The organism is Nonomuraea sp. NPDC003754 (assembly GCF_053605785.1).
In genome coordinates, this window is the sequence record NZ_JBSGJX010000040.1 from 1 (window position 1) to 56616 (window position 56616).

The following is a 56616-nucleotide window of genomic DNA, read 5'->3' on the forward strand; positions in this document are numbered from 1 at the left end:
GGCCTCGGCCGACATCAACGCTTCGGCCATGGTCTTCACCATGGATCGCAACAAGTCTGGATCGCCGGTCTCGATCTGCTTGGCCAGCCACTGCTGGGGCGACACACTGTTGTCCGCGGCCATCGCGTGTTCTCCTTCGAATTTGATCTTCGCTAATCGAAGGATCACGCGATGGCCGTCGCCATTTCACGCCGCCACGCCTGTGACCAGGTCAAACTCGTACACCACTCCCATGGACGCAACCACCGAGGCCGGACGAGGAAGCATGCCTGACCGGTGACCAGAACGCGCCAGCCCCCGTCCGGGGTCTCTTCCAGGTCCCTGGCGTCGCTACGCCTTCATCTCGATCGCAATCCCACCGTCGACCGTTGCCGCCAGTGCCGCGGTTGGAGATGGTTGCTGGACGGGTGCGCTCGTGGACGGCGTGCCCTGTGCCGGGTATCCCTGTCCCGGCCTGTTGCCCTCGATGTGCCCTCTCTGCGAGCCGAAGCTGCCCTTCAGGCATGTCAGGCGCACCCGGAGGCGTTCGCCTGCGGACGTGCTCTGCGGATGTGTCCTCAGGAGGACGTGCCTTGCGGACGTGTCCTGCGGATGTGTCCTCAGGAGAGGGTGACGGGAAGGTCCTTGATGCCGTTGATGAAGTTGGAGCGCAGCCGCCGGGCCTCGCCGGTCTGTCGCATTCGGGGGAACCTCCTGGCCAGTTGCTCGAACAGCACCCGCAGTTCCAGCTTGGCCAGATGGTTGCCGAGGCAGAAGTGCGCTCCTCCGCCGCCGAAGCCGATGTGCGGGTTCGGGTTGCGGCCGACGTCGAACGTCTCGGGGTCGGTGAAGACGGCGGCGTCCCTGTTGGCCGAGGAGTAGAACACGACCACCTTGTCGTCGGCTTTGACGGGTTGCCCGCCGAGAGTGAGGTCGGCGGTGGCCGTCCTGCGGAAGAGGTTGACCGGCGAGACCCAGCGGACGATCTCGTCGGCCGCGGTCCTGGCGAGCGTGGGGTCGGCGGCGAGCCGTTCCCACTGGTCGGGGTGCTCGAAGAGGGCGAGCATCCCGCCGGACGCGGCGTTGCGCGTGGTCTCGTTGCCGGCCACGACGAGGAGCAGGACGAACAGCTCGAACTCGTTCTCGGTGAGGCGTTCGCCGTTCTCGTCGGGCTGGAGGAGCTTGGTGACGATGTCGTCGCGAGGGGCGACGCGGCGCTGGGCCGCGAGCGTGGAGGCGTAGGAGTAGACCTCCATGGCGGCGGCGCCGCCCTCATCGGGGGAGGCGGCGTAGTCGGGGTCCTGGGCGCCGATCATGCGGTTCGACCAGGTGAAGAGCTTGTCGCGGTCGGCGACGGGGGCGCCGAGGAGTTCGCAGATCACGTAGAGCGGCAGGGGAGCGGCGATCTCGGTGACGAAGTCGGTGTCTCCTGAGCACTTGTCGAGGAGGTCGTCGCAGATGTCGCGGATGTGCTGCTCGAGGGCGCTGATCGTGCGAGGGGTGAAGCCGCGGTTGACCAGGGCGCGCCGCCTGGTGTGCTCGGGCGGATCCTGGTTGAGCATCATCATCCGCTGCAGCGCGCGCTGCTCCTCGGGCATCTCGTTGAACAGGGCGAGCTTGCGCGCCGACGAGAACAGGTCCGAGTGGCGGGAGACGTGGGTGACGTCCTCGTGCCGGGTGACGGCCCAGAAGCCCGGCTCGCCGGGGTGCCAGTAGACGGGCGCGTGTTCCCGGAGCCAGCGCAGTTGCTCGTGCGGGGGGCCGGAGGTCGCGTACTGGTCCTGATCGACGAGATCGATGTGCACGAGCCGTCACCTCGACTTGATCAAGCGCTTGGTAGGACAATGTATTGAAACGTGTTCTATTACACGGCCGGACAACGGTCAAGGCGCCGATCGGTGCCTTCCGCATGCCGTCGCCGTCCCGGATGGGCGGCGCTTCCGCTGTGACACCTGCCCGCGTAGACGCCTGGAGACGCCTCCTCCTACGTGTGCGCGCCCCGCCGTGCGGGCTGGCTCCGTCGATGGAGGCTGGGGGCCGTCCTTCTGTAGGGGGTCGGCATCCGCCTGCCGGCAGGATCCGGCCGAGCCCTGGTGATACAGGTTCTCGACTCGGGATCAGAGGATGTCGGGGGTGCGACATGCCGAGGTCTCGGGGCTCCCACCTGTACGGCGGGTGCCGGACCGTGCGTCGTCGGGTCGCCTGTACGGCGGATGCCCCGGCTCCGCATGTCGCGGGTAAGGCGCGTGTACGGCGTGTGCCGGACCGTGGTCGTCGAAGGTTCGCTGGGTCGCTGTATGGCGTGCCGGACCGTGCGTGTCAAAGGTTTGTCGGCCCGATGTGCGGCGGGTGCCGGACCGTGCGTGTCGAGGGTTTGTCGGCCCGATGTGCGGCGGGTGCGGGACCGTGCGTGTCGAGGGTTCGTCGGCCCGCCTGTACGGCGGGTGCCGGGCCGCCATATGTCGTCGTCCTCACAGGTGCCGGGTGCCGAAATCCACGCGCATCTCCTTGATGCCGTTGATGAAGTTGGAGCGCAGCCGGCGGACTTCGCCCGCCAGGGCGATGTCGGGCAGGCGGCGGGCGATGGTCTCGAACAGCACGCGCAGCTCCATCCTGGCCAGGTGCGCGCCGAGGCAGAAGTGCGGCCCTCCGCCGCCGAAGCCGAGGTGTGGGTTCGGGTCCCTGCCGATGTCGAACACCTCGGGACGCGCGAACACCGACGGGTCCCGGTTGGCGGCGCTGTAGTAGACCACGATCTTGTCGCCGCGGCTGACCGGTTGGCCGCCGATGCTGGTGTCGGCCATCGCGGTCCGGCGGAACTGCATGACCGGCGTGGCCCACCGGACGATCTCCTCGACCGCGGTGGGAAGCAGTTCGGGATGCGCCAGCAGCCGCCGCCACTGCTCCGGGTGGTCGAAGAACGCCTTCATCCCGAGCGAGGCCGCGTTGCGTGTGGTCTCGTTGCCCGCCACGGCCAGCAGGATCGTGAACATCCCGACGTCGTCGGGTGACAGCACCGCCCCGTCGGCGTCCGGAGTGATCATCTTGGTGATCAGGTCGTCGCGGGGGTCGTGGGTGCGCTCGGCCGCCAGCGCGTTGCCGTACGCCATCAGCTCGCTCCCCGCGGCCTGCCCGTCCTCGTAGGTGGTCTGGAACTCGGGGTCGTCCCACCCGATCAGCCGGTTCGACAGGTCGAACAGCAGGTCCCTGTCCTCGACGGGCGCGCCGAGCAGTTCGCAGATCACCTGCAGTGGGAGCGGCGCGGCGACCTGGGTGACGAAGTCGCCCTCGCCCGAGCACCGGTCGAGGAGGTCGTCGCAGACCTCCCTGATGTGCTGTTCGAGCCTGCTGATCATGCGGGGGGTGAATCCCTTGTTGACCAGCGAACGCCGTTTGGAGTGCTCGGGCGGGTCCTGGTTGAGCATCAGCAGCCGTTGCAGTTCCTTGTCAGGCTCCGGGTACTCCCCGCTCATCGCCAGGCCCTCGTAGGAGGAGAACAGTTCGGGGTGCCTGGAGACGTGCACCACGTCGGCGTGCCTGGTGACCGCCCAGAATCCTGGGCTTTGCGGGTCGGGGTGCCAGTGCACGGGGGAGTGCTCCCGCAGCCATGCCAGATCCCGGTACGGCACGCCGCGCTCGTAGACGGCGGGGTCGTAGAGCTCGATCATGCGGCGGCTCCTCACTTGATCAAGCGCTTGGTCTCGTAAGTGTTGTATTACGGTCCTGTACGCCCGTCAAGGAGTACTGCTTTTCTAGCTAGGTTGCATTCCTAACTAGCTTGTTTTACGGTCTAAGTCGTTACGGAAACTTCCTCGATGGTCGGAGGTCACCCCCATGCCTGTCGTCCTGTTCGCGCTCCTGGTGATCCACCTGGCCGTCGTCAGCCCCCTGCTCGGCCGCCGCTCCTACGCCGCCCTGCGTGAGAACCGGAGCCGGTACACGCGGATGTCCCTCATCTGGATCGGCGAGCTGTGGGCGATCGCGCTCGTGGCGCTGGCGATCGTCGGGCTGTCCCCCGACCTGGACCTGGCGGGCATCGGCCTGCTCGCGACCGAGGACCTCTCGACGGTGCTCGGGATGATCGTCGGCCTGACGATCGTGACCCTCGCCGCCGGCCTGGTGATCCGGCTCAAGAAGATCACGATGCCGGGGCAGGCCGCGTTCGAGGCGCTCATCCCCAGGACGGCGGGCGAGCGCTGGCTCGCGCTCGGCCTGGCCATCAGCGCAGGCGTCTGCGAGGAGATCGTCTACCGGGGGTTGCTGATCTCGGGCTTCATGTCGATCCTCGACCTTCCCCGGCCGGTCGCGGCGGGCCTGGCGCTGGCGATCTTCGTCGTGGGGCACCTCTACCAGGGCTGGAGGGGCATGGTGATGGTGACGCTCGCCGGGTTCTCCCTCACGATGCTCTACTTCTCGACCGGGTCGCTGCTCCTGCCGATCGTGCTGCACATCCTGGTCGACGTCCGCTCCCTCCTCATCACGCCCCGGCTCGCCCCCACCGCCGAGGGCAGGGAGAACGGCACGGCGGGCGTCCCCACCGCCCACGCCTGACCGCTTCCCGCCGCCGGCGGGACAACCCGACCTCTCCTCACCCCGAGCCGCCGGTGCTGCTCGGGGTGAGGTGTTGGACGGCCCGCCGAGGCACACGCCGTGGCCGGGGAAGCGAAGGGCTTGCCGGATCAGGCAGGAAGATCAACGGGCGGCGAGGTGGGCCGTTCCAATGGCTGGAGATCGCTGGGCGGCGAGGTGGGGCCTGCGTGCGGCGAGGTGGGGTCGGCGTGCGGCGAAGTGGGGCTTGCGTGCGATGAGGCGGGGCCTGCGTGAAGCGAGTTGGGGCCTGCGTGCGGCAAGGTGGGCCGGCGGGCGGTGAGATGGCCGGCGGGCGGTGAGGCGGCGGCCGTTCGGGTGACTGGAGATCGGGGGCGGGCCGTCTCGAGGGGTGGGGATCGGTGGGGAGGGAAGGCGGGCTGCTGGACAGGCGGTGTAGGTGGTGGAGCGGGATAGGTAGCATCACTACCGTGGAAAGATGGGGCGCATGACCGCTGATCGCCGTGCGAGCTGGCTCAAGGGCGTGCTCGACCTTCTGGTCCTCGCCAGCCTCACCGAGGGCGAGAACTACGGCTACGAGATCGCCAAGAGCCTCGCCGAATCAGGCCTGGGCCAGATCAAGGGCGGCACCCTCTATCCCGTCCTCAACCGCCTGGAGGAGGCCGGCCTGGTCGCCGCCGAGTTCCGGGTGACCGAGCGGGGCCCCGGCCGTCGCTACTACCGGCTCACCGAGCAGGGCAGGCGGACGCTCACCGAGCAGGGCGGCCTGTGGCTCGCGTTCGACCGGTCCGTGCGGTCGGTGCTGGAGCAGGGAGGCGTCAATTGAGCCGCTACTTCGACGAGCTCGCCGTACGGCTGCGCGAACGCGGGATTCCGGAGGAGACCGTGCGGGCCACGGTCGCCGATCTGAGCGCTTACCTGGCCGAGACCGGCGCCGACCCGGAGGAGGAGTTCGGCACGGCGGAGGAGTTCGCCGAGCAGCTCAAGGTGACGCCGGAGACGGAGCCGGCCGTCCAGGCCGACACCTGGCGCTGGACCGCCGACATCTTCGTCGACGAGCGGCGGCTGAACGAGTTCGGTGACCAGGGCTGGGAGGTCGACAAGGTCGACGCGCTCGGCTGGTTCGTCAGCCATCGCGATCCGCGCGAGCCCCAGCGGTGGGAGTACCGCAGGGAGGTCGGCACCCGCAAGGGCAGGCAGGCGCTGGCCGAGCGGCTGGCCCCCGACGGCTGGGAGCCGTGCGGCACGTGGGTGTTCTACGAGTACTTCAAGCGTCCGAAGGCCGCCAGCCTAGGTCCTGACGCGGCGATCGACTCGCCGCCGAGCGCTCCGGCGAAGGGCGTCTTCTTCAGCAGGCGGTTCTACGCGCTGATCGTGGTCATGGTGGTGGCGCTGGCCGGGGCGCTGGCGTTGCTGCCGTCGGCGTCGGGCGCGGGGGAGGGGTTCCTGGTGGGCCTGCTTCTCGGCGCCGCGGGCGCTGGGCTGGCCGGTCTGGTCGCCCTCTGGGTGGCCGCCCGCCGCCATGACAGGTCCCGCCGCGAACCCTGACGTCGAAGGCCGACCGCCGGCGGGCCTCAGGGGAACACGCGGCCCCCCGAAGAGGGCCGCGTGCCGTTCCAGGTGTCAGAACGCGAGCCGCTGCCAGTCCGGCACCTCGCTCGCGCTCAACGTCCGCGCGAAGATCGCCATCCGGTCGACGGCCCCGCTGAGCCGCTGTCCGCCGCCCTGGTCGGCGGCGAAGCGCAGCGGCCGGGTGGCGCACCCGGTGATCCCGTCGGCGGGTACCTTGGCCCCGCCCGCACGGGCGCCGTCGACGTACACGGTGATCGTGCCGTCCCGGCCCATGGTGATGACCAGGTCGACGTAGGTGTTCGCGGGCACCGTCGCGTCGGTGGTCACGTTCAGGCCCGCTCCGATGAAGCGGACCTTGCCGGCGGGCGTCAGGTCCATCAGGACGCCGTCGGTGCCGGGGTCGCCGGAGGGCTGGAAGTCGAACAGCCGCCGGTATCCCGACCCGGCCGTCTTGACGCGGGCCGCGAACGACGCCTCGGGCAGGAAGCCGAGCGTCGTCGGCGCGGTCGTCAGGTAGGTGGATCCGTCGAGCACCAGCCCTCCGTCGCCGTCGTAGGCGGCGTTGCCGGTCACGGTGGCGTTCCTGCCGTTGCCCGAGGTGTCGGTGACGGTCGAGCCCGAGCTGGGGTCCCATGCCACGAGGGGCTTGTCGGGGGACGGCACCGCGCAGGGGGCGACGGCGAGCACGGCGCCGCCGGTGCCGGACCACGCGTCTCCTCGGGCGGTCGCGACGACGCGCGCCGTGCGCGAGCCGTCGGCGGGTCCCGAGGTGACGGTGAACGTCGCCGTCCTGCTGCCGCCGCCGGGCACGCCCGGCAGTTCGGCGGACGACGGGGTGGCGGTCCAGCCCTTCGGCAGTGCCAGCGTCACCGCGCTTCCCGGTACGGCACGCCCGCCGGTGGCCGACACGGTGACCTCGACCGGGAAGCTCGCCTGCGGTCCCGTCGCGGCGGGCGCCTTGACCGCGACCGCGACCTGTCCGGCGATCGTGTAGGTCTGCCCCGCCCTGGCGGTGAAGGTGATCGTGTCACCGTCGCGGGTGTGCGGGACCTTCTTCCCGCCGGCGTCGACGAGGCGGTACCGGCCGGCGATCACCTTGTTGCGCACCTTCAGCGGTCCTGCGGATCCGGCGCGCAGGGTGATCTCGGTGGCGGTGCCGCGGTCCCACGCGGCGTCGACGGTCACGTTGCCGCGGGCGCGCAGCCCCTTGACCGAGCCCGTGGCCCAGGCGGACGGCAGCGCGGGCAGCACGTGGACCACACCGGACTGCGACTGGAGCAGCATCTCGGCCATGCCCGAGGTGGCACCGAAGTTGCCGTCGATCTGGAACGGCGGGTGCGTGTCCCAGAGGTTGTCCAGGGTGCTGCCGCGCAGCTGCTCGCCGAGCATCTTGAACGCGTGGTCGCCGTCGAGCAGCCGCGCCCAGAAGTTGATCTTCCAGGCCTTCGACCAGCCGGTGCCGCCGTCGCCGCGCGCGGTCAGCGAGACCTTGGCCGCCTCGGCCATCGGGGTGCCCGCGGTGATCTGCCGTCCGGGGTGCAGGGCGAACAGGTGGGAGACGTGCCGGTGGGTGTTGCTGGGGTCGTCCCAGTCGGTCTTCCACTCCTGGAGCTGTCCCCAGCCGCCGACGCGCAGGCCGGGGTCGAGCTTGGCCAGCGCCTGCCGTACCTCCGGCTCGTCCTCGCCGAGGACGGCGGCGGCCTCCAGCACGTTGGTGAACAGGTCGTGGACGATCTGCTGGGACATCGACGCGCCGGCGGAGAAGTCGCCCTGCTCGGGGGAGTAGCTGGGGGAGACGACGAGCTTGCCGTCGCGCGGGTCGGTGTGGAGGTTGTCCACCCAGAACAGCGCGGCCTCGCGCATCGCCGGGTAGACCGAGCGCAGGTAGGCGGTGTCGCCGCCGAAGCGGTAGTGGTCGAACAGCTGCTGGGTGGTCCACGCGGCCGCCTCGGGGAACCAGAAGGCGGTCGCCCAGTCGTGGACCCCGGTGTAGCCGAACGGGTTGGTCTCGTTGTGGACGACCCAGCCCCGCGAGCCGAACATCTCACTGGCGGTGCGCCGGCCGGGGGCGACCATGGCCTTGACGAAGTCGTCGTAGGGCCTGGTGGTCTCGGCGAGGTTGGTCTGCTCGGCCAGCCAGTAGTTCATCTGCAGGTTGATGTTGACGTGGTAGTCGGCCGACCACGGCGGGCTGGTGGAGTTGTTCCACACGCCCTGCAGGTTCGCCGGCAGCGAGCCCTCCCTGGAGGAGGCGATGAGCAGGTAGCGGCCGTAGGCGAAGAACATCGCCTCCAGCGCCCTGTCGTCGGTGGATCCGCCGCCGGTGTAGGCCCTGAGCAGCTGGTCGGTCGGGATGCGCGGGGCCTGCTGCCCGAGGTCGAGCCGTACCCTGTCGAACAGGCCGCGGTGGTCGTCCAGGTGCGCGCTCCTGAGCGCGTCGTAGCCGCGGGCCGCCGCCTGGTCGACGGCGGCGGTGACCTTGGCGTGCGGGTCCTCGCCGCGGTAGGCGGGATACGTGCCGGCGTAGTCGGTGCCGGCCGACAGCACGAACATCGCGCTGTCGGCGCCGGTCACCGTGATCCGGTCGGCCCCGTCGGTACGGCTGCCGCCGCTGGTGACGACCTGGACCTGCGACTCGAACCGCATGCCGTTGTCGGCAAGGGCGCCGCGGACGGTGAGGCGGCCGTCCTTGACGCTCACGGTCTTGTCGTCGCGCGGTGACGAGGTGCGCAGCGTGAAGGAGACCTTGCCCGCCTCGGAGGCGCTCAGCCTGCCGACGATCACGTTGCCCGGGTGGCTGGCGAAGTACTCGCGGGTGTAGGTGACGCCGCCCGAGGTGTAGCCGACCTTCGCGACGGCTTCGCGCAGGCTCAGTTCCCTGCGGTAGCCGGTGGCGGCGGTGTGCCCGGTGTCCAGCCAGAGGTCGCCGAAGGTCTGGTAGGCGCCGAAGCCGCTCTTGGGCTGGCCGAGTTTCCTGGCCACGTCGTCAGGCGACATCTTGCCGTCGCGGTCGATCTGGGCCTGTACCTCGGCGATCGCGCCCGGTCGGGGGCTGGTCCAGTTGCCGTGGGTGTAGCCGCTCCTGGATCCGGGGCCGCCGGTCCACAGCGTCTTCTCGTTGAACTGCAGTTGCTCGGTCGCCACCCCGCCGAACACGGTCGCGCCGAGCGCGCCGTTGCCGATCGGCAGGGACTGCGTCTCCCAGCTGGTGGCGGGCTTGTCGTACCAGAGCGTGAGGTCGTCGGGCGGGTCGAGGGCGGTGGCCGCGCTCGCCGGAGAGGTCACGGGCGACACTCCGATCATGAGGGCGGACAGCATGACTAACGCAAGCCGAGGGGCCACGGATTCCTCCGGTGACTGGTGGATGTGCGCCACGTTGTTAACACTTGAAAGGTGGGGGTAACAAGAGCTTCGATCCGATGTTTAGTTGGATTTTTCGTTCACATACAGGGACAGATCTCCATAGATCCAGGTCACGGATCGGATGTATCTGCGATGGAGGGCTTGACAGTCATGCGGCCACCCTCGAGCATCTGAGGGCGAGACATCCGATGTATAGCTGAAGGATGCGGTGTGAAGCTGCTGCGAGTTGGACCGGTCGGCCAGGAGCGGCCCGCGGTGATGGACGCGGGTGGAAGCCTGTACGACATCGGAGAGCCCGAAATCGACGGGGCTTTCCTCGCCTCAGGGGGAGTGGCGCGCGTCCGGGCCGCGCTGGAGCGCGGCGACCTGCCGGTGATCGACGCCGAGGGCCTGCGGGTCGGCCCCCCGATCGCCAGGCCGGGCAAGATCGTGTGCATCGGCCTCAACTACAGCGACCACGCGGCCGAGACCGGGGCCACCCCGCCTGCCGAGCCCGTGGTGTTCATGAAGGCGCCCAACACCGTGGTCGGCCCCGACGACGGGATCCTGGTGCCCCGCGGCAGCGTGAAGACCGACTGGGAGGTCGAGCTCGCCGTCGTCATCGGGCGGACCTGCCGCTACCTGGAGTCGCGTGAGGACGCGCTGGCCGCGATCGCCGGTTACGCGATCTCCAACGACGTCTCCGAGCGCGAGTTCCAGCTGGAGCGCGGCGGCCAGTGGGACAAGGGCAAGTCGTGCGAGACCTTCAACCCGCTCGGCCCCTGGCTGGTCACCGCCGACGAGGTGGGCGACCCGCAGGACCTCGGCATGCGGCTGTGGGTGAACGGCGAGCTGCGCCAGAACGGCAACAGCAAGAACATGATCTTCGACGTGGCCGAGATCGTCCGCTACCTGAGCGCGTTCATGGTGCTGGAGCCCGGTGACGTCATCAACACCGGCACGCCCGCCGGGGTCGCGCTCGGCCTGCCCGGCCAGCCGTACCTCAGGGCGGGCGACGTCGTCGAGCTGGAGATCGACGGGCTCGGACGGCAGCGCCAGACGGTGGGCCAGGCATGAGTGACTACCGGATCGTGGGCATGGAGACCCACGACATCCGCTTCCCGACCTCGCGGGAGCTCGACGGCTCCGACGCGATGAACCCCGATCCCGACTACTCGGCCGCCTACGTGGTGCTGAAGACCGACGACGGCTTCGAGGGGCACGGCTTCGCGTTCACCATCGGCCGCGGCAACGACGTGCAGACCGCGGCCATCAGGGCGCTGGAGCCGTACGTGATCGGCAGGGACGCCGAGGACCTCGGCGGCCTGTACAAGACGATGGTCTGGGACTCCCAGCTGCGCTGGCTCGGCCCGGAGAAGGGCGTCATGCACATGGCGGTCTCCGCCGTGGTCAACGCCCTGTGGGACCTCAAGGCCAAACGCGAGGGCAAGCCGCTGTGGCTGCTGCTCGGCGAGATGACCCCTGAGCAGATCGTCGACCTGGTCGACTTCCGCTACCTGAGCGACGCGCTGACCCGCGACGAGGCGCTGGCGATCCTGCGCAGGGGCGCCGCCGGCAAGGCCGAGCGGATCGCCTACCTCCAGGAGCACGGCTACCCCGCCTACACGACCTCCCCCGGCTGGCTCGGCTACGACGACGACAAGCTGCGCCGCCTGTGCAAGGAGGCCCTGGACGACGGCTTCGGGCAGATCAAGCTGAAGGTGGGCGCCGACCTCGACGACGACATCCGCCGCCTCAAGGTCGCCCGCGAGGTCTGCGGCCCCGACTTCCCCATCGCGATCGACGCCAACCAGCGGTGGGACGTGGGCGCGGCCATCCGCTGGGTCAACGCGCTGGCCGAGTTCGCCCCCCACTGGGTGGAGGAGCCCACCAGCCCCGACGACGTGCTCGGCCACGCCACCATCGCCAGGGCCGTCGCCCCGATCAGGGTGGCCACCGGCGAGCACGTCCAGAACCGCATGATCTTCAAGCAGATGCTGCAGGCGGGCTCGATGTCCTACCTCCAGCTCGACTCCGCCAGGGTCGGCGGCGTCAACGAGAACATCGCGATCCTGCTGCTGGCCGCCAGGTTCGGCGTGCCCGTCTGCCCGCACGCGGGCGGCGTCGGGCTGTGCGAGCTGGTCCAGCACCTGTCCATGTTCGACTACGTGGCGGTCACCGGGACGATGGAGGGACGGGTCATCGAGTACGTCGACCACCTGCACGAGCACTTCGAGGACCCGGTCGTGATCGAGCACGGCCGTTACGCCGCGCCGCGCCGCCCCGGCTTCAGCTCCGAGATGCGCCGCGCGTCCATCGCCGCCCACTCCTTTCCCGACGGTGAGGTCTGGAGGAACCAGTGACAGACATCCGAGCTCTCGTGACGGGCGGCGGATCCGGCATCGGGCTCGCCACCGCCGAGGCGTTCGCCGCCCGCGGCTGGCAGGTGGCCTGCCTGGACCTCAACCCGCCGGGTGATCCGTTCATCGCCGTCAAGGCCGACATCACCGACGACGACCAGGTCCGTACGGCTGTCGCGGAGGCCGCCGAGCGGATGGGCGGGCTCGACGTCCTGGTGAACAACGCGGGCATCGGCGCGCAGGGCACGATCGAGGACAACCCGGACGCCGAGTGGCAGCGGGTGTTCGACGTCAACGTGCTCGGCATCGTGCGGGTGTCGCGGGCGGCGCTGCCGTACCTGAGGCGGTCGGGCCACGCCTCGATCGTGAACACCTGCTCCATCGCGGCCACCGCGGGGCTGCCCAACCGGGCGCTCTACAGCGCGACCAAGGGCGCCGTGCTGTCGCTGACGCTGGCGATGGCCGCCGACCACGTGCGGGAGGGCATTCGGGTCAACTGCGTCAACCCCGGCACCGCCGACACCCCGTGGGTCGGCAGGCTGCTGGACGCCGCCGTCGACCCGGAGGCCGAGCGGGCCGCGCTCAACGCCCGCCAGCCGATGGGCCGCCTGGTCTCCGCGCGGGAGGTGGCCGCGGCCATCGCCTACCTGGCCGGCCCGGAAGCGGGCGCGACCACCGGCACCTCGCTCGCCGTGGACGGCGGCATGCAGGGCCTCCGCCTACGCCCGAGCAACGAGCAACACACCCCCCAAGAAGAGGCGACATCATGAAGTTCGGCCCCGTGGTCGCGAGCGCGGCCCTCCTGGCTCTCATCACCGCGTGCGGCAGCTCCACCGGGAGCGGCGCCAGCCCGAGCGCCGCCCAGGGCGGCGGCACCGGCGGAAAGATCGGTATCGACCACCCGCGGGCCGACTCCGACTTCTGGAACTCCTACATCAAGTACGTCCCGAAGATGGCGGCCGAACTCAAGGTCGACCTGATGAACCCGACCAACTCCCAGAACGACGTGGCCAAGCTGGTCGCCAACACCCAGGCGCTGGTCAGCCAGGGCGCCAAGGTCATGGTCATGGCCCCGCAGGACACCGGCGCCATCGCCTCCACGCTCCAGCAGCTGGAGAACAAGAACATCCCGGTCGTGACCGTGGACACCCGTCCCGACAAGGGCAAGGTCTTCATGGTCGTCCGCGCCGACAACCGCGCGTACGGCACCAAGGCCTGCGAGTTCCTCGGCGAGAAGCTGGGCGGCAAGGGCAAGGTCGTCGAGCTGATGGGCGCGCTGTCGTCGGTCAACGGCCGTGACCGCGCCGAGGCGTTCCGCGAGTGCATGAAGACCAAGTTCCCCGGGATCACCGTCTTCGAGGAGCCCACCGAGTGGGACGGCGGCAAGGCCGCCTCCATGCTGCAGACCCGCCTGGAGCAGAACCCGGACGTCAAGGGCATCTACATGCACGCCGGAGGCGTCCACCTGGCGCCCACGCTGCAGGTGCTGAAGGCCAAGAACCTGCTGGTCGCCCCCGAGGACCCCAAGCACGTCTTCGTGGTGTCGAACGACGGCATCCCGCAGGAGTTCGAGGCGATCCGCAAGGGCGAGATCGACGCCACGGTCTCCCAGCCCGCCGACCTCTACGCGAAGTACGCGCTGTTCTACGCCAAGGCCGCCGCCGAGGGCAAGACGTTCAAGCCCGGCCCGACCGACCACGACTCGACCATCATCCAGCTGCCCAACGGTCTCGAGGACCAGCTTCCCGCTCCGCTCGTGACCAAGGAGAATGTCGACGACCCGAACCTCTGGGGCAACCAGGTCAAGTAATGAACATTCACGTTGAAGCCCGGAACATCGTGAAGCGCTTCGGCCCGACCGTCGCGCTGAACGGAGCCGGCATCTCCATCGCAGAGGGCGAGACCCACGCCCTTGTCGGCAGGAACGGCGCGGGCAAGTCCACGCTGGTGTCGATCCTGACCGGGCTCCAGCGCCCAGACGAGGGCGAGGTGCTGTTCTCCGGGCAGGCGGCGCCCGCTCTCGCCGACAGGGACGCCTGGCGGCGGCGGGTCGCCTGCGTCTACCAGAAGTCGACGATCATCCCCGAGCTGACGGTCGCCGAGAACCTCTTCCTCAACCGGCAGACCACCGGCGGGATGATCAGGTGGAAGGACCTGCGCGCCCGCGCCCGCGAGGTGCTGGACACCTACCAGGTCGACGTCGACGCCGACATGCTCGCCGGCGACCTCGGCGTCGAGCGGCGCCAGCTCGTGGAGATCGCCCGCGCGCTGTCGTTCGGCGCGACGTTCATCATCCTCGACGAGCCGACCGCCCAGCTCGACGGGCCCGCCATCGAGCGGCTCTTCGAGCGCATGCGCTCGCTGCGCGAGCAGGGCGTCACCATGATGTTCATCTCGCATCACCTGGACGAGGTGTACGAGATCTGCCAGAGCGTCTCGGTCTTCCGCGACGCCAGGCACGTCCTGACCAGCGCGGTCGCCGACCTGTCGCACGACGAGCTGGTCGCGGCCATGACCGGCGAGGCCACCGGCGCCTACGAGTACCGCTCCCGCACGCCCGGCACGGACGTGGTGATCGCGGCGCGGAACCTGTCGCTCAACGGCCGCTACAGCGACGTCGACCTGGAGGTCCGCTCGGGCGAGATCGTCGGCCTCGCCGGCTCGGGCAGCAGCGGCAAGATCGGTCTGGCCGAGACGCTGGTGGGGCTGCGCAGGGCCGACTCGGGCGTGGTGAACGTCAACGGCACCCCGATCAAGGACGTGCCGTCCGCGCTCAGGGCGGGTCTCGGGTTCGTCCCCCAGGACCGGCACCACGAGGGTTTCGTCCCGCTGCTGTCGATCGGGGAGAACGCCACCCTCCCCATCGCCCACAAGCTGGGCAGGTTCGGCTTCGTCTCGCCCGCGGCCAGGCGGGCGCGTGCGGTACGGATGATCGAGGATCTCGACATCAAGACCGAGGGGCCCGACCAGCCGGTCGGCGACCTGTCGGGCGGCAACGCGCAGAAGGTGGTGCTCGCCAGGGCGCTGGCGGACGACCCACGGGCGGTCGTGGTGATCAACCCGACGGCGGGCGTCGACGTGAAGGCCAAGCAGTCGCTGCTCGGCGCGGTCGAGGACGCCGTGGACCGGGGGGCCGGAGCCGTGCTGGTCTCCGACGAGCTGGACGACCTGCGCGTCTGCGACAGGGTGCTGGTGATGTTCCACGGCAGGGTCGTGAAGGACGTGCCACGTGGGTGGAGTGACCACGAGCTCGTGGCCGTGATGGAAGGTATCGAACAGTGACAACCATGACCGCACCCGCACCGCGCCTCAAGCTGGCGAGGTTCCGCGACCTGACGCTGGTGCCGGTGATCGTGCTCTTGCTGGTCGTGGGCGCGTTCGTGGATCCGGTGTTCCTCAGTCCGGGCAACCTCATCAACGTCCTGCAGCAGCAGTCGGCGCTCGCGCTGGTCGTGCTGGCCGAGGCGCTGATCCTGATCGCGGGCAAGTTCGACCTGTCGCTGGAGTCGACGGTCGGCATGGCGCCCGCGATCACCGTGCTGATGATCCCCGCGGCCTCCGGCGCCATGGGGTTGCTGGCGATCCCCATCTGCCTGCTCATCGGCGCGGCGATCGGCGCGTTCAACGGCTTCCTGATCCTGAAGTTCCAGCTGTCGGCGTTCGTCGTGACGCTGGCCATGCTGATCGTCGTGCACGGCCTGCACCTGGGGCTGACCGGCGGCAAGAGCCTGTTCGAGCTGCCCGACTCGCTGCTCTACCTGGGCAGCGCCTCCTGGCTCGGGCTGCCCGCGGCCATCTGGATCGCGGGCGTGCTGTTCGCCGCCGGCATCGTCGTGCTCGGCTACTTCCGCCTCGGCCGGGCCCTCTACGCCATCGGCGGCAACGCCGACGCCGCCCGCGCCGCGGGCATCAGGGTGGAGCGGGTGCTGTGGAGCGTGTTCATCATCGGCGGGGCGCTGGCGGCGCTCGCCGGGGTCCTGGAGACCGGCCGCCTGGGCGGCATCAGCGCCAACCAGGGCGTGGGGTGGATCTTCATGGTCTTCGCCGCCGCGGTCATCGGCGGCGTCAGCATGGACGGCGGCAAGGGCACGATCTTCGGCGCGCTCACCGGTGTCCTGGTGATCGGCCTGGTGGAGAACATCCTCACGCTGCGAGGCGTCCCGGGTGAGTGGAAGCAGCTCGTCTACGGCGTGATCATCCTGGTGGCGTTGATGATCAGCCGGGTGGCCGGAGGGAAGGCGCAGGACTGATGCAGCGACTGGCGTTGCGGACCCGGCTCAAGGCCGGCTGCGAGGAGATCTACGACAAGGAGCACGCCGCCATCCCGGCCGAGCTGGAGGCGGCCATGCGGGAACACGGCGTCTACTCCTGGCGGATCTGGCGCGACGGCCGCGACCTGTTCCACTTCGTGGAGGTCGAGGACTACGCCGCCCTCCAGGACGCGCTGCGGGACCACCCGGCCGACCAGGCGTGGCAGGCGAAGATGAACCGCCTTCTCGACGGCGACTTCGACAAGAGCGAGGGCGGACTCAAGCTGGTCTGGGAGATGCGGTGAAGCCGGCGCGGCCGGTCCTGTCCAGGCTCGGGTTCGGCGGCGCGCCGATCGGCAACCTCTACACCGAGGTCAGCGACGACGACGCGCGCGCGGCCGTCGACGCCGCCTGGGACACCGGGACGCGCCTGTTCGACACCGCGCCGCATTACGGCCTCGGCCTGTCCGAGCGCCGTCTCGGCGCGGCGCTGGCCGGGCGCTCGGGCTACGTCCTGTCCACCAAGGTCGGCCGGCTGCTGGTGCCCGCCGAGCCCGCCCCCGACCCCGACGGCTTCGCCGTCACGACCGGCCTGCGCAGGCAGTGGGACTTCTCCGCGGCCGGCGTCCGCCGGTCGATCGAGGAGTCCCTGGTACGGCTCGGCCTGCCCGCCGTCGACCTGGCCCTCATCCACGACCCGGACGACCACGCCGAGCAGGCGCTCGACGAGGCCTACCCCGAGCTGGCCGCGATGCGCGACGAGGGTCTGGTGAAGGCGATCGGCGTCGGGACGAACCAGTGGGAGCTCCCGCTGCGCTTCGTCCAGGAGACCGACATCGACGTGGTCATGCTCGCGGGGCGCTACACGCTGCTCGACCGTACGGGCCTGCCGCTGCTGGAGGAGTGCGCCGCCCGCGGCGTCCAGGTGATCGCGGCCGGCGTCTTCAACAGCGGCCTGCTCGCCACCGACGAGCCGGGCGCCACGTTCAACTACGCGCCCGCGCCGGCCGAGCTGGTGGACCGGGCCTCGAAGATCGCCGGGATCTGCGCCCGGCACGGGGTCACGCTGCCGCAGGCGGCCATCGCCTTTCCGCTGCGGCATCCGGCGGTGGCCTCGATCGTGCTGGGCGCCAGGACCGCGGACGAGGTGCGCAGGAACGCCGCCCTCGCCGACCGTCCGGTGCCGGACGAGCTGTGGGAGGAGCTCGGCTAGCTGTCCCCGGCCGGGAACGTGGTGCCGGCCGGGCGCATGCCGCTGAGCGCTCGGCCGCACGCCCGGGGCATGCCGGTGAGCGCTCGGGTCAGCGCGGGGGGCGCATGCCGGTGAGCGCCGTGTCCACCAGGGCGCTCGCGTACTCATGGGTGAGCGGGCCGCCGCGCTGCATCCAGCGGTTGAGCAGCGGCCCCCACAGCAGGTCGATGGCCAGATCGAGATCGAGGTCGGCGGCGAGCTGCCCCGCCTCCTGGGCCGCCCGCAGCCGCTTCCGCTTGATCTCGCGCATCGGCAGGTCGAGCCGTTCGGCGTAGGCGGCGGCCAGCTCGGCGTCGTGGACGATCTCGGTGTTGAGCGCGCGCATCGGCTCGTCGTAGCGGGGATCGTTCAGCTCGTCGACGGTGGCGTGGAGGACCGTCTTGAGGTCCGCCGCCAGGTCGCCGGTGTCGGGCAGGGCCGCCTCGTCGCCCGGCCCCCCGCCCATGGCCGCGAGGAAGGCGTCGAAGAGCACGGCGCCCTTGGACGGCCACCACCGGTAGATGGTCTGCTTGCCGACGCCCGCCCGCGCGGCGATGCCCTCGATGCTGAGCCTGGCGTAGCCGACCTCGGTCACGAGCTCGAAGGCGGCGGTGAGGATGGCCTGCCGGGAGGTCTCGCTCCGTCGGGCCGCGTTCGCTGTCACGGGCAGCAGCTTACCTGAGACGAGACGGACCGTCTTGACATTACACAGCCAGGCCCCCATAGTTGTCGACGTAACACGAGACGAACCGTCTCGACTCGTACAGATCGGAGCCTCACCCATGCGTACCGCCGATACCGCCAGGACCTGGTTCATCACCGGCGCCAGCCGCGGTCTGGGCCGCGCGTTCACCGAGGCCGCGCTGGAGCGCGGTGACCAGGTGGTCGCCGTGGCCAGGAACGTCGAGCCGCTGCGCGAGCTGGAAGCCGCCCACCCGGGCGACCTGCTCGTCCTGCCCCTCGACGTCACCGACCGCGCCGCGGTGCTCGCCACCGTCGCGACCGCCCACGAGCATTTCGGCAGGCTCGACATCGTCGTCAACAACGCGGGCGCCATGTCCGCAGGCATGGTCGAGGAGTTCACCGAAGAGCAGGCCCGAGCGCAGATGGAGGTCAACTTCTTCGGCGCGCTGTGGGTCGGCCAGGCTGTCATGCCGTACCTGCGGGCCCAGCGGGCGGGGCACATCGTGCAGATCTCCAGCATCGCCGGGCTCGGCGGCTTCCCCACGACCGGCCTCTACAGCGCGAGCAAGTTCGCGCTGGAGGGCATGAGCGAGGCGCTGGCCATGGAGGCGGCCCAGTTCGGCGTCAAGCTCACGATCGTGCAGCCCGGCGGGTACTGGACCGACCTCTACACCAGCATGACCGCCACCACGCCGCTGCCGCCCTACGCCCCGCTACGGGCCGAGCTGGAGAAGCAGTGGGCCGAAGGGTCGATCGACAGCGAGCCGCGCCTGGCCGCCCAGGCCGTGCTCGCGCTGGTCGACAGCGACGAGCCGCCGTTGCGGCTGCTGCTCGGCAGCATGGTGTACGACCTGGCCTTCGACATCTCGCGGCAGCGGATGGACACCTGGGCCGGGTGGGAGCGGGTCAGCCGCGCCGCCGAGCACGCCGTCCCCGCTCCAGGCGCCTGAAGGAACGACCGGCGTCCGCGGGCTCCGGGCGGGGCGCGTGTCCCGGCTGGTCCGTTCGCGGGCGCTGGGCCGGTGGCGTGTCCCGGCTGGTACGCCCGCGGGCGCCGGGCCGGTTTCGTGTCCCGGTCGTTCCGGGAGTGGACGTCCGGGCCGGGCGCGTCCGCGCAGGCCTTCCGGCCGTCACGCCTCCGCCGGGACGAAGATCCACGCCTTCGACTCGCCCTCCTCGTAGGGCGAGTCGAGGCGCTTGGCGACCACGCCGGGCAGGCCCTGGTCGCGGGCGGCCTGCCGTACCGGCTGGGCCTGGCCGGGCCACGCGGGCGCGGTCTGCCACCGGGCGCCCGCGATCTCCAGCGCCTCCAGCGCCGCCCTGCGCGTCCGGTACGGCTCGCCGACCAGTGAACGGCCGGCGTCGTAGAGCAGGTCGTAGGCGACGAACACCTCCTCGCCCGCCAGGGAGACGATCTCGCCGTCGAGCACCGCCGTCCGGCTGCCGAGCCGTTCGGCCAGCGGCCTCAGCAGCGGCACGTCGGTGCGCCCGCCCTCGATCGGCACCAGCGTCCTGCGCCCGCCCCACGCGAACTCGAAGGCGTAGTCCTCGGCGTTCCGCGGCAGCCTGGCGCGCCGCACGGGCAGCATGGGGGCCAGATCGGGCAGCGGATCCCGCGACGGGGGATCCATGCGGTGGATCATCCAGTTCTTGCCGTTCGTCTGGAACAGCGCGAACCTGCCCTGCGCCCGCTCCCCGTGCAGCACCACCTTGACCTCGCGGTCCGACCACTTCTCCGTCTCGTAGGTGCCGCGGTCCCAGATCGTCATCGTGCCGCCGCCGTACTCGCCGCGCGGGATCTCCCCCTCGAACGTCGAGTACTCCATCGGGTGGTCCTCGGTGTGGACCGCCAGGTGGTTGACCGCCGGGTCCTCGGGCAGGCCCTTCGGTATCGCCCAGGAGGCGAGCACGCCGTCGCGCTCCAGCCGCAGATCCCAGTGCAGCGACCGGGCGTGGTGCTCCTGGATGACGAACGTGTCGTCGCCGCCCGGCTCGGGTGCCCGCTCAGGTACCGGCTCAGGCGTCTTCGCCGGGTCTCTCATGTCGCGATACCGCTCCAGCTTGTCGGCCACGACGTGGTTCTACCCGCGACGCTCGTACCTGGTGATCCACAGGCCGGAAATCACCTCGACGTCCTCGATCCTGGTGAACCCGAGCCGCTCGTAGAGGGTCCGCGCCGGGACGTTGCCGCGGCCGGTGGAGACGACGGTCGTCCGGCCGTCCGCCCGGTCGAGCAGCTCGGCGACCAGCGTCCTTCCGATGCCCCGCCGGTGAGCGCGGGGATCGACGACGAGACGGTCGATGTCGACCAGGTCGTCGGTCTCCGTCCACGCCACCGCGCCCACCAGCATGCCCTCGTCGTCGAAGGCGCCCCGCCACGCCAGCGGCGCGGCGATCAGGTCGTCGAGCGTCTCGCGCAGGGGCGGGATCCGGTCGTCGCCGATGAGCTCGGCCTCGACGGCGTAGGCGGCGTGCTGCAGGTCCAGCAGGGTCCTGTCCGGTTCGAGATCATCTATCCGCATCCGCCGAGTATCCCAGCCCACCGCAGCCGACCGCCTGGTCCGAGCACCGGGGCGCGCCGGGACGCGCGGGTCCGCGCGCCGTGGTGGTGCGCCGGGAGAGCGTGCCGGGTCATGCGGCCCGGTCCGTGCGTCGCGGCGGTGGGGTGGGCCGGGGTTGTCCGGCGGCTCAGATGGTGGCGATCGGTTCGGGGGCGGCGACCGTGCACGTCGGAGCCACCTCCGGCCGCATGCCCCTGACCTCGGCCATGAACAGCGGCGACGGCAGCACGTACGGCTCGGCCGCCGCCAGGTCCACCTGGTAGCCCATGTCCTCCAGCGCCGCGACGCTGGTCCTGCTGATCGGGTTGCCGAGCTGCGAGACCCTGCTGGTCATCAGCTCCACCCCGAACACCGACTCGCGCCAGTGCCCGCCCACGCTGCCGGGCCCGCCGACGTTCTCCACCGGGACGGCATGCGGTCCGGCCGCGCCCAGCAGCACCCCGAACTCCCTGCTCGCGGCCGGGCCCACGAAGGTCGGGTCGGGACCGCCGAGACCCGTCGACAGCCCCAGCGTCTCCCAGATCGTGCCGAAGCCCAGCGCGTGACCCATCTCGTGCACGATCACGTCGTGCAGCAGCCCCGTCTGCTCCATCCGGTCCAGGTCGAAGGTGTCGAACCGCATGACGCCGACCGCCGGGAGCGCGCTGCCGGACCTGAGGAGCAGGGGACCCGCCTGGCCGAGGATGTTGCCCTGCTCGGTGCCGGGACCGTCGATCTTCGCGCCCTCCGCGAGGATCACCAGGTCGTCGATCCGCTCGCCCGCCGCGATGCCGGCGGGGAGGCCCTCCAGCTCGGGGATCCGGACGTCGGGGAGGTCGCCCACGATGACCCGCGCCCAGCGGTCGGCGGCGGCGGCGAACGCCGCCTTCTGCGTCTCGCTCAGCCCGCCCATGAACCGGACCTCGATCGTGTACGGCGACTCGGTGTTCGCCAGGGCCTTCGCTCGCCGTGCGTCGGCACGCGCCAGATGGATGTCCATCTCCACCATCTCCTTGCGGCTCCTTGAGGTGTCGTCCAGGGCGAGTGTGGGCGACAGGGGAGGCGTCGCGCCTGAGTACGCCCCTACTCATCCATACGGGCTTGACATCATGCTGCCCTGCGCTAATCTCTTCATTAGAGAAGATAATCAATCAAAGCAGAATCTTGATAGATGAAGCTAACTGGAAGGGGAGCGACATGACCCGCGACACCGCCATCGAGAGCGACACCGCCGCCGTTCGCGCGCTGCTGGAGCGGGCGCGGGAGGCCTGGGACCGCGGCGACGGCACCGCCTACGGTGCGCAGTTCACCGCCGACGCCACCGACGTGACCTTCGTCGGCAGCGTCTACCAGGGCGGCGCGGAGATCGGCCGGGCCCACCAGGTCCTGTTCGACAGCTTCCTCAAGGGCAGCCGCCTGGCGATGGAGATCATCGACATCCGCTTCTACGGCCCGGACACCGCCGTCGTCGTCAGCCGCGGCGACGTCTACAAGAGCAGGCCCAAGAAGCTCGGCAAGGTGCAGACCTACACCGTCGTACGCGAGGCGGACGGCCAGTGGCGGATCGCGGCCATCCAGAAGACCAAGCGGCAGGGGCTCATGGAGGCGATCTCCTTCATGTTCCAGCCCGCGACCCGGCCCCGCAGCGCCTGACTTCCAGGGCGCACAGCGTCACCCGTCGCATGGTTTGCTTGTCTCGTGAACGAGTCGGAGATCTCCCGCTATCTGGACAGATTCGGTGCGACGCGGCCGGCCGAACCGGACGCGGCCGGCCTGCGTGCCCTTCAGCGCGCCCACCTGAGAGCGGTGCCGTTCGAGAACCTGAGCATCCATCTCGGCGAGCCGATCTCCCTCGACCCCGGCGCGCTCCACGACAAGATCGTCGCGCGCCGTCGCGGCGGATTCTGTTACGAGCTGAACGGGTTGTTCGCCGAACTGCTGACCGCGCTCGGCTACCGGGTGACCCTGCTGGCCGCCAGGGCCTTCCAGGGTGAGCGGCTGGGGCCGCTGTTCGACCACCTGGCGATCCGCGTCGATCTCGACGAGCCCTGGCTGGTCGACGTCGGATTCGGCGACTTCGCCGACGAGCCGCTGCGGCTCGACGAGCGGGCCGAGCAGAAGGACGACGCGGGCGCCGTCCAGGTCGTCCCCGCACCCAGCGGGCACGGCGACCTCGACATCGTCCACAAGGGCGACCCGGCCTACCGGCTGACCGCCCGGCCGTACGAACTGGCGGACTTCGGCCCGACCTGCTGGTGGCAAACCACCTCTCCCCAGTCGCACTTCACCAGGTCACCGGTCTGCTCCCTCCGCACCGCCGAAGGCCGGACCACGATCAGCGGCCGCAAGCTCATCCGGACGGTGAACGGCGAGCGCACCGAGCAGGTGCTGCAGGAGAGCGACCTCCGCGCCGCCTACCTCGACCACTTCGGGGTCGCTCTCGACCGGCTCCCGTCCACGGGAACCGCGGCCACGGCGCCGTAGCCGGACAGGTGCGGCAGGGCCGGCTCCCGGTCGGAGTCGGCAATAGGGCCGCTCCACGGCACCTGGCCTCTCGCGGGGAGGGGGAGCAGGGGGCCGCCTGCCGTACGGTCCCCGGCGTGCGCGGCACCGGTCGCGCCGTGTCCCCGCCCGGCGCCGGTGAACGTCGGCGGGCACCTGCAACCTTTCGCCCGGTGGGTCGCGTTGGGTACCGGCGAGAGGAGATCACAGTGGATCGTCACGACGGCTTCGACGAGTTCGTGCAAAGCCGCCAGCAGGCGCTGATGCGGACCGCGTACCTGCTCACGGGAGACGCGCACCTCGCCGAGGGCCTGTTGCAGAGTGTGCTGATCAAGGTCGTGGGGCACTGGCGGAAGCTGTCCAGGGACGGCAATCCCGAGGCGCCGCCGTCAGAGGGCCTTCTGCAGCCAGGACTCCACCCCTGCCACGTGGACGACCGCCCACGACCGCGCCACCTCCGCCTGCCGCGACGCGATCGCCTCGTAGATCGCGATGTGCTGTTCCCGCGTCTTCTCCAGGGCGCCCTCCTGGGTGAGGCCGCGCCAGATGCGCGCCCTGGTGGTCGGGCCCGAGAGGCTCTCGATGAACGAGCACAGCACGGCGTTGCCCGACCCCTGGGCGATGCGCTGGTGGAAGGTGAGGTCGTTGGCCACCAGCTCCTCGATCGTCGGCTCGGGCGGCAGCGAGTCGAGCACCGCCTTCAGCTCGGCGATGTCCTCGTCGCTCATCGTGAGCGCGGCCATCGCGGTGGCGGCGGGTTCGAGGATGCGGCGCACCTCGAAGAACTGGATCACCGTGTCGTCGCGGTGCAGGTCGAGGACGAACGACATCGTGTCGAGCAGCAGCCGGGGTTCGAGGCTGGTGACGTAGGTGCCGTCGCCCTGCCGTACGTCGAGGACGTTGATGAGCGCCAGTGCCCGTACGGCTTCGCGCAGCGAGTTGCGTGACAGGCCGAGGCGTTCGGCCAGGTCGGCCTCCTTGGGCAGCCTGTCGCCCGGGGAGAGCTCGCCCGAGAGGATCATCTGCTTGATCTTGTCGATCGCCGCGTCGGTGACCGCCACGTATTCCCCCTAGACATCGGATGTCTAGGAGTGTACGGCCACGAACCGGACGGGATCGACCTCGGGGAGCCGCCGGATCAGGCCGCGGGCCTCCAGGGCGCGGAGGTGGGCGGCGGCCTCTCCCGCCGCCATGGCGCGGAGCGCGGGCGGGAGGTCGCCCCACGGGCGGTTCCAGGTCATGCGGGCGGCGATCTCCCAGATGGTGAGGGGCTCGCTGGCCAGGGTGGCCAGCCGGGCGAGCTTGTCCTCGTGGTGGGAGCGGATCTCGGCGGCGCGCGCCGCCGCGTCGGGGAAGGGCCACTCGTGGGCGGGGAGCGCCTCGGTACGGCCCAGCGCGGCGACCCGGTCGAGCGAGGACAGGAAATCCGCCAACGGATCTACATCGTCCCGGTCATAGGGATAAATGCCGACGTGAGGAGTGATGTCGGGAAGGATGTGGTCGCCGGTGAACAGCCGGTCGGCGTCCTCCAGGTGGAGGCACAGGTGACCGGGGGTGTGGCCGGGCGTGTGGATGGCTCGCAGGACACGGCCCGGCACGTCCAGCAGGTCGCCGTCGCGCACCGCCAGGTCGGGCTCGGCGGGCGGCTCCGGCCGTCCCTCACCGGCCGGGGGCAGCTCGGTCGCGCCCGCACCCGCCCGCCGCAGCATCTCGGACTGGAAGGCGTGGTGCTCGTCCTCGCCGAGGTCGCGCATGAGCTTCACCAGGCGCGCGTCGGCCTCGTGCATCGCGATCCACGCGCCCGACTTCTCGCGCACGCGTCCGGCCAGCCCCGCGTGGTCCGGGTGGAAGTGGGTGACGACCACGCCGCGCACGTCCCGCACGTCGACGCCCACGGCCGCCAGGCCCACGCGCAGCGCCTGCCACGCGTCGTGATGGTTCCACCCCGCGTCCACCAGCACCGGGCCGCCGGGCGAGTCGATCGCGTAGACGAGCGTGTAGCCCAGCGGGTTGCCGGGGATGGGCACCGGCACGCTGCTCACCCCGCCGCCGAGGTCCCGGGGCCGCTGGTCGGCGTACGCCCGGCGGCGCGTCGGCCTCCCGGCCCGCTCCGGCGTGGCGCCGGAGGGCTCCAGCGTCGGCCTCCCGGCCCGCTCCTGTGTGGCTTCGGAGTCCCGCGTCGGCCTCCCGGCCCCCTCCCGCGTGGCGTCGGAGGACTCCCGCGTCGCCTCTCTCGGGGGCTCGCCCCCGCTTCGCCGTACGGTCATGCGACGCGTTCCAGGATGGTGGCCGTGGCGAGCGCGCCGCCCGCGCACATGGTCACGAGGGCGGTCGACAGGTCGGCCCTCTCCAGTTCGTGCAGCGCCGAGGTCACCAGCCGGGCCCCGGTCGCCCCGACGGGGTGGCCGAGCGCGATGGCCCCGCCGTTGACGTTCACCCGGTCCATGTCGGGCTCGTGCACGGACGCCCAGGACAGAACGACCGCCGCGAACGCCTCGTTCACCTCGAACCTGTCGATGTCGCCCATGGCCATCCCGGCCCTGCCGAGCACCGCCGCCGTGGCGTCCACGGGGCCGTCCAGGTGGTAGTGCGGCTCGGCGCCGACCAGCGTCTGGGCGAGGATGCGGGCGCGTGGGCGCAGGCCGTGCCGCCGGGCCGCCTGCTCGCTCATCAGGAGCACCGCCGCCGCCCCATCGGACACCTGGGAGGAGGTGCCTGCGGTGTGCAGCCCGTTCTCGCCGAGCACCGGCTTCAGCGCCGCGAGTCCCTCCGTGGTCGTCTCGCGCAACCCCTGGTCCCTGGAGACCTCGCCCACCGGGACGATCTCCCTGGCGTACCTGCCGTCCGCCCACGCCTTGGCCGCGAGCCGCTGCGACCGGGCGCCGAACCAGTCGAGCCGCTCCCTGGTCAGCCCCCGCCTGCGGGCGATGCGCTCGGCCGCCGTGAACTGGTCGGGCAGGTCGATCGCCCAGTCGTCGGGCTTCGGCTTGGCGGGTAACACGTTGCTGCCGAGCGGCGCCCTGCTCATCACCTCGACCCCGCAGGCCACGCCCGCCTCGATCACCCCCGCCTGGATCAGCGCGGCGACCAGGTGCACGGCCTGCTGGGACGATCCGCACTGCGCGTCGATCGTGGTGACCCCGGCCTGGTACGGCAGGCCCGCGTACAGCCAGGCGTGCCGTCCGACGTGGCCGCCCTGCTCGCCCGCCTGCGTGACGCACCCGGCGAACACCTGCTCGACCAGGCGCGGGTCGATCCCCGCCCGGTCGACGAGGCCGTTGAGCGCCGCCGCGAGCACCTGGAGGGGCTTGCGCTCCGACAGCCATCCGTTCCGCTTGCCGATCGGTGTCCTGACGGCCTCGACGATCACCGGTGCGCTCATAGCTGCCTCCAGAATGATGCTCTGGAGGCAAAATGTAACGCGTTCTACTTTGCCGTGGAAGGCCTGATTTCCAGCACGATCTTCCCGACCGTCCTGCCGGTCTCGCCGAGCTCGTGCGCCTTGGCCGCCTCGGCCAGGGGGAACACGGCCGCGATCTCCGCCCGCAGCCGCCCCGCCTCCACCAGTGCCGCGATGGCCTTCATCGCCGCATGGTCCGGCTCGACCAGCACGTCGACCGCCCGCACGCCGCGCGCCTGCGCCTTGGCGGAAAGCTCGTCGTCCCGGCGCGACAGCACCAGCGACACCAGCGTGCCCCCGGGCCTGAGCGTCTCCAGCGAGCGCGGCCCGTAGTCGCCGCCGATCGTGTCGAGCACCACGTCGACGTCCTTCACCGCCGTGGCGAAGTCCTCGCTCCGGTAGTCGACCAGCTCGTCGGCGCCCAGCGAGCGGAGGAAATCGTGCTTGGCCGCGCTCGCCGTACCGATGACGTGGGCGCCGCGCGCCTTGGCGATCTGGACGGCCAGGTGGCCGACGCCGCCCGCGGCGGCGTGGACGAGCACCCGCCGGCCGGCCCGCACGCCCGCGGCGTCGACCAGCGCCTGCCAGGCCGTCAGCGCGGCCAGCGGCAGCGCACCCGCCTGGACGTGGTCGACGCCGGCGGGCTTGCGGGCGAAGGTCCTGGACGGCGCGGTGACGTACTCGGCGAACGCGCCGTGCCCTGAGGGGTAGCGCAGCATGCCGAAGACCTCGTCGCCGGGCTGGTAGAGGGACACGCCGACGCCGACCGCCTCGACCACGCCGGAGACGTCCCAGCCGAGCACGAACGGCGGCCTGCCCAGGAGGCCGCCGCTCGCCCGGTGCTTCCAGTCGGTCGGGTTGAGCCCGGCCGCGTGCACCCTGACCAGTACCTCGGTCGGTCCCGGCGCCGGCACGGGAAGGTCGATCTCCTTGAGTACCTCTGGTCCGCCCAGAACATCCTGACTGATGGCTCTCATGTGGTACACCCTGCCCGAGGTGCCGGAAACGGGCCAGTGGCCCGATGGTCGAGGTCCTGTCCGGCGGAGCACGCCTGATGGCCCCGGCCGTCGCTTCGGCCGGGGCCGAAGCGATCCGGTCCTACGGTCGACGCCATGAACATCACGGACATGGCCACCGGGCATGTGACGATCACGCCGAGCATCCTGTATTTCGGGACGCCGGTCGTGCTGCTCTCCACCGAGAACGAGGACGGCTCGGCCAACCTCGCCCCGATCTCCTCGGCGTGGGCGCTCGGTCAGGTGGTCGTCATGGGCCTCGGCGTCGAGGGGCACACGGGGCGCAACCTCGCCGACCGGAGCGAGCTGGTGATCAACCTGCCGGAGCCGGGGCAGTGGGCCGCGGTGGAGCGGCTCGCCCCGCTGACCGGGTGCGACCCGGTGCCGGACACCAAGCGGGGCAGCTTCCGCTTCGTGCAGGACAAGTTCGCGGCCGCGGGGCTCAGGCCCGAGCCCTCCGACCTGGTCCGGCCGCCCAGGGTCGCCGGATGTCCCCTTCAGCTGGAGGCTCGTGCCGTCAGGGTCAGACCCGACCTGTCGGGCGACTTCCTCATCGTGGAGGCCGACGTGCTCAAGGTCCACGCCGACCCGCGCATCGTGGTGCCGGGCACGCAGCACGTCGACCCGGCCCGGTGGAGCCCGCTGATCTACAACTTCCGGCACTACTTCGGGCTCGGCCGCGAGCTCGGCCACAGCTTCCGTTCCCAGACCCCGCGTCGCGGCCCCGGATCGCCCGCGTGAGCGGGGTCAGAGGCCGGACAGCAGGCGGGTGGCGGCGATCTCGATGCGGCGCTGGATCTGCTCGTACGTGCGCCGCCCGCGCAGCATCTCCAGGAGTTCCTGCACCCACACGCTCGACAGCAGCCCGGTCAGGATCAGGTCGTCCTCGGCGGTCTGCTCGCCGCCGGCCACCCGCAGCAGCAGCCCGGCCATCCGGTCGCCGAACGGGGTGTCGACCTCGGCCATGATCAGGGATCGGATGAGGGCGTCGGCCAGCTCCGGCTCGCGCATCAGCCCGCGCGTGGCCCTCATGAGCACGTCGACCGCCCGCCCCGCGGCCGTCGGAGCGTTCGGCGGGCGCCGCTCGATGCTGCTCTCCAGCAGGTCGATCTCCTCGCCGACGACCGCGACGACCAGGTCCATCTTGGAGGGGAAGTAGCGGTAGAGGGTGCCGAGGGCGACCCCTGCGCGTTCGGCGACCGTGCGCATCTGCATGGCCTCGACGCCGCCGCGCGAGGCCAGGGCGGCCGCGGCCTGGACGATGCGCTTGCGGCGCTGGTGCTGGCTTCTGGTGCGGACACCGGCGGCGGGCTGGTCCTCCTTGCCGGGAGGCGTGGGGAGAGTCGCATGCGGAGGGCGCATGAGAACACGTTATCCGATGTCCGTGTCGTCCCGCTTGTTACTCGCGAGTCACAAGGAAGCGCATGTCTGCCGCATGTCCCAGGAGACGGGGGATCGCGCATCGGGGGCGGGCACTGGACAGATATTAGAATCTGTTCTAGTTTGTGGCGCGGTTGACCGAGCGCTTGCTGGGAGACGGGATGACCGCGGACACCCTCGCCGGCTTACTCGCGCGCAGAGCCGCCGACGACCGTCCCGGCCTGCTGTTCGAGGACGCCATCTGGACGTGGCGGGAGGTCGTCGCGGCCTGCCGGGCCCGGGCGGCGGCACTGGCGGGGGCCGGGCACGTGGGCGTGCTCTGCGACAACGTGCCCGAGCTCGTCTTCCTCATCGGCGCCGCCGCGCTGGGCGGCCCCGTGGTCGTCGCGCTCAACACCACGAGGTCCGCCGACGAGCTGGCCAGGGACGCCCGCGCCACCGATGTGGGCCTCCTGCTGTGGGACCCGCCGTACGGCCCGACCGCCGCCTCCCTCGGCCTGCCCGCCTTCCCCCTCGCCGACCTCGCGCACTCCGCTCCGCCGCGGCCGCCCGCCGGGGTGACGAGGCAGGACGGCACGGACGGCTCGCCCGGCTCGCCCGGCGAGCTGGTGATGCTGATCTTCACCTCGGGCACCTCGGGCGCCCCCAGGGCGGTGCGGATCACCCAGCGGAAGATCGCCGTCCCCGGCCTCAGCCTCGGCGCGATGCTCACCCCCGACGACGTCGTCTACTGCTCGATGCCGCTCTTCCACTCCGGGGCCCTCATGGCCGCCTTCGCCCCCGCCGTGGCCTCGGGCGCCGCGCTGGCCGTCCGCAGGAGGTTCTCCGCCTCGAACCTGCTGCCGGACGTCCGCCGCCACGGCTGCACCTACCTGCACTACGTCGGCAAGGCGCTCTCCTACGTCCTGGCCACGCCGCGGCGGCCGGACGACGCCGACAACCCGCTGCGCATCGCGTTCGGCAACGAGGGCAGCGCGACCGCCGTCCGCCGCTTCGGCGAGCGTTTCGGCTGCCACGTGATCGACGCGTTCGGCTCGACGGAGAGCGCCGTGTCGATCTCGCCCGACCCCTCCGGCCCTCCCGGATCGCTCGGCCGGCTCCCCGACGGCGTCGAGATCAGGAACCCGCTGACCGGCGAGCGCTGCGCCCCCGCGACCATCGAGGACGGCCGGCCCGCCAACCCCGACGAGGCGATCGGCGAGCTGGTCAACGTGGCGGGCCTCGGCCTGTTCGACGGCTACTACAACGACCCGGCCGCCGACGCCGAGCGGATCAGGCAAGGCGCCTACTGGTCGGGCGACCTGGCCTACGCCGACGCGCACGGCTACGTCTTCTTCGCGGGCAGGGGGACCGAGCGGCTGCGCGTGGACGGCGAGAACCTGGCCGTGGCGCCCATCGAGGCCGCGCTGCGCGAGTTCGACGGGGTGGTGGAGGCCGCGGTGTATCCGGTCCCCGACGCCGCGGCGGGCGACCAGGTGATGGCGGCGCTCGTGCTCGACCGGCCGTTCGACCCGGCCGCCTTCGCGGCCTTCGCCGCCGGGCTGGGCGCCAAGGCCGTACCCCGGTACGTCCGCCTGTGCCGGGAACTGCCGCAGACGCCGTCGCACAAGGTCGTCAAGCGGGTCCTGGCCGGCGAGGCCTGGCGCACCGCCGACCCCGTCTGGTGGCGTCCCCCCGCCAGGGGCGCGACGGGTTTCCTGAGGCTGACAGGGGAGGACATCAGCGTGATCGAGGACGAGTTCGCCCGGCACGGCCGTACGCACCTACTGGAGAGCTGAGTGGATTTCACCCTGGACGAGACCCAACAGGACCTGCGCACCCTCACCGCCGACCTCCTGGCGAAGGACCCGAGCTGGTCGGCCATGGAACGGGCCGGACTGGCCGCCGTCTGCACCCCCGAGGAGGGCCTCGGCGCGGTGGAGATGGCCGTCGTCCTGCGCGAGGTGGGCGCGGCGGCGGCCGACGTGCCCGCGCTGCCAGTCCTCGCCGCCACCCTCGCCATGGCCGCGTACGGCAGGCAGGTCGACGGCCTGCCCACCGTCGCGGTCAAGGGCATGAGCGCCCCCTACGCGCAGCAGGCCACGCACGCCCTCTACGCCACCGGCGAGGGCCTGTTCCTCACCGACGACTTCCAGGTCGTCCCCGAGTTCACCGCCACGGGCGAGCCGTCCGGCACGATCGTTCCCGGCCGCAGCGAGAAGCTCGCCGACCCGGGGCACGACCTGCGGAAGATCGTCACGGTCGCCGTCGCGGCCCAGGCGAGCGGCGTCCTGGCCGGAGCGCTCAAGCTCACCACCGACCACATCAAGAACCGCCGGCAGTTCGGCCGCCCGCTGGCCGAGTTCCAGGCCGTCACCATGCAGATCGCCGACGTGTACATCGCCTCGCGCGCCCTCGACGTCGCGATGTGGTCGGCCGCGTGGGGCATGGACGGCGACGACGCGGCCATCGCGGGCTTCCACGTCTGCGAGGCGTTCCGGGCGCTGTTCACCTGCCAGCACCTGCACGGCGGCCTCGGCCTCGACGTCACCTACCCCCTGCACCGCTACTTCGGCCACGCCAAGCACCTGTCGCACCTGCTCGGCGGCGCCGACGCCCAGCTCGACCTGATCGGAGCGCACCTCTGATGCTGATCGACCTGACCTCTGAGCAGCGCAGGCTCCGCGACGAGCTGCGCGAGTACTTCCAGGCCTGCCTCACCGCCGAGGACCGCAAGAAGATCGCCGAGGACCCGTTCGGCCACGCCTACATGGACCACTGCCGCCGGCTCGGCAGGGACGGCAAGCTCGGTCTCGGCTGGCCCAAGGAGTACGGCGGAGCCGGCTACGGCCCGCTGGAGCAGCAGATCTTCGCCAACGAGATCGCCAGGGCCGCCGTGCCGTACCCGATCATCACGCTGCAGACCGTCGGCCCCACCCTCATGCAGTACGGCACGCCGAAGCAGAAGGACTTCTTCCTGCCGCGCATCCTCGCCGGCGAGTGCCACTTCGCCATCGGCTACAGCGAGCCCGAGGCGGGCACCGACCTGGCCGCGCTGCGCACGACCGCGGTGAAGGACGGCGACCACTACGTCGTCAACGGCCAGAAGATCTTCACCAGCGGCGCGCACTACGCCCAGTACATCTGGATGGCCGCGCGCACCAACCCCGACGCGAAGAAGCACAAGGGCATCACCATGATGATCGTGGACTGCGCCGACCCGGGCTACTCGTGGACGCCGATCATCACCATGGACGGCCGCCACCACACCAACGCCACCTACTACCAGGACGTCAAGGTCCCCGAGGACATGGTGGTCGGCGAGGTCGACAGGGGCTGGGACCTGATCGTCAACCAGCTCAACCATGAGCGGGTCACGCTCGGCCCCGCGGGCAACCTGGCCCAGACCTACGACCGTTTCCTGGCGTGGGCCCGCGCCAAGGACCTGCTCGACGTCCAGGACGTGCGGCGCGCGGTCGCCAGGATCCACGCCTACTACCGCACGAACGAGCTGCTCAACTGGCAGGTCGCGGCGAACATGGACCTCGGCTGGCTGGGCGCGCCCGACGCCTCCGCCACCAAGATCTACGGCTCCGAGCGGATGCAGGAGATCGGCAGGATCGTCTGCGACGTCCTGGCCAGGTACGGCGACCCGGCCGACCCCGAGACCGCCCACCTCATGGAACGGGTGGACCACGGCGTGAAGGGCGCGGTCGTGCTCACCTTCGGCGGCGGCGTGAACGAGGTGCAGCGCGAGCTGATCGCCATGCTGGGGCTGTCACTGCCGAGGCCGCCGCGATGATCGGCCACGAGGAGCTCATGGAGCTCGCGAGCAAGCAGATCGCGCTCGGCGAGGTGGACGGCACGCCCGCCCCGGACCCCGTCAACGAGCCGATGATCAGGCACTGGCTCGCCGCGATGGGCGACACCAACCCCGTCTACCTGGCCGACGGGGTGGCGCCGCCCGCGATGGCGCAGGTGTGGACGATGCAGGGGCTCGGCCCCCGCCAGTCGTCACCGGTCGACCAGATCATCACCGCGCTCGACGACGCCGGATACACCGGGGTGGCCGCCACCAACTGCGAGCACACCTACCACCGCTACCTGCGGCTGGGGGAGCGGGTCAGCGCCGCCACCCGCTTCACCGAGCTGAAGGGCCCCAAGACAACGGCACTCGGCGAGGGCTACTTCGCCACCTGGAACGTCACCTGGTACTCGGAGGACGAGGCGGTCGCCGAGATGCTCTTCCGGGTCCTCAAGTTCCGGCCTGAGCCCAGGCGGAAGCCGTATCCGCTGCGGCCGGCCATCAACCAGGACACCGCCTTCTTCTGGGAGGGCGTCAAACAGGGCGAGCTGCGCATCCAGCGCTGCGGCGACTGCGGCGAGCTCAGGCACCCACCGGGGCCGCTGTGCCCGTCGTGCCGGTCGGCCAACCGCGACCACGTGGTGGCCGGCGGGGAGGGTACCGTCTACAGCTTCGTCGTGCACCACCACCCGCCCGTCCCGGGAAGGGAGGCGCCCTTTGTGGTGGCTGTGGTGGAGCTGCCGGAAGGGGTGAGGATTGTGGGCAACATCGTGGACTGTCCGGTTGAAGACGTGGGTATCGGTATGGAGTTGCGTGTGACCTACGTCTCTATAGACGCTGAACTGACCCTTCCTCTGTGGGCACCGCGGGAGCCGTGATGCGTACGCTGACCGAAGGACAGGCCGAGATCGGATCGGTGCTCCCCGAGCTGTCGATCGACCTCACCCCCACCCTGATCGTCTCCACGGCGCTGGCGACCATGGACTACACCCCCGTCCACCACGACGTCGAGGGCGCCCGCGCCCAGGGCTCCAAGGACATCTTCCTCAACATCCTCACCACGATGGGGCTGGTCGAGCGGTACGTCACCGACTGGGTCGGCCCCGAGGCGGTCATCAAGCGCATCAACGTCAAGCTCGGCGTGCCCGCCTACGCCGGCGACCGGCTGTCGTTCAGCGGCGCCGTCGTCGACGTCGAGGACGGCGAGTACACGGTCGAGGTCCGCGGCAAGGTGAGCCTCGGCGACCACGCCACCGCCACCGTCGCCTTCCGGCTGGCCGACTCCGGTACGGCACGGCCGCGGGAGGGCGCGTGAACTCGCGGGCGGCGATCGCCGGCATCGGGGCCACGGAGTTCAGCAAGGAGTCGGGGCGGTCGGAGTTACGGCTGGCCGCCGAGGCCGTGCTCGCGGCGCTCGACGACGCGGGGCTGACGCCGTCCGACGTGGACGGGCTGGTCACCTACACGCAGGACACCAACCAGGAGATCGCCGTCGCCCGCGAGGTAGGCATCGGCGACCTGACCTTCTTCTCGCGCGTCCACTACGGCGGCGGCGCGGCGTGCGGCACCGTCATGCACGCGGCGATGGCGGTCGCGACGGGCGCGGCCGAGACCGTGGTCTGCTACCGCGCCTTCAACGAGCGCTCGGGACGCAGGTTCGGGCAGCCCGACGCCAGGGTGGGCGGCGAGCCGTCCTCCCAGGGGCTCGAGATGAGCTGGCATGTGCCGTACGGGCTGATGACGCCGGCGGCGTGGGTGGCGATGTTCGCGCGCAGGTACATGCACGTCTTCGGGGCAACCTCCGAGGACTTCGGCAGGGTGGCGGTGGCGATGCGCCGGCACGCGGCCACCAATCCCGCGGCGTGGTTCCACGGCAGGCCGATCACGCTGGAGGAGCACCAGGCGTCGCGGTGGATCGTGGAGCCGCTGCACCTGCTGGACTGCTGCCAGGAGAGCGACGGCGGGGTCGCGGTCGTCGTGACGTCGGCCGAGCGGGCGCGCGACCTGCGGCGCTCGCCCGTGGTGATCGCCGCGGCGGCGCAGGGCTCCGGCGCGGGCCAGATGATGATGACCAGCTACTACCGCGACGACATGACCGGCCTGCCCGAGATGTCAGTCGTCGGCCGGAAGCTGTGGGAGATGTCCGGCCTGTCGCCCGCGGACATCCAGACGGCGATCCTCTACGACCACTTCACCCCGTTCGTCCTCAACCAGCTGGAGGAGCTCGGCTTCTGCGGCAGGGGAGAGGCCAAGGACTACGTGAAGGACGGCGGCATCGAGCTCGGCGGCCGCCTGCCGGTCAACCCGCACGGCGGCCAGCTCGGCGAGGCCTACATCCACGGCATGAACGGCATCGCCGAGGCCGTCCGCCAGATCAGGGGCACCTCGGTGAACCAGGTGCCGGGCGCGGCCAACGTCCTGGTCACGGCCGGGACCGGCGTGCCGACCAGCGGGCTGGTCCTCACCGCGGACCGCTGAGCACGGACCTATGAGCAGGGACCGATGAGCAGGGAGGCGGCGGCGCGCCCGCCGCCTCCCTACGACTACTGGGGATCCGGAGAAATCACCGGCATCTCCCCGGCGATCCACCGGAACGCTTCCCGGCGATCCGGTGGAAGGCCTGCGTCTACATGGGGATCCAGAGGAACACCAGCATCGCGATCGCCAGGCAGGCAAGGAAGCCGATCAGCTCCCACGCCCAGTCGTGGTGGCGGCGCCGCTTGCGCTTCTTCTTGCTCGCGGCCTGCTTCGGCGCGGGCCGCTTCGGCTTGCCGTCCGCCGGCTTGCGCGAGTCCTGCGCCGACTGCTCGGCGGCGGCCTTCTTCGCGGCACCGGCCTGCTTCGGCGCGGGCTTTCCGAGGGCGTTCGCGCTCCGCCCGGCCGCCGCGTCCTTGAGGACACCGGCGGCCCGCGCCGCCACCGACCCCTGCGGATCGCCGGAGGTCTGGGCCGACCCCTTCCGATCACCGGAGGGCCGCGCCGTCGCGATGCCCGCCGGGCCACCGACGGCCTGCCCGATCCGGACGTCTACCGGGCCATCGAGGGGCTGTCCGGTCCGGGTGTCTGCCAGGCCGCCGACGGCCTGTCCCGCCCGGGTGTCCGCCGGGTCACCGAGGGTCTGCCCGATCCCGCCCTCTACCGGGCCACCGATGGCCTGCCCGATCCGGAGGTCTGCCGGGCCGTCGACGGTCTGCCCGATCCCGCTCTCTACCGGGACGCCGACGGTCTGCCCGGTCGCGAGGCTTTCCTGGATGCCGGTGGTCGGCGCGGGTGCGGGGATCTCCCCCGGGGCGGGAGGCAGCACGTAGACCGGCTCCTTCGCCGGCCTGCGCGGCACGAACAGGCTCGCCGGCTCCTCCCTCGGCTCGCCCTTGTGCACCAGCAGGTCGGCGAGCGCCGCGCGGTCGCGGGCGCGCATGGGCAGGTCCACCGGATCCTCGGCGGGCGCCACGGGAGGCGGCGCCGCCGCCCACGCGTCGTCGAGGATGTCGCCGCCGACCAGCGGAGCGGGACGCGCGGCCCCGGCGGGCGCGCCGAACGTCGCGGACGGACCGAACGTCGCGGGCGTGCCGGACGTCCCGGCGACGTCGGGCCTGCGGGAGGTGCCGGGCGTGCCGAAGGCGGTGGGCCTCGGGGTGGTGGAGGGCTTGCCGGGCCTGCTGAAGGCGTCCCAGGCCGCCGGGGCGTCGAGCACGTCGGCGGGGGTGGGCGCCTGCAGCGCGGGCGGGCGCGCGGTCAGGGCGTCGCGCAGCTTCGGCATCGGCGCCGTCGCCGCCTCGTGGGGCGCGATCTTGGCGGGGTCCGGCGGGGTGAGCAGCTCGGTCGGGAACAGCCCCGTGTTCGTCGCCGGATCGGTCTCGCTGAGCGGTACCGGCCAGACGGGGGCCGTCGGCCACATCGGCTTGACGAACAAGGAGCCCGCCACGGGCGCCGGAGCCGGGGCGGACGCGGCGGGGCGCGGGCCCAGCAGGCGCGTCCTGAGCGCCTCGGGCGGCGGGCGCCACGGCAGGCGGCCGAGCACGTCGCGAAGGGGCGCCACGCCCAGCGCGCCGTACACCTCGGCGACCGGCTGGTCGGGGCTGGGCCCCGCGGCGGTCAGCGCGGACGTCAGTGACTGGCGGAAGCGGAGGGCGGCGTTCTGGATCAGCTCGACCGCGGTGTCCTTGGCCACGTCGAGCACCCAGGCCAGTTCGTCGTCGGTGAGCCCGATGACGACGGACAGCATGAGCACTTCGCGCTGGTGCGGGCGCAGGTCACGCAGGACGCGCTCGACGAGCGCGGTGGCGGGGTCGACGAGGGGATCGATGACGGGAGGCGCGTAGACGATGTCGCGGCGGTAGATCTCCCGCCGCGCGAGCGCGTACAGCGCGGCACGCGGCGGCTCCACGGAAGGCACGCTGGACAGGACGGCTTCCAGCGCGTCGGAGGCGGAGCCCGGGTCACCGAGCTGGTCCGCGCAGTAGGCGAACAGCCCGGCGGCGTGACGGTCGTAGAGCTCGGCGACCAGATCCTCGCGAGATCGCTGATCGGTGAGCGGGTGGGTCACGGGGCCGTATTCCTCTGTAAGAAGAGTGGACGCTGGGGATGAGGGGGCGGCGTCGGAGCGTTGCAGGCAATCATGCCGGTTGCCGAGGCGGAATGCACCCTTGGATGCCCATTTAGTCATCGCCTGAAGCGGTTCACGTCGGGGCCAACGGGACACAGGAGTATCGCCCGCCGTAGTCTGTCGAGCAGAGATCATGGGGCGGGCCGCGGCCCCGCCGGTCGAGCGAGAGGTCGCGCATGATCACCTTTGACTCCGTCACCAAGCGTTACCCCGACGGTTTCGTGGCCGTGGACAACCTGTCCATGGAGGCTGAAACCGGGCAGATCACCGTCCTGGTCGGCCCCTCGGGATGTGGCAAGACCACGACACTGCGAATGATCAACAGGATGATCGACGCCAGCGAGGGGCGGATCCTGCTCGACGGCGCCGACGTCAAGGAGATCGATCCCCCGACGCTGCGGCGCGGCATCGGCTACGTCATCCAGCAGGCGGGGCTGTTCCCGCACCGCAAGATCGTCGACAACGTCGCGACCGTGCCGTACCTGCTGGGCTGGGACCGGAAGAAGGCCCGCGATCGGGCCATGGAGTTGCTGGAGCGGGTCGGGCTCGATCCCAAGATGGCCCAGCGCTACCCCTTCCAGCTCTCCGGCGGCCAGCAGCAGCGCGTCGGCGTGGCCCGCGCCCTGGCCGCCGACCCGCCCGTGCTGCTCATGGACGAGCCGTTCAGCGCGGTCGACCCCATCGTGCGCACCTCGCTGCAGGACGAGCTGCTCAGGCTGCAGTCGGAGCTCAACAAGACGATCGTGTTCGTCACCCACGACATCGACGAGGCGATCAAGCTCGGCGACCGGGTGGCCGTGCTGCGCGTCGGGGGCAGGCTCGCCCAGTTCGCCGACCCCAAGACGTTGCTGTCGGAGCCCGCCGACGACTTCGTGCGCGAGTTCCTCGGCAAGGACCGCGGCATCAGGCGGCTGTCGTTCGTCTCCAGCGAGCACCTGCGGCTGCGTACGGACCTGATCGTCCCCGCCTCGTCGCCGGACACGGCCGCCGCGCCCGGCGCCTGGCTCATGGCCGTCTCCGAGGACGGCAGGCCGGTGGGCTGGGTGGGCCGCGACGAGCCGTTCGGCACCTACGTCCACGGCAAGGACTCCATGCGGGCGGCGCTCGACGCGGCCCTGCTTTCCCCGTCGGGGCAGGCGGTGGCGGTCGACCCGGAGGGCAGGGCCGTGGGCATCGCGACCCGGCAGGCGCTCGACGAGGCGCTGGGGGAGGCCGCCGATGGATGACGAGCAGCCGCTGTTCAAGTGGAGCTGGGTCGAGAGCAACTGGAACTCCGACTCGCCGAACAGCATCGTCAACCTGCTCCAGGCGCACATCGTGATGTCGATGGCGCCCGTCGTGCTCGGGCTGCTCCTCGCGCTGCCGCTCGGTCTGGCGTGCGTGCGCTGGCGCTACCTCTACCAGCCCACGGCGGCCGTCATGAACGTGATCTACGCCCTGCCGTCGCTGCCGCTGTTCATGCTGCTGATCCCCCAGACGGGCCTCACCCAGCTCACCGTGATCATCCCGCTCACCTTCTACGCCCTGGCCGTCCTGGTCCCGGCCGTGGTCGACGGCATGGGATCGGTGCCCGACCACGTCAGGCAGTCGGCGGTGGCCATGGGCTTCACGCCCCTGCGCCGCCTGGTCCTGGTCGAGCTGCCGATCGCGGTGCCCGTCGTGCTGGCCGGGCTGCGCGTCGTCACGGTCTCCAGCATCAGCCTGGTCAGCGTCGGCGCGCTCATCGGGCAGGGCGGGCTCGGCAACCTGTTCACCGACGCCTTCCAGCGCGACTTCTACACCCCCGCCATCGCGGGCATCGTGCTCATCGTGCTGCTGGCCCTGGTCGGCGACGGCATCGTGCTGGCCGCGCAGCGCCTGCTGACCCCCTGGGTGCGGGCCAGGAGGGCGTCATGAACTGGATCATCGACTTCTTCACCGACCCCGCCAACTGGTCGGGGCCCGACGCCATCCCCGCCCGGCTCCTGCAGCACCTCGGCTTCTCCGTGGCCGCGCTGGCCCTCGCCGCGCTCATCGGGATCCCGCTCGGGCTGCTGATCGGCCATACCGGGCGCGGCTCGGTGGTCGTGGTCGTCAGCGCGAACCTGGCCAGGGCGCTGCCCACGCTCGGCCTCCTGGTGCTGATCGTCCTGCTGCTCGGCACCGCCGGCATCTGGCCGGTGCTGATCCCGCTGGTGGCGCTGGCCGTACCACCGATCCTGGTCAACACCTTCGAGGGCGTCAGGGGAGTCGACCCCGACCTGCGCGACGCCGCCTACGGGATGGGGCTGCGCGGGCCGCAGGTGCTGTTCGGGGTGCTCGTGCCGGTCGCGCTGCCGCTGATCATGCTGGGGCTCAGGCTGGCGGCCGTCCAGGTGGTGGCGACGGCGGCGGTGGCCGCCTACGTCGGCCTGGGCGGGCTCGGACGTTACATCATCGACGGATTGGCGACACAGGACTACGAGAGTGTCGTCGGCGGTTCTGTACTGATCGTCGGCTTCGCTCTCGCGGTCCAGGGGCTGTTCACGCTCGTGCAGCGGCTCACGGTGTCCCCGGGGGTGAGCCGGCGACTGCGGGTTCGATAATCTCTCCAATACCCCCCGTTTAGAAGGGAATTACGCATGAGGCGCATATTCGGCACCGCGGCGGTGCTGCTGTCGGCGATGCTCACCCTGTCCGCCTGCGGTGGCGGCGGCAGCGGGAGCAACCCGCTGAACACCACCACCAGTGCCGCCCCGACCGGGTCCGCGCCCGCGACCGGCGGGGGAACGGCGGTCGTAGGCTCGTTCAACTTCCCCGAGAGCGTGCTGCTGGGCAGCATCTACGCCCAGGCGCTCAAGGCCAAGGGTGTGAACGTCACGGAGAAACCGAACATCGGCAGCCGCGAGGTCGTCTACAGCCAGGTCCAGAGCGGCGGGCTCACGGTCCTGCCCGAGTACAACGGCGCGCTGCTGTTCTTCGTCGACCCCAAGTCGACGGCCGCCTCGACGGACCAGGTCAACAGCGAGCTCAAGAGCAAGCTGCCGGCCGAGCTCGAGATCCTCGACTCCTCGCCGGCGCAGGACAACGACTCGCTGACGGTCACCAAGGCGACGGCCGAGCAGTACAAGCTGACCAGCATCGAAGACCTCGCCAAGGTCTCCAAGAACATGACGGTCGGCGGGCCGCCGGAGTTCAAGAAGCGCCGCGAGCAGCAGTTCAAGGACGTGTACGGCCTGGAGTTCAAGGAGTGGAAGCCCACGGGCGACACGACGGCCGACGCGATCAAGGACGGCACCGTGCAGGCGGGCAACGTCTTCACGACCGACCCGAAGATCATCATCAATGACATGGTGTCGCTGCAGGACCCCAAGAACGTCTTCAGCGCCCAGAACGTGACGCCGCTGCTCAACAAGGCCGCGGCGACCGACACGATCAAGACCACGCTCAACGCGGTGTCGGCCAAGCTGACCACCGAGAACCTGACGCAGATGATGCAGAAGATCTCGGTGGACAAGGACGACCCGGCGACGGTGGCCAAGGAGTGGCTGTCCTCCAACGGCCTCCTGTAGCGCGCGCCGGCGACGACGCCCGCCCCCGGTGAACGGCACGGCCCTCACCGGGGGCGCTTCGCGTGTGGGGGTCGCCCCCCCTTCGCCGGACGCGATGAACGGGCCGACCGGGCGAGTGCCCGGGTGCGCCCGGCGGAAACTCGATGGACGAGGCGACCCAGGCGATGCAATAGTCCCGCCGTGACCGCGACCACCGCCTCCTCCGTACCCGTCTCCCTGGCCGGCGGCCTCGTCCTGCGGCAGGCACAGCCCGCGGACCTGGACCAGATCGGCGCGCTTCTCGCCGAACGCGGTGAACCGGCCGACGCCCTCGACCACCGGCTGGTCGTCCAAGACCCCGACGCCGGCTGGTCCGCCTGCGCCGTGGTCGTCGACGGCGACCGGGTCGTCTCCACCGCGACGCTCCTCGACGAAGACGTCCGCATCGGCGGCATCCACCTGCCGGCCGGCCAGATCGAGCTGGTCGCCACCGACCGCGAGTACGAGGGACGGGGGCTCGTGCGGGCGCTGGTGCGATGGGCCCACGACCGCTCCGCCGCCCGCGGCCACGTCATCCAGGTGATGATCGGTATCCCGTACTTCTACCGGCTGTTCGGCTACGAGTACGCCATCGACATCCCGCAGGCGCCGGCCGTACGCACCCCGCCGCCCGGGGAGGCGACGCCCGTGCTCCGGGCCGCCCGGCCGTCCGACGTCCCCGCCATGGCGGCCCTGCAGGAGGCGGCCCAGAGCCGGTTCGACGTGGCCATGCCGCACTCGGCGGCCCGCTGGCGGTGGCTGCTGGCCCACGAGGCGAGCACCCTCCGGGTCCTCGAACGCGCCGGCACCGTCGTCGCCGCCGGACGTACCACGCCCCCCGGCGACGAGGTGCTGCTGGCCGAGGCCGCCGCGGTCGACGAGGCGGCGGCACGGGACCTGCTCCGCGGCGTCGCCGCCCTGACACCCGGCAGCCGGCTGAACGTCGTCCATCGGGCCGGCACCGTGACCGCCGCCGCCTGGCAGGAGTTCCTCGACCACGAACCACGCAAGCGGGCCGAGCAGTACTACGTCCGCGTGCCGGACGCCGCGGCGCTGCTCGACCGGCTGCGGCCGCTGCTCCGGCAGCGTCTCACCGCGGCCGGGATCGATCGCGCCGGCCGCGACATCGTCATCTCCACCTTCGGCGCCCACTACCGGATCCCGGTCCACGCCGAGGGCCTCGGCGAGGTCGTCACCGGCGGTCCGATGCAGGGGCCCGGAACGGTGGGAGGCCTCGGCGTGGCGCCCGACCACCTGGCCGCCCTGCTGTTCGGCCCCCACGGTTACGAAGGGCTGTCCCGGATCAGGTCCGATGTCTACACCGGGGAGGAGGAGCTGTTCCAGGCGCTCTTCCCGCCGCTCACCGCCGATCTGCTCACCTACTACCTGCCGTACTAGGGCCGGTGACCGGACAGCCGCGTGACCCGCTTCCCCCTGTCACAGGGTCCCGGGGAAGCCGGGGAGCACGAGATGGAAGAAGTGCTGCGCGGTGTAGGTGGCGAGCTTCCTGGCCTTGCCGGTCCTGACGTTCACCGCGTAGGCCGTGAAGGGAACGAACGGAGGGTCGAGTTCCGAGGCAGGGGCGTCGTCATCGCGGTTCCCGCAGACGAAGGGCCTCGCCACGGCGATGATCTCCTGAGGGCCGGCCCAGCTGCGCAGGTGGACGAAGTTGCCGGTCATGGACAGGCCCCGCACGGGGACTCTCCGGAGCACCTTGCCGGTCGTCCGGTCCAGGTGCACGAGATCCTCGCCGCTTCTCAGGCAGTCGGTGCCGGGGACGGTCACGCTCTGCACCGCGACGACGGTCTCCCCGTCGGGACCGAGCCCGCCGACCAGGTAGTGCCCCGCGACGTCAACGGTCTTCGCGTTGCCCGCCGTGGACGTCCCCCACAGGTGGCTGATGGTCCGCAGCCGGGTCCTGGGCGCGTACTCCGCCAGGGTGATCGTGTCGCCGTCAGGGGACAGGCCGAGGGGGTTCCAGCCGTTGGGCAAGGGCCGGACCATGCGCTCGCGCATGTCGAACAGCATCGCGGGGTCCTTCAGCGGCGGGCTCTTGGTGAAGGCCACGAAGCGGCCGTCGTCCGACAACAGCAGATGGGCGAGGCTGCCGAGCCATGCCCTGGGCACCTTCGTCGGGGCGGTCGCCACCGCTCCGGAGGCGAGGTCGCGTACCGCGAAGGTGCCGGACGCCGAGTCGTAGTAGGCGATCTTGCGGCCGTCGCGGCTGATCGCCAGAGGGCTCGTCCTGACGAAGGGTCCGGGATCGCGCAGGGCCTGCGCCAGCCGGTAGGTCCTGCCGCTCCTGGTGACCACCCGCCAGCCGCCGTCCACGCATCCGGGCGGCACCTTGCCGTCCTCCGGCCGGCAGAGCGTCTTGTAGGCGTGGCTCAGCGGCTCCACCCCGCGTGCCGGCAGGTCGGTCACCGTCCCACGCGCGGGCTCGCCTGCCGCGTCCGGTTCCGCCGGCAGCAGTCGTACGGCGGCCGTCGCGGCGAGCGCGATCGCGATGACCGCGGCGGTCGCGACGATCGGGGCGGCCCTGCGCCGCCGCCGCTCCCTGATCCTGATCGTCCGCTCGGTCAGGTCCACCTCGGGCGCGTCGTCGGCCAGGTCGTCCAGCACGTCTCGTAGCCAGGTCATCGGTGTGCCCCCTTCAGGTCTTCCATTCCGGCGAACGTCGGCGCCAACTCAGGCGCGAGCGCCCGTAACCGGGCGAGCGCGTGGTGGGCCTGGCTCTTGACCGTGCCGATCGAGCAGTTCAGCAGCTTCGCGGTCTCGTGCTCGGTGAGGTCCTCGTAGTAGCGCAGCACGATCACCGCCCGTTGCCTGGGCGGCAGCCGTGCGAGCGCCTGCCGCATGGCGAGCCGGTCGATCGTGGACTCCTCGCTGGAGTGAGGCCGCTCCGGCGGATCGGCGCTCGGCAGCTCGGCCGTCCTGACCAGCCGGCGGCGCCAGGAGATGTACTGGTTGACCAGCGCCTTGCGGGCGTACGCCTGAGGGCTGGCGACCTGCGCCAGCCTGGGCCAGCGCCCGAGCACCTTGACCAGCACGGTCTGCAGCAGGTCCTCGGCGAGGTGGGCATCTCCCGTGAGCAGGTAGGCCGTCCGCATCAGCGACTGCTGGTGGGCGGCCATGAACTCGCGGAAGCTGTCGTTGCGGTCCAAGGTGACTCCTCTCGCCCGTTACCGACGCCGGCGAGCGGGTGAAAGGTTGGGTCGGATCGGCCGGCCCGCCGGGACGCGCTCCAGGACACCACAGGAGCATGCCGTCGGCCGGCGAGCAGGTTCCGTGCCCGTTTCGCGGGACCTGACGGCAAACGTCACCGTGATCCATCTGTGCCAGAGTGGTCGGGTGAGTGAGTTCACCGAGGCGATGGCGCAACTCGCGGCGGGGGTGGCCGTGCTGACCGTACGAGACGGCAGGGACGACGTGGGCGTCACCGTGTCCGCCCTCATGTCGGTCTCCGCCGACCCGCCGCTCGTGCTCGCCAGCCTGGGCAGCCGCGGCTACCTCACCGAGGTGCTCCTCCGGCAGGACCGCTGGGCCGCCTCGCTGCTGTCGGCGGGGCAGGCGGCCATCGCCAGCAGGTTCGCCGCCGCCGGCCGTCCGAGCGCCCGGCACCTGGTCGCGGGCACCCCGCACCACCGCGGCCCGCACAGCGACGCGCTGGTCGTCGAGGGCGGGGTGGCGGCGCTGGAGGTGGAGACGTCGCGGGTGGTGCCCGCGGGTGACCACACCCTGTTCGTGGCGCGGGTGCTCGCGGTCGACTACGTCGACGCCACCCCGCTTCCCCTCGTACGGCTGCGCGGCCGCTACCGCCCGGTCTAGGGGGCCGTGTCCTGAAACGCCGCGGCCCGGAACAGGGTGACACGGTGCAGCAGAATGTCGGGATGACCGACCCCAGAATCGATCCCCCCGCGGCCGGTGACGAGCGGGAACTGCTGGTCGCCTTCCTCGACTGGCACCGCGAGACCCTGGCCGTCAAGTGCGCGGACCTGAGCGAGGCGCAGTTGCGCGAGCGGTCCGTGCCGCCGTCGGCGATGTCGCTGCTCGGCCTGGTGCGCCACCTCACCGACGTCGAGCGCTACTGGTTCCGCCACGTGCTCGAGGGCGCGGACGTGCCGACCGTCTACTGGGGCGACGTCGACGACGCCGAGTTCGACGTGGCCGGGGCCTCCGCCGTCGAGGCGCTGGCCGTGTGGCGGGCCGAGGTGGAGGAGTGCCGCAAGGTCTCGGCCGGCACCCCGCTCGACGCTCTCGCCAGGCGGGACCGCCGGGGTGACCACCACTCGCACCGCTACATCCTCATCCACATGATCGAGGAGTACGCCCGGCACAACGGCCACGCCGACCTGCTCCGCGAACGCATCGACGGCACCACCGGAGAGTAGCCCGAACCGCGGGTCCTGGGACGCCGAAGCGGGTGGCGGCCCGCGGGGGGACCGCCACCGCAGCAGGCGCGGCTACCTGATGACGATCTCCCCTGGCAGCAGGAGCGGCCCGTACGCGGGAAGCCCCAGCTCGCCGGCGAGCCTGGCGAACGGCCCCCACGCCTCCAGCCGCATCCTGGCCAGCGCCGCCGACTTGTCCTCGCTGGACTCCGGCCCGCGCAGCCGCTCCAGCGGGTGCAGCCGGGGGTAGGTCCGCACGGGCGCGTCCGCCGCCAGCCCGGCACGCTCGCGGGCGATGCCGAGGGCGTCCTCGAGGCCGCCGAGCTCGTCCACGAGACCGTGCTCGTGCGCGTCGGCCCCCGTCCACACCCGGCCGCGGGCCAGCTCGTGCGCCCGGTCCCTGGTCAGGTGCCGGCCTTCGGCGACCTTGCCCACGAAGTCGTCGTAGATGCGGTCGAGCCAGGCGTTGACCCTGTCCCACTCCTCGGGCGAGAACGGCCTGGTGGAGGAGAACATCGCGGCCTTCGCGCCCTCGCTGATCACGTCGGTGGTCACGCCGGCCTTCTCCAGCAGCCCGCCGAGGACGGCCTTGCCGCCGAACACGCCGATCGACCCGGTCAGCGTGCCGGGCTGGGCGACGATGACGTCGGCGGCCATCGAGACGAAGTACCCGCCCGACGCGGCCAGGTCGCCCATCGACACGATGACCGGTTTGACCCTGCGCGTGAGGACGATCTCGCGCCACACCGCGTCTGAGGCCACGTAGGAGCCGCCGGGACTGTCGACCCTGAACACCACGGCCTTGACGTGGTCGTCCCTGCGCGCCGCCCTGATCGCGGCGCTGATCGTGTCGGAGCCCATGGCGCCGCTGCCGCCGAGGGGGCTGCGCCCGCTGCGACCGAGCCTGATCATGCCGTGGCCGTGGACGAGCGCGACGCTGTGGGCGGTCGGGTGGGGCAGCTTGCGGGCGGTGAGAGCCCGCGCGTACTTGACGACGTACTGCAGGTGGGCGTCGGCGCCCGCGGCCTGCTTGACCTCGTCGTAGACCTCGTCGCGGTAGGCGAGCCGGTCCACCAGCCCCGCCTCCACGGCCTCGGGGCCGATGAACGGCCCCCTGTCGATCAGCTCCCGCACCTTGTCGGGGTCGAGCCTGCGCCCTTCGGCCACGCCCGCGACGACCTGCTCGACGACCGACTCGGCCAGCCTGCCGTACGACTCCTTGTGGGCGTCGGTCATGTGGTCTTCGGTGAAGGTGTTGGCGGCGGTCTTGTACTCGTGGCGCTTGCCGACCTCGTAGCCGATGCCGAGCTTGTCCAGGGTGCCCTTGAGGAAACGCTGTTCGAGCGCGATGCCGGTGAGACCGACGTCGCCGCTGGGCTGCAGGTAGACGCGATCGAACGCGCTGGCCAGGTAGTAGGGGACGGTGCCCTGGCCGAACTCGCCGAACGTCTCGCCGAAGGCCACGGTCAGCCTGCCCGACGCGCGGAACCGCACGACGGCCTCGCGCAGCTCCTGGACCATGCCCAGGCCGAGCGGGGCACCGCCGATCTTGACGATGAGCGCCTTGACGCGGGAGTCCTGCCCGGCCCGCTTCAGGCCGGACAGCACGTCGGCCAGGCGGGGCTTGCGCATGGTGAGGAGCGCGGCGAGCGGATCGGCGGGTGGGCCCTCGGTCAGCCCGTCGGTGAGGTCCAGTTCGAGGACCAGGGGCGCGGTGCGCCGCTGCCTGAACCGATCAACGCTGTCAACGATCACCTTGGTCGCGTCCATAAATGTCACCCTAAGCGACGACCTCGGACCTGCGAGCGCCCGCGGTCCCTCCCTCTCACAGGTCCATCCGATCGGATGATCCACCGCCTACCGAAGTCTGATGATCGGATCCGAAGGTCGGACGCCGCCCGTCCCCCGGACGCCGACACCACCGAAGCCGCCCGTCCACGTCCGCCGAAGCCGAGCGTCCACGCCCGACGCCGACACCACCGAGGCCGCTCGTCCACGCTCGACGGCGACGCCGCCGAGGCCGCTCGTCCACGTCTGACGGCGCCCTGGTGACCGCGAGCGTGAAAAGGCCACGCCCGCAGGCGCGCGGGCGTGGCCGGGGAAGGAAACGGTCAGGCGGCGGTGCAGGTCAGCGTGGCGGGCGGGGTGTTCGCGCCGCCGCGCGGCAGCTTGCCGTTGAAGCCGAACCTGGTGGACGCGTCCACGGCCAGCGTGCCGTTCCAGCGCGCGTTGGTCACGGTGACGTCGGCCCCGCTCTGGGTGTACCTGCCCTCCCAGAGGGTGGTCACCTTCTGCTGGTCGGGGAAGGTCCAGGCGACCTTCCAGCTCTTGAGGGGCAGGGTGCCGGTGTTCTTGACGGTGACGTTGGCCTGGAAGCCGCCCGGCCAGGAGGCGCGGTTGGTGTAGGTGGCGGCGCACTCGACGTGCGGCACCGCCTTCCAGACGTCCAGACGCGGCGTGGTGACCTGCTTGCCCGCGCTGGTGTAGGTGATCGGCTTGCCGGCCGCCTTGAGCTTGGCGAGGATCTCGTCGACCGAGGCGTCGGGCAGCTTCTCCCTCATCAGCGCGAAGGCGCCCGCGACGTGCGGGGCGGCCATCGAGGTGCCGCCGAAGCCCGCGTACCTGTTGTCGGGCACGGAGGAGAAGATCGGCCAGCCGGGGGCGAACAGGTCGAGCATCTCGCCGCGGTTGCTGAAGGCGGAGACGTCGTCGGTGTGCGTGCCGACCTGCGGGTACTCCACGTCGGTCGAGCCGACGGTCACGACGCTGGAGACGCAGGCGGGCCACGAGACGGACGCCTCGTGCCCCTCGTTGCCCGAGGCGACGACGGTGGCGACGCCCTGGGCGAGCAGTTCGTCCGCCCTGGCCTTGAAGTCGGCGCCGTCACCGGTGTCGCAGGCGGTGTCGTACTTGCCGCCGCCCAGGCTGAGGTTCACCGAGGCGACGCCGTACTGCTTGGCGATCAGGTTGACGTAGGCCATCCCGGTGAGGACGGAGGAGTCGTAGGCCAGGACGCACGGGGTGGAGTCGGCGCCGCCGCAGTACTCGGGGTTGGTGAACCTGCTGAACACCTGCACCGGCACGATCGTCGCGCCGGGGGCGACGCCGTCGGAGGGCTCGCGCTGCGAGGAGTGCGCCTTGCCCGCGACGATGCCGGCCACGTGGGAGCCGTGCGCGCAGATGCCGAAGAGCGCGTCGGAGGGCGGCACGTTCTTCATGCACGCGTCGGTGGTCGCGCTGGCCGCGCCCGCGCCGATCTGGAACGGCGCGCCGCTCGGGCACAGGGAGGTGGCCATGTCCGCGGCGTTCTCGGCGGAGAAGCAGGCCTCGGCGGCGATGCGGCCGCCGAAGAACGGGTGGTCGCCGTCGATGCCGGTGTCGAGGACGGCCACCGCCTTGCCCGCGCCGGTCACGCCGGCCGCGTGGGCCTTGTCGGCGCCGATGATGGCCGTGCTCCTGACCAGGTTCGGCGCGTTGAGGTGGTCCTCGCGGATGGCGACGACGTCGGCCTGGCCGGCGATCTTCTTGAACTCCTCGACGGTCCCCTCGTAGACGAAGAAGTCGAGCCTGCCGGCGAGCGATTCGGGGGTCGGGGCCACGTTGTCGACGCCGGGGGCGACCGCCTCGGCCGTGGCGGCGAGGGACTTGGCCTGCGCGGGGCTCTGCACCTGGACGATCGCCCGGTGAGTGCCGCTGATCCGGACCGCGGGGTCGATCTTCCTGATCGGATCGTCCGCGGTGGCGTGCGCGGGGGCCTGGATGAGCCCGGCTGAAACGGCGGCGAGGGTGGCCGCAGCAGCCAGGAGAGACCGCAGTCTCACTGTGCCTCCGAGGGGGGTGATCGATTTGTGGGGTTTGAGTGTACAGATGTGACTTTTGTTGTCAGAAGAGAGCTGACGTGTCTTTTGGGTAACGCAGACGCAGGCCGGACCCGGAACCGGGACCGGCCTGCGTGCCGTGCGGGCTCACCCGCCGAGTGAGGTGGCGGCCTTCCTGAGCGCCGGGCCGGAGGTCGAGCCGAGCCTGACCTTCTCCGCCGCGTTGACCTTCTCCAGGTCCGAGGTCGCGCCGTGCGCCCAGTTGAGCCAGGCCGTCAGCAGCGCCCCGTCCAGCGTGGCGCGCGCGCCCTTCGACGCCTTCAGCACCTTGTACGCCTTGCCGAGCGACGAGGCCTTGGTCAGCTCGGGGAAGACCTTGCTCGCCTTGTGCGCCAGCTTCAGATAGCAGGTGAGGGTCTCGTCGGACAGCTGCCCGGTGCCGCGGTAGATCTCCACGGCCCACTGCTTGGCGGTCATCGCGGTGCCTGCCGTACCGCGGGTGCAGACGGCCGCGGGAGCGGCGGGAGGCGTCACGGTGACGGTCACCGTCACCGTGATCGTCGGCAGCGGGACGGGGGTCGGGTCGGGCGTGTCGACCTCGTCGCCGGGGTCCCCGGACTGCGGGTCGTCGTCGGAGGGCCGGGGCGACGGGCCGCTGACCGAAGGCGCCGGAGCGGGGGCGCTCTGGGTGGCGGTGGGCTGCGGCGCGGCCCCGGTCATGGCCGCCGCCAGATCCAGGCGCGGAGTGACGACGTCGGCTCCGTTCACCTGGTAGGAGAACGGCCTGCCGGTCGCCTTCAGCTTGTCGACCAGCGCGCCGATCGCCTGGTCGGGGAAGGCGGCCTTCATGACGGCCAGCGCTCCCGCGACGTGCGGGGCGGCCATCGAGGTGCCGCTGTGGGTGGCCATGACGTCGTCGGGCACCGACGACTCGATCTCCACGCCGGGCGCGAACAGGTCGAGCAGCGAGCCGGAGTTGGAGAAGTCGGCGATCTGGTCGCTGTTGTTGCTGGCCCCGACCGCGACGGCCGACGAGACGCACGCGGGGAAGGAGGTGCCGGTGAAGTACTCGTTGCCCGCCGCGACGACGGTCGCCACGCCCTTGGACAGCAGGTCGTCGATCTTCGGCTTGAAGACCTGCCCCTCCTCGGTGCCGTCGCACGAGGTGTCGGACAGCTGCCCGCCGAGACTGAGGTTCAGCGCCGCGATGGGGGTGGCGGGAGCGAGCGACGCGATGTGGTCCATGGCCAGGCGCAGCGACGACTCGAAGGCCATCAGGCAGGCCGCCGCGCCGCACGCGTCCTCGTCGTTGACCCTGCTGAACACCTGGACCGCCACGATGCTCGCGCCGGGGGCGACGCCGCCGCCACCGGCCGCGATGCCCGCCACGTGGGTGCCGTGCTCGCACAGGTTCTCGCTGCCGAGCAGGCACTTGGCGTACTCGGCGTCGGCCGCGCCAGGACCGATCATCTGGCTCTGGCCGTTCGGGCACAGCGACTCGACGCCGTCGTACTCGGTGGAGGAGAAGCACGCCTCGGCGATGATCCGGTTGCCGAAGAACGGATGGTCCCGGTCGATGCCCGTGTCCAGGATGGCGACGGCCTGTCCCGCGCCCGTCGCGCCGGTGGCGTGGACCTTGTCGGCGCCGATGACGGGAAGACTCGAGATGGCGGTCGGCGGATAGGCGCGATCGCGGTGGATGGAGGAGACGCGCGGGTCCTCGGCGAGCGCCGCCAGCTCCTCCGCGGTGCCTTCGACGACGATGAACGGCTGCGCGGCCGGCTGGAGCACGACCTGGGCGTCCTCGGCCGCGGCCTGCGCGGCGACCGGCGCGGTCTGCCCCGGGTCGGTCAGCTCGACGATGACCCGGGTGCTGCCCTCGGCGACGGCCAGGCCCTCTTCGAGCTTCTCCCCGGCGGCCGTGGCGGACGGCGACGGCGAAGGAGTGGCGGGGGGTTCACCGGCGAGGGCGGGAGCGGCCGGCAGTAATGCCAGCAAGACCGAGCACACGATCAGGCGTCGCAGTCGCACACGTCCTCCGAGGGGGGTGATGATCTCGGAGTGTAGAGAGCTTTGTCCGCTTAGCCCAGAGGATGCGGTGGTTTCTCAGCAAACGTTCATGCGGAAGCCGCCCGAGATCCGGGCGGCTCCGCGGACGCTCAGCCGGCGCCCGGCGTGTGCCTCAGCCAGATCGCGCCCAGCGGCGGCACCCGCAACGTCGTCGCGTACGGCAGGCCGTGGTGCGACTCCTCGGCCGCCTCCACCGCCCCGAGGTTGCCCACGCCGCTGCCCCAGTAGTCGAAGGCGTCGGTGTTGAGCGCCTCCTCCCACTGCCCGCCGTACGGCAGGCCGAGCCTGAACTCCTCGTGCGGAGCCCCGCTGAAGTTGACCACGCACGCCACCGCGGACCCGTCGAGCCCGAACCGCAGGAACGAGAAGACGTTGCCGGGCGCGTCGTCGGCGTCGATCCACCGGAACCCGTCGGGCGTGGTGTCCTGCTCCCACAGGGCAGGGGTCTGCCGGTAGAGGGCGTTGAGGTCGCGGACCAGCTTCTGCACCCCGCGATGCCCGTCGAAGTCGAGCACCCACCAGTCGAGCCCGCGCTCCTCCGACCACTCCGACCCCTGGCCGAACTCGCCGCCCATGAACAGCAGCTGCTTGCCCGGATGCGCCCACATGAACGCGAACAGCGCCCGCAACTGCGCGAACCGCTGCCACTCGTCTCCCGGCATCTTGCCCAGCAGCGAGCCCTTGCCGTGGACGACCTCGTCGTGCGACAGCGGCAGGACGAAGTTCTCGCTGTAGGCGTACATCAGCGAGAAGGTCATCTGGTGGTGGTGGTACTGGCGGAAGATCGGCTCGTGGCGCAGGTAGGCGAGCGTGTCGTGCATCCAGCCCATGTTCCACTTGAAGCCGAACCCGAGGCCGCCCAGATGCACGGGACGCGAGACGCCCGGCCAGGCCGTCGACTCCTCGGCGATCGTCGAGATGCCCGGTGCCTCCCGGTAGCAGACGGAGTTCATCTCCTTGAGGAACTCCACCGCGTCGAGGTTCTCGCGACCGCCGTAGATGTTCGGCGTCCACTCGCCCTCGCGCCGGGAGTAGTCGAGGTAGAGCATCGAGGCGACCGCGTCCACCCGCAGCCCGTCGATGTGGAACTCCTTCAGCCAGTAGAGCGCGTTGGCGACGAGGAAGTTGCGCACCTCGTTGCGGCCGAAGTCGAAGACGTAGGTGCCCCAGTCGGGGTGCTCGCCGCGGGCCGGGTCGGCGTGCTCGTAGAGCGGCGTGCCGTCGAAGCGGGCCAGCGCCCAGTCGTCCATCGGGAAGTGCGCGGGCACCCAGTCGAGCACCACCCCGATGCCGCGCTGGTGCAGGGCGTCGACCAGGTGACGGAACTCGTCCGGGGTGCCGAAGCGGGCGGTCGGCGCGTAGTAGGAGGTCACCTGGTAGCCCCACGAGCCGCCGAACGGGTGCTCGGCCACCGGCAGGAACTCCACGTGCGTGAAGCCCATCTCCTCCACGTAGTCGGCCAGCTGCGTCGCCAGCTCGGTGTAGCCGAGCCCCGGCCGCCACGAGCCGAGGTGCACCTCGTAGGTGCTCATCGGCAGCCGCTGCGGCACCTTGGTCTGGCGCTCGGCCATCCACGCGTCGTCGGCCCACCGGTAGTCGGAGTGGTCGACCACCGACGCCGTCTGCGGCGGCACCTCCGTCCTGCGCGCCATCGGGTCGGCCTTGTCACGCCAGAGCCCGTCGGCGCCGAGGATCTGGAACTTGTAGCGTTCGCCCACGCCGATGTCGGGCACGAACAGCTCCCAGACTCCCGACCGGCCCAGCGAGCGCATGGGGTGGGCGACGCCGTCCCAGTGGTTGAAGTCGCCGACCACCCTGATGCCGCGCGCGTTCGGCGCCCAGACGGCGAACGCGGTGCCGTCGACGTCCTCATGGCGCATCGTCCGCGCGCCGAGGGACTCCCACAGCCGCTCGTGCCTGCCCTCGCCGATCAGGTGCAGGTCCACCTCGCCGAGGGTGGGCCAGTGCCGGTACGGGTCGCGCATGTCGTACGGCTCGCCGCCGCTGTAGCGCACCCGCAGGACGTAGTCGGGGATCTTGTCCAGTCCGCCGACCGTGGCCTCGAACACCCCGTGAGCGACATGCCTCATCGGTCGCGCCTCGTCGTCGAAGACCACCTCGACCTGTTCGGCCAGCGGTCGCAACGCCCTGAACGTGACCCCGTCAGGACCCAGGTGCGCTCCGAGAATCGAATGCGGGTCGTGATGCGCCCCACCTGCGAGGCGGTCGAGCTCTGTCCTCATCGGCATGTTCCTTACCCTGCCCTACAGCGACCTTCCAACCCATGCCCTTGACCGCTGTCACCATGCGAATTCTGGAGACGGGCATTTCAGAAAAATCGGATTAACCGCGGCGGTCGCCGCCAGAAACGTGCGCGACCTGTCCGCCGCCGCCCGCAGCCTGTGCGAGCGCCGGTGATCGCCACCGTGGCCATGGTAACCGCCACTGCCCCGATCAACCCGCCGCCACACCCATAGCCGTCATTTCGGGTCCGGTCATGACCGTAAGGGCATGGTCCCTCACCCACCGGCTCGGGGCCGTCAGGCGAGGGACCATGCCCTTACCGCGGTGTCAGTACGGGTTGGTGGCGGTGACGTCGCGAGGCGTCACGCGGAACCCCTGCCAGTGGATCGGCATCGGATCGGCGTCCTCGTCCCTGGCGACGTGGTGGAAGCCCACGTTCACCCACACCACCGGATCGGTCACCCGCTCGTCGTCGGCGTACCGGTCGACCGACCTGCCGCACCTGGGCGCGACGTTCTCGGTCGCGAGCCGCTCACAGGCCCGGTACTGCGTCACGTACACGTCCGCGTGCGTGAACGCCTCGTCGGCGGGGCCGCGGTACTCCGCGCTGTCGGAGTTGTTGATCTCCCACGAGACCGGGTGCCGGTCGGTGTTGCGCACCCCCGGGTCCACCACCCGCCACCAGCGCATCCTGCTGTTGAGCGCCCTGGTCTCCCGGTTGAACACCGTCTTCACCAGCGACCGCTTCTTGGTGCGGTTGCCGGCGAAGTCGTACTGCTCGACGACGTCGCGGGCCCTGCCCTCGATGTCGAAGTCCATCCGCCAGAAGACGTTGTGGCTGTGGGACTCCTCGAAGTGCTTGCGCCCGACCCCGAGCGGCCAGCCGTGCTTCGGCGCGGTCGTGGTGCCCGCCAGCGAGCCCGTGGCGCCGATCCGCGGCGTGATCGAGCCGTCGTCGCCGAACACCCACTCGGAGACGTAGGTGTACCAGCCGACCTGGTAGGCGGCCAGCACCACCAGTTCGTGGCCCTGCGCCGTCCTGCGCTGGCTCTCGTCGCCCCAGCCGTCCTTGAGGTAGGCGTGGCCGCGCGGGCGCGTCGTCACGCACACCTTGCTCTTGGCCAGCTCGCCGCCGGGACAGTCGGCCGCCGTCAGCGTCACCGCGGCCGAGCCGAGCGAGCCGATGTCGTGGTAGCGCGGCTCGCCGCTGTCGTAGGGGACGTGGATCTGCGCCAGCGCCCCGCTGCGCAGCACGCTGATCGACCGGCTGTCCTTGGGCATGTAGCGCACCCTCGTGACGGTCAGGCCCTCGATCGTGCGCATCTCCCAGCACAGCCGCCAGCGCGCGCCGTTCGGCAGCGTCCTGTCGACCAGGTATGGCGAGCCGCACGCGTCGGCCGCGTCGGCCGCCGCCGGTGCGGACGGGGGCGGCGCGGGCGACGCCAGGGGCACGGCGAGCAGGCCGGCGAGCATGAGACGGAGGATCAACTCACCACTCCAGGGTGTGAACCCGCTTGGCGGACAGGTCGAGGACGATGCGGCTGGTGTCGAGGAAGGTGCCGTTGGGCAGCCGGACGAACAGCCGCAGGCACCGGTGCGTGCGGCACGGTCCCCGCTCCGGCGAGTAGATCAGCCCGCGCAGGGCCAGGTCGGACGGCGAGGCGAGCTCCCGCCCCGCGGCCTTCCTGAACGACTGGCGCACTCCCTGCCCCAGCGCCGGGTCGGCCAGCAGCAGCTCGGCGGCGCGCAGTTCCTCCCGCCTGGACGGCGGCGGCTGCACCCCTCTGCCCGTGGTCTCCTCGACCACCCTGCTCTGGCCGAGGTCGACGGTCCTGACGGTCAGCGTGTCGTTGCCGTAGTCGTAGATGTAGGCCTCGGCGCGCCGCGCCTGCTCGGCGTCCTTGTCGTCGTCGCGCTCGACGTAGAGCAGCTCGGCCTGGTCCGCCTTCAGGTGGGTGCCGGCCGTGGCGATCTCGCCGGCTCGGGCGATCTCCTCGGGCGTCAGGGGATCTCCCGGCGCGGGAGACTCCTGGACGGCCTGCGCCGCCTCCGGCCCTTCCCCGCTGGTGGCGATCAGGAGCGTTCCGCTCAGGAGCGCCGTGCCCAGCCCAGCGGCCGCGAACACAAGACCTCGTCGCATCCGCCCCCCTTACTCTTCGCTTATGTAGGCATGCGAAGAGTAATGCTCCGGGTGGGCTTCGGAGGGGGAAACGCCGGGAACGCCTCAGCGGAAGGCGGCCAGCGGGATGGGCAGCCAGGTGGGGCGGTGGCGGGCCTCGTACATGACCTCGTAGACCGCCTTGTCGTACTCCAGCGCCCGCAGCAGCGCCGCGTCCTCGGCGCCCACGTCGGCGTACCCCTCGAGGAAGGCCGTCCTGTTGTGGGTGGCCCACTCGTCCGCCTTCGGGCGCAGCGTCTCGCCTTCGGGGTGGTCGGTCAGCAGATGGCCCGCGGCGTAGTCGAAGGAGCGCAGCATCCCGGCCACGTCCCGCAGCGGGGAGGCGAGCGCCCTGCGCTCCTCCAAGGGCTGTCCCGGCTCGCCCTCGAAGTCGAGGACGAACCAGCCGACGGGTGTCCGCATGACCTGGCCCAGGTGGTAGTCGCCGTGGACGCGCTGCACGCGCACCTCTCCGGTCAGCTCCTCCACCTCGTGGAAGGCGCGCTCGACGACGTCGGCGTGCTCGGCCAGCTCGGGCACCTCGGCGATCGCCCTGGCCAGGCGGCGGCGGAAGCCCTCCACCATCCGCTTGACCTCGTGCGGCTCGACGACGTCGGTGGGAAAGGCGGCCGCCAGCCGGCGGTGGATCTCGGCCGTCGCCGCGCCGAGCCGGTGCGACTCGGCGGCGAAGTCGCCGCCCGCCTCGGCCGCGGACACGTCCTCCAGCTGGCCGTAGAAGTCGCGGACGCTGGCCAGCGCCAGGTCCCAGCCGTCGTTGCTGGTGGACAGGAACTCCTGCATGAAGGCCAGCGTGGTCGGCACGCCGTCGAGGTCGGTCTCGATCCACCCGTACGGCTTGGCGATGTGCGGCGAGCCGCGCTCGGCCAGCGCGGTGACGACCTCGAGCTCCGGGTTGACGCCCGGGATGAGGCGGCGGAACAGCTTGCAGATGTAGGCGTCGCCGTACACCAGCGAGGTGTTGGACTGCTCGGCCCCGAGGACCAGGCTGCGCTGCGTGGTGTCGATCTCCACCCCGCGCGTGTGGCGGAACCTGACGGGCCCGTGGTCCTGCCCCTCGGCCATGCCCTCCAGCAGCAGCCTGGCCAGGGTGGGGTCGTGCGCGGCGTCGTAGACGTGGACGCCGTCCTGCGTGATGCCGACGAGGGCGTGCTTGAGCCGGTCGGGCAGCTCCG

51 protein-coding genes (1 of these 51 only partly in view) are annotated in these 56616 nt (G+C 71.2%); 29 read left to right on the top strand and 22 right to left on the bottom strand.

From position 1 onward, the window contains the following. Positions 1–599: 599 nt before the first annotated feature. Entirely contained in the window at positions 600–1784 is a 1185-nt protein-coding gene (locus ACWEVS_RS35955) for a cytochrome P450 (protein ID WP_452555185.1), read from the bottom strand. Positions 1785–2450: 666 nt separating this feature from the next. Continuing rightward, positions 2451–3647: a cytochrome P450 gene (locus ACWEVS_RS35960; protein ID WP_452555187.1), complete on the bottom strand. Its 1197-nt coding sequence runs from the start codon at positions 3645–3647 to the stop codon at positions 2451–2453. Between the two features lie 166 nt (positions 3648–3813). Between ACWEVS_RS35960 and ACWEVS_RS35965 the strand changes: the two genes are divergently transcribed. The 3 genes from ACWEVS_RS35965 to ACWEVS_RS35975 all read left to right on the top strand — a co-directional run bounded on the left by ACWEVS_RS35965 (position 3814) and on the right by ACWEVS_RS35975 (position 6075). Further along, a complete protein-coding gene (locus ACWEVS_RS35965; RefSeq protein WP_452555189.1) occupies positions 3814–4530 on the top strand; it encodes a CPBP family intramembrane glutamic endopeptidase in 717 nt (238 codons plus the stop codon). 484 nt (positions 4531–5014) lie between these two features. Next, on the top strand, positions 5015–5353 hold the full coding sequence (locus tag ACWEVS_RS35970) for a PadR family transcriptional regulator (protein WP_354909969.1): 339 nt from the start codon (positions 5015–5017) through the stop codon (positions 5351–5353). Next, positions 5350–6075, top strand: a complete 726-nt coding sequence (locus ACWEVS_RS35975) for a hypothetical protein (RefSeq protein ID WP_449928459.1) — start codon at positions 5350–5352, stop codon at positions 6073–6075. Before ACWEVS_RS35970 ends, ACWEVS_RS35975 begins: the two co-directional genes overlap by 4 nt. 75 nt (positions 6076–6150) lie before the next feature. Here ACWEVS_RS35975 and ACWEVS_RS35980 read toward each other — a convergent pair whose 3' ends face one another. Further along, positions 6151–9402 (bottom strand): glycosyl hydrolase family 95 catalytic domain-containing protein, encoded by a 3252-nt coding sequence (locus ACWEVS_RS35980; protein ID WP_452555191.1) that lies wholly within the window; start codon positions 9400–9402, stop codon positions 6151–6153. A gap of 270 nt (positions 9403–9672) precedes the next feature. Here ACWEVS_RS35980 and ACWEVS_RS35985 point away from each other — a divergent pair, with 270 nt between their 5' ends. From ACWEVS_RS35985 to ACWEVS_RS36020, 8 genes are read left to right on the top strand one after another with little or no spacing between them, the layout of a single operon-like run. Continuing rightward, the gene (locus ACWEVS_RS35985; protein WP_452555193.1) at positions 9673–10518 is read left to right on the top strand and encodes a fumarylacetoacetate hydrolase family protein; all 846 of its coding nucleotides are present in this window, start codon (positions 9673–9675) and stop codon (positions 10516–10518) included. Then, complete coding sequence (locus tag ACWEVS_RS35990) at positions 10515–11804, top strand: L-fuconate dehydratase (protein ID WP_452418799.1); 1290 nt, start codon at positions 10515–10517, stop codon at positions 11802–11804. Before ACWEVS_RS35985 ends, ACWEVS_RS35990 begins: the two co-directional genes overlap by 4 nt. Further along, positions 11801–12571 (top strand): SDR family NAD(P)-dependent oxidoreductase, encoded by a 771-nt coding sequence (locus ACWEVS_RS35995; RefSeq protein WP_449928465.1) that lies wholly within the window; start codon positions 11801–11803, stop codon positions 12569–12571. Before ACWEVS_RS35990 ends, ACWEVS_RS35995 begins: the two co-directional genes overlap by 4 nt. Beyond that, entirely contained in the window at positions 12568–13611 is a 1044-nt protein-coding gene (locus tag ACWEVS_RS36000) for a sugar ABC transporter substrate-binding protein (protein ID WP_354909954.1), read from the top strand. Before ACWEVS_RS35995 ends, ACWEVS_RS36000 begins: the two co-directional genes overlap by 4 nt. Further along, positions 13611–15083: a sugar ABC transporter ATP-binding protein gene (locus ACWEVS_RS36005; protein WP_452555196.1), complete on the top strand. Its 1473-nt coding sequence runs from the start codon at positions 13611–13613 to the stop codon at positions 15081–15083. The genes ACWEVS_RS36000 and ACWEVS_RS36005 overlap by 1 nt, the downstream gene beginning before the upstream one ends. Positions 15084–15088: 5 nt before the next feature. Further along, the gene (locus tag ACWEVS_RS36010) at positions 15089–16051 is read left to right on the top strand and encodes an ABC transporter permease (protein ID WP_452418804.1); all 963 of its coding nucleotides are present in this window, start codon (positions 15089–15091) and stop codon (positions 16049–16051) included. Continuing rightward, positions 16051–16356 (top strand): L-rhamnose mutarotase, encoded by a 306-nt coding sequence (locus ACWEVS_RS36015; protein ID WP_452555198.1) that lies wholly within the window; start codon positions 16051–16053, stop codon positions 16354–16356. The genes ACWEVS_RS36010 and ACWEVS_RS36015 overlap by 1 nt, the downstream gene beginning before the upstream one ends. After that, entirely contained in the window at positions 16353–17264 is a 912-nt protein-coding gene (locus ACWEVS_RS36020) for an aldo/keto reductase (RefSeq protein ID WP_452555200.1), read from the top strand. Before ACWEVS_RS36015 ends, ACWEVS_RS36020 begins: the two co-directional genes overlap by 4 nt. Positions 17265–17352: 88 nt before the next feature. On the opposite strand, the gene ACWEVS_RS36025 is transcribed toward ACWEVS_RS36020, so the two are convergent. Continuing rightward, on the bottom strand, positions 17353–17946 hold the full coding sequence (locus ACWEVS_RS36025) for a TetR/AcrR family transcriptional regulator (RefSeq protein WP_449928469.1): 594 nt from the start codon (positions 17944–17946) through the stop codon (positions 17353–17355). Positions 17947–18064: 118 nt separating this feature from the next. On the opposite strand from ACWEVS_RS36025, the gene ACWEVS_RS36030 reads away from it, so the two are divergent. Next, positions 18065–18916 (top strand): SDR family oxidoreductase, encoded by an 852-nt coding sequence (locus tag ACWEVS_RS36030; protein WP_452555202.1) that lies wholly within the window; start codon positions 18065–18067, stop codon positions 18914–18916. Positions 18917–19096: 180 nt separating this feature from the next. Here the strand turns inward: ACWEVS_RS36030 and ACWEVS_RS36035 are convergent, their stop codons facing one another. The 3 genes from ACWEVS_RS36035 to ACWEVS_RS36045 form a co-directional block, all read right to left on the bottom strand. Beyond that, complete coding sequence (locus tag ACWEVS_RS36035; RefSeq protein WP_449928471.1) at positions 19097–20038, bottom strand: DNA polymerase ligase N-terminal domain-containing protein; 942 nt, start codon at positions 20036–20038, stop codon at positions 19097–19099. Between the two features lie 9 nt (positions 20039–20047). Continuing rightward, positions 20048–20488 (bottom strand): GNAT family N-acetyltransferase, encoded by a 441-nt coding sequence (locus ACWEVS_RS36040; RefSeq protein WP_354909936.1) that lies wholly within the window; start codon positions 20486–20488, stop codon positions 20048–20050. Positions 20489–20654: 166 nt separating this feature from the next. Continuing rightward, the gene (locus tag ACWEVS_RS36045; protein ID WP_449928472.1) at positions 20655–21506 is read right to left on the bottom strand and encodes a leishmanolysin-related zinc metalloendopeptidase; all 852 of its coding nucleotides are present in this window, start codon (positions 21504–21506) and stop codon (positions 20655–20657) included. Positions 21507–21703: 197 nt separating this feature from the next. Here ACWEVS_RS36045 and ACWEVS_RS36050 point away from each other — a divergent pair, with 197 nt between their 5' ends. Both ACWEVS_RS36050 and ACWEVS_RS36055 read left to right on the top strand, forming a co-directional pair. After that, positions 21704–22159: an SgcJ/EcaC family oxidoreductase gene (locus ACWEVS_RS36050; RefSeq protein WP_452418816.1), complete on the top strand. Its 456-nt coding sequence runs from the start codon at positions 21704–21706 to the stop codon at positions 22157–22159. 45 nt (positions 22160–22204) lie between these two features. After that, the gene (locus tag ACWEVS_RS36055) at positions 22205–22990 is read left to right on the top strand and encodes an arylamine N-acetyltransferase family protein (protein ID WP_452555205.1); all 786 of its coding nucleotides are present in this window, start codon (positions 22205–22207) and stop codon (positions 22988–22990) included. Between the two features lie 407 nt (positions 22991–23397). Here the strand turns inward: ACWEVS_RS36055 and ACWEVS_RS36060 are convergent, their stop codons facing one another. The 4 genes from ACWEVS_RS36060 to ACWEVS_RS36075 all read right to left on the bottom strand — a co-directional run bounded on the left by ACWEVS_RS36060 (position 23398) and on the right by ACWEVS_RS36075 (position 27385). Then, the gene (locus tag ACWEVS_RS36060; RefSeq protein ID WP_449928475.1) at positions 23398–24069 is read right to left on the bottom strand and encodes a FadR/GntR family transcriptional regulator; all 672 of its coding nucleotides are present in this window, start codon (positions 24067–24069) and stop codon (positions 23398–23400) included. Positions 24070–24093: 24 nt separating this feature from the next. Then, a complete protein-coding gene (locus ACWEVS_RS36065) occupies positions 24094–25041 on the bottom strand; it encodes an MBL fold metallo-hydrolase (protein ID WP_452555207.1) in 948 nt (315 codons plus the stop codon). A 230-nt stretch (positions 25042–25271) separates the two neighbouring features. After that, a complete protein-coding gene (locus ACWEVS_RS36070) occupies positions 25272–26390 on the bottom strand; it encodes a steroid 3-ketoacyl-CoA thiolase (protein ID WP_449928477.1) in 1119 nt (372 codons plus the stop codon). Positions 26391–26434: 44 nt separating this feature from the next. Continuing rightward, positions 26435–27385: an NADP-dependent oxidoreductase gene (locus ACWEVS_RS36075; protein ID WP_449928478.1), complete on the bottom strand. Its 951-nt coding sequence runs from the start codon at positions 27383–27385 to the stop codon at positions 26435–26437. Positions 27386–27520: 135 nt separating this feature from the next. Between ACWEVS_RS36075 and ACWEVS_RS36080 the strand changes: the two genes are divergently transcribed. After that, complete coding sequence (locus ACWEVS_RS36080; RefSeq protein WP_449928479.1) at positions 27521–28165, top strand: flavin reductase family protein; 645 nt, start codon at positions 27521–27523, stop codon at positions 28163–28165. 6 nt (positions 28166–28171) lie between these two features. Here ACWEVS_RS36080 and ACWEVS_RS36085 read toward each other — a convergent pair whose 3' ends face one another. Continuing rightward, positions 28172–28786, bottom strand: a complete 615-nt coding sequence (locus tag ACWEVS_RS36085; protein ID WP_449928480.1) for a TetR family transcriptional regulator — start codon at positions 28784–28786, stop codon at positions 28172–28174. A 179-nt stretch (positions 28787–28965) separates the two neighbouring features. Between ACWEVS_RS36085 and ACWEVS_RS36090 the strand changes: the two genes are divergently transcribed. From ACWEVS_RS36090 to ACWEVS_RS36115, 6 genes are read left to right on the top strand one after another with little or no spacing between them, the layout of a single operon-like run. Next, the gene (locus tag ACWEVS_RS36090; RefSeq protein ID WP_452555210.1) at positions 28966–30582 is read left to right on the top strand and encodes an AMP-binding protein; all 1617 of its coding nucleotides are present in this window, start codon (positions 28966–28968) and stop codon (positions 30580–30582) included. Further along, positions 30583–31431 carry an acyl-CoA dehydrogenase family protein gene (locus ACWEVS_RS36095; RefSeq protein WP_449928482.1) on the top strand — a complete coding sequence of 283 codons (849 nt, stop codon included), beginning with the start codon at positions 30583–30585 and terminating at the stop codon, positions 31429–31431. It abuts the gene before it with no gap. Beyond that, the gene (locus tag ACWEVS_RS36100; RefSeq protein ID WP_452555212.1) at positions 31431–32585 is read left to right on the top strand and encodes an acyl-CoA dehydrogenase family protein; all 1155 of its coding nucleotides are present in this window, start codon (positions 31431–31433) and stop codon (positions 32583–32585) included. Before ACWEVS_RS36095 ends, ACWEVS_RS36100 begins: the two co-directional genes overlap by 1 nt. Next, positions 32582–33466, top strand: coding sequence for a bifunctional MaoC family dehydratase N-terminal/OB-fold nucleic acid binding domain-containing protein (locus ACWEVS_RS36105; RefSeq protein ID WP_452555214.1), 885 nt, complete (start codon positions 32582–32584; stop codon positions 33464–33466). Before ACWEVS_RS36100 ends, ACWEVS_RS36105 begins: the two co-directional genes overlap by 4 nt. Then, positions 33466–33903, top strand: coding sequence for a MaoC family dehydratase (locus tag ACWEVS_RS36110; protein ID WP_354909902.1), 438 nt, complete (start codon positions 33466–33468; stop codon positions 33901–33903). Before ACWEVS_RS36105 ends, ACWEVS_RS36110 begins: the two co-directional genes overlap by 1 nt. Continuing rightward, positions 33900–35066 (top strand): lipid-transfer protein, encoded by a 1167-nt coding sequence (locus ACWEVS_RS36115; RefSeq protein WP_449928485.1) that lies wholly within the window; start codon positions 33900–33902, stop codon positions 35064–35066. The genes ACWEVS_RS36110 and ACWEVS_RS36115 overlap by 4 nt, the downstream gene beginning before the upstream one ends. 148 nt (positions 35067–35214) lie before the next feature. Here the strand turns inward: ACWEVS_RS36115 and ACWEVS_RS36120 are convergent, their stop codons facing one another. Next, complete coding sequence (locus ACWEVS_RS36120) at positions 35215–37134, bottom strand: hypothetical protein (RefSeq protein WP_452555216.1); 1920 nt, start codon at positions 37132–37134, stop codon at positions 35215–35217. 236 nt (positions 37135–37370) lie between these two features. Here ACWEVS_RS36120 and ACWEVS_RS36125 point away from each other — a divergent pair, with 236 nt between their 5' ends. From ACWEVS_RS36125 to ACWEVS_RS36145, 5 genes are all read left to right on the top strand, one after another. Continuing rightward, positions 37371–38420, top strand: coding sequence for an ABC transporter ATP-binding protein (locus tag ACWEVS_RS36125; protein ID WP_449928487.1), 1050 nt, complete (start codon positions 37371–37373; stop codon positions 38418–38420). Beyond that, a complete protein-coding gene (locus tag ACWEVS_RS36130; protein ID WP_354909892.1) occupies positions 38413–39090 on the top strand; it encodes an ABC transporter permease in 678 nt (225 codons plus the stop codon). Before ACWEVS_RS36125 ends, ACWEVS_RS36130 begins: the two co-directional genes overlap by 8 nt. Beyond that, complete coding sequence (locus ACWEVS_RS36135; protein WP_452418829.1) at positions 39087–39758, top strand: ABC transporter permease; 672 nt, start codon at positions 39087–39089, stop codon at positions 39756–39758. The genes ACWEVS_RS36130 and ACWEVS_RS36135 overlap by 4 nt, the downstream gene beginning before the upstream one ends. A 36-nt stretch (positions 39759–39794) precedes the next feature. Beyond that, the gene (locus ACWEVS_RS36140) at positions 39795–40724 is read left to right on the top strand and encodes an ABC transporter substrate-binding protein (protein ID WP_449928489.1); all 930 of its coding nucleotides are present in this window, start codon (positions 39795–39797) and stop codon (positions 40722–40724) included. Between the two features lie 180 nt (positions 40725–40904). Then, on the top strand, positions 40905–42140 hold the full coding sequence (locus ACWEVS_RS36145; protein WP_452555218.1) for a GNAT family N-acetyltransferase: 1236 nt from the start codon (positions 40905–40907) through the stop codon (positions 42138–42140). A 39-nt stretch (positions 42141–42179) separates the two neighbouring features. Here the strand turns inward: ACWEVS_RS36145 and ACWEVS_RS36150 are convergent, their stop codons facing one another. Together ACWEVS_RS36150 and ACWEVS_RS36155 are read right to left on the bottom strand one after the other, a co-directional pair. Then, positions 42180–43382, bottom strand: a complete 1203-nt coding sequence (locus ACWEVS_RS36150; RefSeq protein WP_452555220.1) for a hypothetical protein — start codon at positions 43380–43382, stop codon at positions 42180–42182. Then, positions 43379–43906 carry a SigE family RNA polymerase sigma factor gene (locus tag ACWEVS_RS36155; protein WP_449928495.1) on the bottom strand — a complete coding sequence of 176 codons (528 nt, stop codon included), beginning with the start codon at positions 43904–43906 and terminating at the stop codon, positions 43379–43381. The genes ACWEVS_RS36150 and ACWEVS_RS36155 overlap by 4 nt, the downstream gene beginning before the upstream one ends. 187 nt (positions 43907–44093) lie before the next feature. Here ACWEVS_RS36155 and ACWEVS_RS36160 point away from each other — a divergent pair, with 187 nt between their 5' ends. Both ACWEVS_RS36160 and ACWEVS_RS36165 read left to right on the top strand, forming a co-directional pair. Further along, positions 44094–44570: a flavin reductase family protein gene (locus ACWEVS_RS36160; protein ID WP_449928497.1), complete on the top strand. Its 477-nt coding sequence runs from the start codon at positions 44094–44096 to the stop codon at positions 44568–44570. 62 nt (positions 44571–44632) lie between these two features. Continuing rightward, complete coding sequence (locus ACWEVS_RS36165) at positions 44633–45133, top strand: DinB family protein (RefSeq protein ID WP_452555222.1); 501 nt, start codon at positions 44633–44635, stop codon at positions 45131–45133. Between the two features lie 72 nt (positions 45134–45205). Here the strand turns inward: ACWEVS_RS36165 and sppA are convergent, their stop codons facing one another. The 4 genes from sppA to glgB all read right to left on the bottom strand — a co-directional run bounded on the left by sppA (position 45206) and on the right by glgB (position 53264). Next, positions 45206–46903, bottom strand: coding sequence for a signal peptide peptidase SppA (sppA, locus tag ACWEVS_RS36170; RefSeq protein ID WP_452555224.1), 1698 nt, complete (start codon positions 46901–46903; stop codon positions 45206–45208). Positions 46904–47244: 341 nt separating this feature from the next. Continuing rightward, the gene (locus ACWEVS_RS36175; RefSeq protein WP_449928503.1) at positions 47245–48954 is read right to left on the bottom strand and encodes a S8 family peptidase; all 1710 of its coding nucleotides are present in this window, start codon (positions 48952–48954) and stop codon (positions 47245–47247) included. A gap of 144 nt (positions 48955–49098) precedes the next feature. Further along, complete coding sequence (locus ACWEVS_RS36180; protein ID WP_452555226.1) at positions 49099–50982, bottom strand: S8 family peptidase; 1884 nt, start codon at positions 50980–50982, stop codon at positions 49099–49101. 128 nt (positions 50983–51110) lie between these two features. Next, entirely contained in the window at positions 51111–53264 is a 2154-nt protein-coding gene (glgB, locus tag ACWEVS_RS36185) for a 1,4-alpha-glucan branching protein GlgB (protein ID WP_449928507.1), read from the bottom strand. 4 nt (positions 53265–53268) lie between these two features. Between glgB and ACWEVS_RS36190 the strand changes: the two genes are divergently transcribed. Continuing rightward, the gene (locus ACWEVS_RS36190) at positions 53269–53439 is read left to right on the top strand and encodes a hypothetical protein (protein WP_452412405.1); all 171 of its coding nucleotides are present in this window, start codon (positions 53269–53271) and stop codon (positions 53437–53439) included. Positions 53440–53592: 153 nt separating this feature from the next. On the opposite strand, the gene ACWEVS_RS36195 is transcribed toward ACWEVS_RS36190, so the two are convergent. The 3 genes from ACWEVS_RS36195 to ACWEVS_RS36205 all read right to left on the bottom strand — a co-directional run. Further along, a complete protein-coding gene (locus ACWEVS_RS36195) occupies positions 53593–54753 on the bottom strand; it encodes a copper amine oxidase (RefSeq protein ID WP_449928509.1) in 1161 nt (386 codons plus the stop codon). Position 54754: 1 nt separating this feature from the next. Further along, entirely contained in the window at positions 54755–55405 is a 651-nt protein-coding gene (locus tag ACWEVS_RS36200) for a hypothetical protein (RefSeq protein ID WP_452555229.1), read from the bottom strand. Between the two features lie 84 nt (positions 55406–55489). Beyond that, positions 55490–56616, bottom strand: partial view of a maltokinase N-terminal cap-like domain-containing protein gene (locus tag ACWEVS_RS36205; protein ID WP_452555231.1) — the 3' portion only. The gene runs 196 nt beyond the window's last position; 1127 of the gene's 1323 nt are visible here — the last part of the coding sequence; its start codon lies beyond the right edge, outside the window — the gene reads right to left on this strand; the stop codon is at positions 55490–55492.

Excerpts from the sequence above, each read along its gene's own strand:
- ACWEVS_RS35960 (WP_452555187.1), bottom strand. The coding sequence starts at position 3,647 with ATGATCGAGCTCTACGACCCCGCCGTCTACGAGCGCGGCGTGCCGTAC.
- ACWEVS_RS35965 (WP_452555189.1), top strand. The coding sequence starts at position 3,814 with ATGCCTGTCGTCCTGTTCGCGCTCCTGGTGATCCACCTGGCCGTCGTC.
- ACWEVS_RS35970 (WP_354909969.1), top strand. The coding sequence starts at position 5,015 with ATGACCGCTGATCGCCGTGCGAGCTGGCTCAAGGGCGTGCTCGACCTT.
- ACWEVS_RS35980 (WP_452555191.1), bottom strand. The coding sequence starts at position 9,402 with ATGATCGGAGTGTCGCCCGTGACCTCTCCGGCGAGCGCGGCCACCGCC.
- ACWEVS_RS35990 (WP_452418799.1), top strand. The coding sequence starts at position 10,515 with ATGAGTGACTACCGGATCGTGGGCATGGAGACCCACGACATCCGCTTC.
- ACWEVS_RS36000 (WP_354909954.1), top strand. The coding sequence starts at position 12,568 with ATGAAGTTCGGCCCCGTGGTCGCGAGCGCGGCCCTCCTGGCTCTCATC.
- ACWEVS_RS36005 (WP_452555196.1), top strand. The coding sequence starts at position 13,611 with ATGAACATTCACGTTGAAGCCCGGAACATCGTGAAGCGCTTCGGCCCG.
- ACWEVS_RS36010 (WP_452418804.1), top strand. The coding sequence starts at position 15,089 with ATGACCGCACCCGCACCGCGCCTCAAGCTGGCGAGGTTCCGCGACCTG.
- ACWEVS_RS36015 (WP_452555198.1), top strand. The coding sequence starts at position 16,051 with ATGCAGCGACTGGCGTTGCGGACCCGGCTCAAGGCCGGCTGCGAGGAG.
- ACWEVS_RS36030 (WP_452555202.1), top strand. The coding sequence starts at position 18,065 with ATGCGTACCGCCGATACCGCCAGGACCTGGTTCATCACCGGCGCCAGC.
- ACWEVS_RS36040 (WP_354909936.1), bottom strand. The coding sequence starts at position 20,488 with ATGCGGATAGATGATCTCGAACCGGACAGGACCCTGCTGGACCTGCAG.
- ACWEVS_RS36045 (WP_449928472.1), bottom strand. The coding sequence starts at position 21,506 with ATGGACATCCATCTGGCGCGTGCCGACGCACGGCGAGCGAAGGCCCTG.
- ACWEVS_RS36050 (WP_452418816.1), top strand. The coding sequence starts at position 21,704 with ATGACCCGCGACACCGCCATCGAGAGCGACACCGCCGCCGTTCGCGCG.
- ACWEVS_RS36070 (WP_449928477.1), bottom strand. The coding sequence starts at position 26,390 with ATGAGCGCACCGGTGATCGTCGAGGCCGTCAGGACACCGATCGGCAAG.
- ACWEVS_RS36075 (WP_449928478.1), bottom strand. The coding sequence starts at position 27,385 with ATGAGAGCCATCAGTCAGGATGTTCTGGGCGGACCAGAGGTACTCAAG.
- ACWEVS_RS36080 (WP_449928479.1), top strand. The coding sequence starts at position 27,521 with ATGAACATCACGGACATGGCCACCGGGCATGTGACGATCACGCCGAGC.
- ACWEVS_RS36085 (WP_449928480.1), bottom strand. The coding sequence starts at position 28,786 with ATGCGCCCTCCGCATGCGACTCTCCCCACGCCTCCCGGCAAGGAGGAC.
- ACWEVS_RS36090 (WP_452555210.1), top strand. The coding sequence starts at position 28,966 with ATGACCGCGGACACCCTCGCCGGCTTACTCGCGCGCAGAGCCGCCGAC.
- ACWEVS_RS36100 (WP_452555212.1), top strand. The coding sequence starts at position 31,431 with ATGCTGATCGACCTGACCTCTGAGCAGCGCAGGCTCCGCGACGAGCTG.
- ACWEVS_RS36105 (WP_452555214.1), top strand. The coding sequence starts at position 32,582 with ATGATCGGCCACGAGGAGCTCATGGAGCTCGCGAGCAAGCAGATCGCG.
- ACWEVS_RS36110 (WP_354909902.1), top strand. The coding sequence starts at position 33,466 with ATGCGTACGCTGACCGAAGGACAGGCCGAGATCGGATCGGTGCTCCCC.
- ACWEVS_RS36125 (WP_449928487.1), top strand. The coding sequence starts at position 37,371 with ATGATCACCTTTGACTCCGTCACCAAGCGTTACCCCGACGGTTTCGTG.
- ACWEVS_RS36130 (WP_354909892.1), top strand. The coding sequence starts at position 38,413 with ATGGATGACGAGCAGCCGCTGTTCAAGTGGAGCTGGGTCGAGAGCAAC.
- ACWEVS_RS36135 (WP_452418829.1), top strand. The coding sequence starts at position 39,087 with ATGAACTGGATCATCGACTTCTTCACCGACCCCGCCAACTGGTCGGGG.
- ACWEVS_RS36140 (WP_449928489.1), top strand. The coding sequence starts at position 39,795 with ATGAGGCGCATATTCGGCACCGCGGCGGTGCTGCTGTCGGCGATGCTC.
- ACWEVS_RS36150 (WP_452555220.1), bottom strand. The coding sequence starts at position 43,382 with ATGACCTGGCTACGAGACGTGCTGGACGACCTGGCCGACGACGCGCCC.
- ACWEVS_RS36165 (WP_452555222.1), top strand. The coding sequence starts at position 44,633 with ATGACCGACCCCAGAATCGATCCCCCCGCGGCCGGTGACGAGCGGGAA.
- sppA (WP_452555224.1), bottom strand. The coding sequence starts at position 46,903 with ATGGACGCGACCAAGGTGATCGTTGACAGCGTTGATCGGTTCAGGCAG.
- glgB (WP_449928507.1), bottom strand. The coding sequence starts at position 53,264 with ATGAGGACAGAGCTCGACCGCCTCGCAGGTGGGGCGCATCACGACCCG.
- ACWEVS_RS36190 (WP_452412405.1), top strand. The coding sequence starts at position 53,269 with ATGTTCCTTACCCTGCCCTACAGCGACCTTCCAACCCATGCCCTTGAC.
- ACWEVS_RS36200 (WP_452555229.1), bottom strand. The coding sequence starts at position 55,405 with ATGCGACGAGGTCTTGTGTTCGCGGCCGCTGGGCTGGGCACGGCGCTC.